The sequence below is a fragment of the Streptomyces himalayensis subsp. himalayensis genome (assembly GCF_013778455.1).
In the GTDB taxonomy this organism is placed as follows: Bacteria; Actinomycetota; Actinomycetes; order Streptomycetales; family Streptomycetaceae; genus Streptomyces; species Streptomyces himalayensis.
The window spans coordinates 1-56127 of the sequence record NZ_JACEHE010000030.1 but is presented as its reverse complement, the minus strand read 5'-3'; the positions used below and the strand labels follow the sequence as shown (position 1 = coordinate 56127).

50 protein-coding genes and 4 pseudogenes (1 of these 54 only partly in view) are annotated in these 56127 nt (G+C 69.8%); 23 read left to right on the top strand and 31 right to left on the bottom strand.

Features of this window, described 5'->3' with window-relative positions; all coding sequences use genetic code 11:
• Positions 1-69 carry the beginning of a protein kinase family protein gene (locus H1D24_RS33660; RefSeq protein WP_258564520.1) on the bottom strand. It extends 1071 nt beyond the left edge of the window, so the window shows 69 of its 1140 coding nt (coding positions 1-69); the start codon lies at positions 67-69; its stop codon lies off the left edge, out of view.
• Between the two features lie 391 nt (positions 70-460).
• On the opposite strand from H1D24_RS33660, the gene H1D24_RS33655 reads away from it, so the two are divergent.
• Both H1D24_RS33655 and H1D24_RS42945 read left to right on the top strand, forming a co-directional pair.
• Complete coding sequence (locus H1D24_RS33655) at positions 461-1147, top strand: methyltransferase domain-containing protein (protein ID WP_181661522.1); 687 nt, start codon at positions 461-463, stop codon at positions 1145-1147.
• Positions 1148-1217: 70 nt separating this feature from the next.
• The gene (locus H1D24_RS42945) at positions 1218-1349 is read left to right on the top strand and encodes a hypothetical protein (RefSeq protein WP_258564513.1); all 132 of its coding nucleotides are present in this window, start codon (positions 1218-1220) and stop codon (positions 1347-1349) included.
• A 4-nt stretch (positions 1350-1353) separates the two neighbouring features.
• Here H1D24_RS42945 and H1D24_RS42940 read toward each other — a convergent pair whose 3' ends face one another.
• Positions 1354-1887, bottom strand: coding sequence for a carotenoid oxygenase family protein (locus H1D24_RS42940; RefSeq protein WP_258564512.1), 534 nt, complete (start codon positions 1885-1887; stop codon positions 1354-1356).
• Between the two features lie 31 nt (positions 1888-1918).
• Between H1D24_RS42940 and H1D24_RS33645 the strand changes: the two genes are divergently transcribed.
• Positions 1919-2656 (top strand): formylglycine-generating enzyme family protein, encoded by a 738-nt coding sequence (locus H1D24_RS33645; protein WP_181661521.1) that lies wholly within the window; start codon positions 1919-1921, stop codon positions 2654-2656.
• A gap of 328 nt (positions 2657-2984) precedes the next feature.
• Here the strand turns inward: H1D24_RS33645 and H1D24_RS33640 are convergent, their stop codons facing one another.
• Entirely contained in the window at positions 2985-3455 is a 471-nt protein-coding gene (locus H1D24_RS33640) for a GNAT family N-acetyltransferase (RefSeq protein ID WP_220137535.1), read from the bottom strand.
• A gap of 756 nt (positions 3456-4211) precedes the next feature.
• Here H1D24_RS33640 and H1D24_RS33635 point away from each other — a divergent pair.
• On the top strand, positions 4212-5138 hold the full coding sequence (locus tag H1D24_RS33635; RefSeq protein ID WP_181661520.1) for a Bax inhibitor-1/YccA family protein: 927 nt from the start codon (positions 4212-4214) through the stop codon (positions 5136-5138).
• A gap of 544 nt (positions 5139-5682) precedes the next feature.
• Here the strand turns inward: H1D24_RS33635 and H1D24_RS33630 are convergent.
• From H1D24_RS33630 to H1D24_RS33620, 3 genes and pseudogenes are all read right to left on the bottom strand, one after another.
• Positions 5683-6099, bottom strand: coding sequence for a hypothetical protein (locus H1D24_RS33630; RefSeq protein ID WP_181661519.1), 417 nt, complete (start codon positions 6097-6099; stop codon positions 5683-5685).
• A 96-nt stretch (positions 6100-6195) separates the two neighbouring features.
• Entirely contained in the window at positions 6196-7089 is an 894-nt protein-coding gene (locus H1D24_RS33625) for an arginase family protein (RefSeq protein WP_181661518.1), read from the bottom strand.
• A 199-nt stretch (positions 7090-7288) separates the two neighbouring features.
• Positions 7289-7984 (bottom strand): annotated as a pseudogene (locus H1D24_RS33620) (helix-turn-helix domain-containing protein); the annotation flags it as partial.
• On the opposite strand from H1D24_RS33620, the pseudogene H1D24_RS33615 reads away from it, so the two are divergent.
• Positions 7978-8793 (top strand): annotated as a pseudogene (locus H1D24_RS33615) (MFS transporter); the annotation flags it as partial. The pseudogenes H1D24_RS33620 and H1D24_RS33615 overlap by 7 nt on opposite strands.
• A 119-nt stretch (positions 8794-8912) precedes the next feature.
• Here the strand turns inward: H1D24_RS33615 and H1D24_RS33610 are convergent.
• Positions 8913-9533, bottom strand: coding sequence for a helix-turn-helix domain-containing protein (locus tag H1D24_RS33610; protein WP_181661517.1), 621 nt, complete (start codon positions 9531-9533; stop codon positions 8913-8915).
• A gap of 78 nt (positions 9534-9611) precedes the next feature.
• Here H1D24_RS33610 and H1D24_RS33605 point away from each other — a divergent pair, with 78 nt between their 5' ends.
• The gene (locus H1D24_RS33605) at positions 9612-10661 is read left to right on the top strand and encodes an NAD(P)/FAD-dependent oxidoreductase (protein ID WP_181661516.1); all 1050 of its coding nucleotides are present in this window, start codon (positions 9612-9614) and stop codon (positions 10659-10661) included.
• Positions 10662-10723: 62 nt separating this feature from the next.
• Here H1D24_RS33605 and sbnB read toward each other — a convergent pair whose 3' ends face one another.
• The 4 genes from sbnB to H1D24_RS33585 form a co-directional block, all read right to left on the bottom strand.
• The gene (gene sbnB / locus H1D24_RS33600) at positions 10724-11788 is read right to left on the bottom strand and encodes a 2,3-diaminopropionate biosynthesis protein SbnB (protein WP_246460190.1); all 1065 of its coding nucleotides are present in this window, start codon (positions 11786-11788) and stop codon (positions 10724-10726) included.
• A 20-nt stretch (positions 11789-11808) separates the two neighbouring features.
• Positions 11809-12858 carry a TauD/TfdA family dioxygenase gene (locus tag H1D24_RS33595; RefSeq protein ID WP_181661514.1) on the bottom strand — a complete coding sequence of 350 codons (1050 nt, stop codon included), beginning with the start codon at positions 12856-12858 and terminating at the stop codon, positions 11809-11811.
• Positions 12859-12901: 43 nt separating this feature from the next.
• Positions 12902-15496 (bottom strand): non-ribosomal peptide synthetase, encoded by a 2595-nt coding sequence (locus tag H1D24_RS33590; RefSeq protein ID WP_181661513.1) that lies wholly within the window; start codon positions 15494-15496, stop codon positions 12902-12904.
• A 106-nt stretch (positions 15497-15602) separates the two neighbouring features.
• On the bottom strand, positions 15603-18314 hold the full coding sequence (locus H1D24_RS33585) for a Pls/PosA family non-ribosomal peptide synthetase (RefSeq protein ID WP_181661512.1): 2712 nt from the start codon (positions 18312-18314) through the stop codon (positions 15603-15605).
• A gap of 607 nt (positions 18315-18921) precedes the next feature.
• On the opposite strand from H1D24_RS33585, the gene sbnA reads away from it, so the two are divergent.
• Positions 18922-19956: a 2,3-diaminopropionate biosynthesis protein SbnA gene (gene sbnA, locus H1D24_RS33580; protein WP_181661511.1), complete on the top strand. Its 1035-nt coding sequence runs from the start codon at positions 18922-18924 to the stop codon at positions 19954-19956.
• 42 nt (positions 19957-19998) lie between these two features.
• A pseudogene (locus H1D24_RS44435) lies at positions 19999-20100 on the top strand (SGNH/GDSL hydrolase family protein); the annotation flags it as partial.
• Positions 20101-20108: 8 nt separating this feature from the next.
• On the opposite strand, the gene H1D24_RS33575 reads toward H1D24_RS44435, so the two are convergent.
• The 3 genes from H1D24_RS33575 to H1D24_RS33565 form a co-directional block, all read right to left on the bottom strand.
• A complete protein-coding gene (locus H1D24_RS33575; RefSeq protein ID WP_309484535.1) occupies positions 20109-20696 on the bottom strand; it encodes a 4'-phosphopantetheinyl transferase family protein in 588 nt (195 codons plus the stop codon).
• A 211-nt stretch (positions 20697-20907) separates the two neighbouring features.
• Positions 20908-22188, bottom strand: coding sequence for an MFS transporter (locus H1D24_RS33570; RefSeq protein WP_181661510.1), 1281 nt, complete (start codon positions 22186-22188; stop codon positions 20908-20910).
• A 133-nt stretch (positions 22189-22321) separates the two neighbouring features.
• Complete coding sequence (locus H1D24_RS33565) at positions 22322-22771, bottom strand: hypothetical protein (RefSeq protein WP_309484541.1); 450 nt, start codon at positions 22769-22771, stop codon at positions 22322-22324.
• On the opposite strand from H1D24_RS33565, the pseudogene H1D24_RS33560 reads away from it, so the two are divergent.
• Positions 22770-23945: pseudogene (locus H1D24_RS33560) on the top strand (FAD-dependent monooxygenase); the annotation flags it as partial. The gene H1D24_RS33565 and the pseudogene H1D24_RS33560 overlap by 2 nt on opposite strands.
• Positions 23946-24169: 224 nt before the next feature.
• On the top strand, positions 24170-25144 hold the full coding sequence (locus H1D24_RS33555) for a TAXI family TRAP transporter solute-binding subunit (protein WP_181661509.1): 975 nt from the start codon (positions 24170-24172) through the stop codon (positions 25142-25144).
• 46 nt (positions 25145-25190) lie between these two features.
• Here H1D24_RS33555 and H1D24_RS33550 read toward each other — a convergent pair whose 3' ends face one another.
• The 5 genes from H1D24_RS33550 to H1D24_RS42930 form a co-directional block, all read right to left on the bottom strand.
• Entirely contained in the window at positions 25191-26564 is a 1374-nt protein-coding gene (locus H1D24_RS33550; protein WP_181661508.1) for a HAMP domain-containing sensor histidine kinase, read from the bottom strand.
• Positions 26561-27313, bottom strand: coding sequence for a response regulator transcription factor (locus tag H1D24_RS33545; RefSeq protein ID WP_181661507.1), 753 nt, complete (start codon positions 27311-27313; stop codon positions 26561-26563). Before H1D24_RS33545 ends, H1D24_RS33550 begins: the two co-directional genes overlap by 4 nt.
• A 100-nt stretch (positions 27314-27413) precedes the next feature.
• Positions 27414-28799: an MFS transporter gene (locus H1D24_RS33540; RefSeq protein ID WP_181661548.1), complete on the bottom strand. Its 1386-nt coding sequence runs from the start codon at positions 28797-28799 to the stop codon at positions 27414-27416.
• Positions 28800-29080: 281 nt separating this feature from the next.
• Positions 29081-29422 carry a GNAT family N-acetyltransferase gene (locus tag H1D24_RS33535; protein WP_309484534.1) on the bottom strand — a complete coding sequence of 114 codons (342 nt, stop codon included), beginning with the start codon at positions 29420-29422 and terminating at the stop codon, positions 29081-29083.
• A gap of 3 nt (positions 29423-29425) precedes the next feature.
• Positions 29426-29548, bottom strand: coding sequence for a hypothetical protein (locus H1D24_RS42930; RefSeq protein WP_258564511.1), 123 nt, complete (start codon positions 29546-29548; stop codon positions 29426-29428).
• A 213-nt stretch (positions 29549-29761) separates the two neighbouring features.
• On the opposite strand from H1D24_RS42930, the gene H1D24_RS33530 reads away from it, so the two are divergent.
• Positions 29762-31864 (top strand): SpoIIE family protein phosphatase, encoded by a 2103-nt coding sequence (locus tag H1D24_RS33530; protein WP_181661506.1) that lies wholly within the window; start codon positions 29762-29764, stop codon positions 31862-31864.
• Here H1D24_RS33530 and glpK read toward each other — a convergent pair.
• Both glpK and H1D24_RS33520 read right to left on the bottom strand, forming a co-directional pair.
• Positions 31853-33367 carry a glycerol kinase GlpK gene (gene glpK, locus H1D24_RS33525; RefSeq protein WP_181661547.1) on the bottom strand — a complete coding sequence of 505 codons (1515 nt, stop codon included), beginning with the start codon at positions 33365-33367 and terminating at the stop codon, positions 31853-31855. The two genes, H1D24_RS33530 and glpK, sit on opposite strands and share 12 nt — an antisense overlap.
• A gap of 38 nt (positions 33368-33405) precedes the next feature.
• Positions 33406-34173, bottom strand: coding sequence for an IclR family transcriptional regulator (locus H1D24_RS33520; protein ID WP_181661505.1), 768 nt, complete (start codon positions 34171-34173; stop codon positions 33406-33408).
• Positions 34174-34655: 482 nt separating this feature from the next.
• On the opposite strand from H1D24_RS33520, the gene H1D24_RS33515 reads away from it, so the two are divergent.
• Entirely contained in the window at positions 34656-35060 is a 405-nt protein-coding gene (locus tag H1D24_RS33515; protein ID WP_181661504.1) for an ATP-binding protein, read from the top strand.
• A 58-nt stretch (positions 35061-35118) separates the two neighbouring features.
• Here the strand turns inward: H1D24_RS33515 and H1D24_RS33510 are convergent, their stop codons facing one another.
• Both H1D24_RS33510 and H1D24_RS33505 read right to left on the bottom strand, forming a co-directional pair.
• Positions 35119-35343 (bottom strand): hypothetical protein, encoded by a 225-nt coding sequence (locus tag H1D24_RS33510; RefSeq protein ID WP_181661503.1) that lies wholly within the window; start codon positions 35341-35343, stop codon positions 35119-35121.
• Positions 35344-35682: 339 nt separating this feature from the next.
• Positions 35683-37056 (bottom strand): phytase, encoded by a 1374-nt coding sequence (locus tag H1D24_RS33505; RefSeq protein WP_181661502.1) that lies wholly within the window; start codon positions 37054-37056, stop codon positions 35683-35685.
• 390 nt (positions 37057-37446) lie between these two features.
• Here H1D24_RS33505 and H1D24_RS33500 point away from each other — a divergent pair, with 390 nt between their 5' ends.
• Both H1D24_RS33500 and H1D24_RS33495 read left to right on the top strand, forming a co-directional pair.
• Positions 37447-38256: an SGNH/GDSL hydrolase family protein gene (locus H1D24_RS33500; protein ID WP_181661501.1), complete on the top strand. Its 810-nt coding sequence runs from the start codon at positions 37447-37449 to the stop codon at positions 38254-38256.
• A 296-nt stretch (positions 38257-38552) separates the two neighbouring features.
• Complete coding sequence (locus tag H1D24_RS33495) at positions 38553-39149, top strand: TIGR04222 domain-containing membrane protein (protein ID WP_181661500.1); 597 nt, start codon at positions 38553-38555, stop codon at positions 39147-39149.
• A 15-nt stretch (positions 39150-39164) separates the two neighbouring features.
• Here the strand turns inward: H1D24_RS33495 and H1D24_RS33490 are convergent, their stop codons facing one another.
• From H1D24_RS33490 to H1D24_RS33480, 3 genes are all read right to left on the bottom strand, one after another.
• The gene (locus H1D24_RS33490) at positions 39165-39503 is read right to left on the bottom strand and encodes an FAD-dependent oxidoreductase (protein WP_181661499.1); all 339 of its coding nucleotides are present in this window, start codon (positions 39501-39503) and stop codon (positions 39165-39167) included.
• Between the two features lie 66 nt (positions 39504-39569).
• On the bottom strand, positions 39570-41366 hold the full coding sequence (locus H1D24_RS33485; protein ID WP_220137541.1) for a glycoside hydrolase family 15 protein: 1797 nt from the start codon (positions 41364-41366) through the stop codon (positions 39570-39572).
• Positions 41367-41727: 361 nt separating this feature from the next.
• On the bottom strand, positions 41728-41910 hold the full coding sequence (locus H1D24_RS33480; RefSeq protein WP_181661497.1) for a CsbD family protein: 183 nt from the start codon (positions 41908-41910) through the stop codon (positions 41728-41730).
• Positions 41911-42101: 191 nt separating this feature from the next.
• Between H1D24_RS33480 and H1D24_RS33475 the strand changes: the two genes are divergently transcribed.
• On the top strand, positions 42102-42518 hold the full coding sequence (locus H1D24_RS33475; RefSeq protein WP_181661496.1) for a DUF2267 domain-containing protein: 417 nt from the start codon (positions 42102-42104) through the stop codon (positions 42516-42518).
• 85 nt (positions 42519-42603) lie between these two features.
• Here H1D24_RS33475 and H1D24_RS33470 read toward each other — a convergent pair whose 3' ends face one another.
• The 3 genes from H1D24_RS33470 to H1D24_RS33460 all read right to left on the bottom strand — a co-directional run bounded on the left by H1D24_RS33470 (position 42604) and on the right by H1D24_RS33460 (position 44822).
• Entirely contained in the window at positions 42604-43851 is a 1248-nt protein-coding gene (locus tag H1D24_RS33470) for an RNA polymerase sigma factor (RefSeq protein WP_374064460.1), read from the bottom strand.
• A 203-nt stretch (positions 43852-44054) separates the two neighbouring features.
• Positions 44055-44285, bottom strand: coding sequence for a hypothetical protein (locus H1D24_RS41840; RefSeq protein WP_220137534.1), 231 nt, complete (start codon positions 44283-44285; stop codon positions 44055-44057).
• A gap of 297 nt (positions 44286-44582) precedes the next feature.
• Positions 44583-44822: a DUF6296 family protein gene (locus H1D24_RS33460; RefSeq protein WP_181661494.1), complete on the bottom strand. Its 240-nt coding sequence runs from the start codon at positions 44820-44822 to the stop codon at positions 44583-44585.
• A gap of 246 nt (positions 44823-45068) precedes the next feature.
• On the opposite strand from H1D24_RS33460, the gene H1D24_RS33455 reads away from it, so the two are divergent.
• The 4 genes from H1D24_RS33455 (at position 45069) to H1D24_RS33440 (ending at position 48917) form a co-directional block, all read left to right on the top strand.
• Positions 45069-45575, top strand: coding sequence for a hypothetical protein (locus tag H1D24_RS33455; protein ID WP_258564510.1), 507 nt, complete (start codon positions 45069-45071; stop codon positions 45573-45575).
• Positions 45576-45777: 202 nt separating this feature from the next.
• Positions 45778-45924, top strand: a complete 147-nt coding sequence (locus H1D24_RS33450) for a hypothetical protein (protein WP_181661492.1) — start codon at positions 45778-45780, stop codon at positions 45922-45924.
• A gap of 90 nt (positions 45925-46014) precedes the next feature.
• Positions 46015-47916 (top strand): ABC transporter ATP-binding protein, encoded by a 1902-nt coding sequence (locus H1D24_RS33445; RefSeq protein WP_181661491.1) that lies wholly within the window; start codon positions 46015-46017, stop codon positions 47914-47916.
• Positions 47917-47975: 59 nt separating this feature from the next.
• Entirely contained in the window at positions 47976-48917 is a 942-nt protein-coding gene (locus H1D24_RS33440) for a serine/threonine-protein kinase (RefSeq protein WP_309484533.1), read from the top strand.
• Positions 48918-49180: 263 nt separating this feature from the next.
• Here the strand turns inward: H1D24_RS33440 and H1D24_RS33435 are convergent, their stop codons facing one another.
• Together H1D24_RS33435 and H1D24_RS33430 are read right to left on the bottom strand one after the other, a co-directional pair.
• Positions 49181-49942, bottom strand: a complete 762-nt coding sequence (locus H1D24_RS33435; RefSeq protein WP_181661490.1) for an anti-sigma factor family protein — start codon at positions 49940-49942, stop codon at positions 49181-49183.
• The gene (locus H1D24_RS33430; protein WP_181661489.1) at positions 49932-50519 is read right to left on the bottom strand and encodes an RNA polymerase sigma factor; all 588 of its coding nucleotides are present in this window, start codon (positions 50517-50519) and stop codon (positions 49932-49934) included. Before H1D24_RS33430 ends, H1D24_RS33435 begins: the two co-directional genes overlap by 11 nt.
• A 352-nt stretch (positions 50520-50871) precedes the next feature.
• Between H1D24_RS33430 and H1D24_RS33425 the strand changes: the two genes are divergently transcribed.
• The 4 genes from H1D24_RS33425 to H1D24_RS33410 all read left to right on the top strand — a co-directional run bounded on the left by H1D24_RS33425 (position 50872) and on the right by H1D24_RS33410 (position 55899).
• A complete protein-coding gene (locus H1D24_RS33425) occupies positions 50872-51423 on the top strand; it encodes a DoxX family protein (protein ID WP_181661488.1) in 552 nt (183 codons plus the stop codon).
• Between the two features lie 197 nt (positions 51424-51620).
• Positions 51621-53735, top strand: a complete 2115-nt coding sequence (locus tag H1D24_RS33420; RefSeq protein WP_181661487.1) for a SpoIIE family protein phosphatase — start codon at positions 51621-51623, stop codon at positions 53733-53735.
• Between the two features lie 92 nt (positions 53736-53827).
• Positions 53828-55306, top strand: a complete 1479-nt coding sequence (locus H1D24_RS33415) for an MFS transporter (RefSeq protein WP_258564509.1) — start codon at positions 53828-53830, stop codon at positions 55304-55306.
• Positions 55303-55899 (top strand): TetR/AcrR family transcriptional regulator, encoded by a 597-nt coding sequence (locus H1D24_RS33410; protein WP_181661486.1) that lies wholly within the window; start codon positions 55303-55305, stop codon positions 55897-55899. The genes H1D24_RS33415 and H1D24_RS33410 overlap by 4 nt, the downstream gene beginning before the upstream one ends.
• Positions 55900-56127: the final 228 nt, after the last annotated feature.

Below are 56127 nucleotides of genomic sequence, written 5' to 3'. Positions count from 1 at the left end.
GCGATCACTGCATAGCGCGAGCGATGTGGAAACGGCACCGTGGGCGGCCAGACGAGCACCGCGGGACATGTCAGGGCTCTTCACCTATGCCTCCAGCCGGGCACCCGCCTCTCGTGCAACCGCTTCAACGAACACCCGGGCAGGAACTGCCGCCACCCTCTCACATCGAGGGCGATGATCCCTGGGGTCCTGACGGCTGCCGCAGCGACCAGTGACACCAATTCACATCGACATTGATCACGAAAAGCCCCGCGGCTTCGCACTTTGCGGCACGGGCTTCGTTGGCTGCGGTTGCGACCAGCGCGGCGCCAACAGCTCTCGCCCGGCGATGCTGTGATCAGATGGTGCGGGAGCGTATCGGTGTCGACATGCCACCGCCCGTGCGGGCGTAGCCGCGGCTTCACGGATACGGTGGGAGTGTGCCGGGCGCCGGTGTGCAGCCGATGTGTAAGGAGGCCCGATGCACGGCCACAAGGCGGCACAGCATGAGGAACCCGGGGCGCTCATCACCCATGTGCGGTTGTACAACGCCTTCCTCGCTGTGCTCTTCGCCGGGCGACGCGGGTCACTGGATGCGACCATGGCCGCGGCCAGCGGCGCCGCGGCTGGGGACCGGGTGCTCGACGTCGGGTGCGGACCCGGGCACTTCGCCCGCCGGCTCGCCGAGATCGTCGGACCGCGGGGCGAGGTCGTCGGTGTCGACCCCTCGCAGCCGATGATCGACTACGCCCGCAGCCGCGCGGGCAACGCGCCAAACTGCCACTTCGAGGTGGCGGCGGCCCAGGCCCTGGGCGTGCCCGACGCCGCTTTCTCCGTGGTCACCTCGACCTTCGTCGTCCACCACATCCCGCCTAAGAAACGGGCGGCGGCACTCGAGCAGATGCACCGGGTCCTGCGGCCGGGTGGGCGGCTGCTGATCGCCGACGTGTACCCGACGGGACAGATGGCGCCGAGGCTGGCGCGTCTGTTGGGTCGCCTCACCCTCCACCGGGCACCCGGTCCGGAGGGGCATCCCAGCGTCGACCCGTTCACTGACACCGACGTCCGGCTCCTTGCCGTCCCGCTCCGCGAACTCGGCTTCTCCGGGCTGGAGTTCACCGAGATCAGGCCGTGGACACGGTACGTGACCGCGACCAAGAACGCGTGAATCAGTACCTGTCAGGTCTGCCAGGGTCGCTGTCCGGCTGTCACGCCGGGCGCAAGCGGCGACGGAGCTGGTGCTGGTGCTGGTGCTGAAGACGATGGCCGACTCGCTGCTGAGGCTCTCGACCAAGCCGCCCGATGTCGTCGGCACGTCACTCTGGGGTCGGTTGACCGTAGCCAAGCGGATCGTCGAGCCGGCTGCGTAGACGGTCAAGTGGTCGTCGAAGATGCCGGTGTTGATTTGGCCACGTTCCTGGCGGGCGGGGTGCCCTCCGGCACCCGGCTCGGGGTGCCGCCGTTGACCAAGCCGCTGTAGATCGCTTCCCCGGCCTCCACCTCGACCTTCATCGAGTCGGTGGCGACCCAGCGGGTGCGGTAGGCGGCCTTGCCCTCGCGCAGGCAGATGCCGCACACCATGCCGTCGCCCTCCCACCAGCGGTAGCGGTCGGTGTTGCAGGGCTGGAAGCGGGGGTTGGAGGAGGTGCGGAACAGCGCGCCCACGAGATCGGCCGGTATCGCGACGGTCGCCGCACCGAGACCGGCCATGGTCGCATAGCAGCCCACGGCGACCTTCCGCCGCCGGGCCGGGTCGTCGGCGAGCACGCCGCCGCCGAACCGGGCCGCCCCGGCAAGTTCGCTCGCCATACCCGAGCACAGGTGAGGCGGCTTCGAGGTCCTGGTTCCAAGGTCGCCGTCGGGGTGGGTCCATCGGCCGATGTTCGCCTCGGCCGCCGGGGTGATCATGAGAACTCTTCAATCGAGCTGAGGAGGAGCCTTGCGGGTGGAGCAGGTGGACTGGGTCGAGGTCCCAGCAGGGTTGCTGCGCCGGGGCACGCCGACTGACGACGTGGCGGAAGTGGCCCACCGCTATCGCGACACCGGGGTGCCGGTGGAGTGGTACAGAAAGGAAGCCCCGCGCGCAGAAATCCACCTCCCGGCATTCCGGATCGCCCGCACCCCGGTCACTGTCGGCCAGTGGGCACTCTTCGTGGAGGCCACCGGCATACGGGTCCCGCATGCACCGGCGGACCACCCTGTCATCGGAGTCACCTGGGACGCGGCAACGGCCTACTGCCAGTGGCTCGGCCAACAACTCGGTGGCTTCAAGGTGCGACTGCCCACGGAGGACGAGTGGGAACGCGCCGCCCGTGGCGACGACGCCCGGGAGTTCCCCTGGGGCGATCAGTACCGCACCGGCCTGGCCAATCTGGTGGACCTCGGCATCGGCACCACGACGCCGGTCGGCTCATTCCCCGACGGCGCCAGCCCGTTCGGCGTGCTGGACATGGCGGGCAACGCCGACGAGTGGACCTCCACCCTCTACGCCCCCTACCCCGGCGCCCCCGCCGAGGTGCCGAGCACCGAGGACTGGGCCTACGATCCACACGTCACCCGAGGCGGCTCGTTCCGCCACGACCGGGACCTGGCCCGGTGTGCCCGCCGACACGGCGCCTACGAGAGGGACTTGGCAGCCATCGGCGTTGGATTCCGCCTGGCGGCACCAGCCGAGTGAAGGAAGATGCCATACGCGCGAGGGCACACCGCATGACGTGCGGCATCTCCAGTTCGGCCGCTCCGCCGCAGGCCGGCTCTCTAAGGGTTCGGACACTCCCCCACACGCGGGTATCGAAAGCGCCCCACGGCAGGATCGCGAGTAGGACGCACTGTCGCTGTCGCTGCCGGCATGCGGCATCATCTTCCTCCGCCGACTCCGCAAAGTCATTCTGGAACGATCAGTGAGGGGGACATGAACCTGGTGGGCATCGACTTCCAGACTGCCCACCAGCTTCTTGTCATGTGACCACCGGAGGGCAAAACCGTCCGCGGCTTCCCGAATGAACTCACCGAGCGGGCAAGGTGAGCCGCAGAACGATCTCACCGTCGTCGATCTCCCCGGTGGGCTCGAACCCGAACTTCTGGTAGAAGGGCCACGGTTCGCCGTCGCCGGGTTCGTAGCTGGTCAGCAGCTCGGTGGCGCCGTCCGCGCGAACCAGGGCAACGATCTGCGTGAGCGCCTCTCGGCCGATCCCTCGCCTCTGGTACCGCTTGTCGATGAGGAGGCGCCAGAGGAAGTGCCGTCCTTTGAAAGGACCAGCCGGCGGTTTCCACGACAGCATCACGAAGCCGACCGGCTCGTCGCCACGGTACAGGGCGCGGTACCAGGGATTGGCCTCCGGCGTCTTTGCCGCCTCCTTGAGCGACTTGGACACGGAGGCGACGAACTGCTTCTGGTCACGTCGTACGCGGAGGGCACGAACAGCATCCCGGTTGTCGTCGGTGATCTCCCGTAGGTGCACGCCTGGGGACCTCATGCCACACCTCTTCCTGCATCCGGCAGCTGCGCCATCCCGGCCGACGTCAAGAGCCGCCACCGGGCGGCATTCCCTTGTGCGTACGCGTTATCAAGGGGACGCCAGGGTGGACGTCTTCGCAGCGTATCGACACAGGCGATCTGGAGCGGGACTGGCACGCCAGGCTGTGACCGCGTCCGAGGCAGCTCGTGGTGAAGAAAACTCGGCCTGACGTGGCGATGCCAATGCCGAGAGCCCAGAGCCCCTGTCGGGGGTGGGACACCGCACCAGTTTGGAAGATCGCGTAACCGGATGGGGGCTGACCTGGCAAGACACTGACCTGCGTGTTCGCGTAGGCCTGTGGTGCTCGGCTTCTGCGCCAGACATGTGTGCAGCGTTCCCTTCCCCCGCGGCCTGCTTTGCCAAGATCATGAGCACCGTGTTGAGCCTGATAGGTGGCATAGCCTCTGCCGCTGGATCCGATAGGCGAGGAATTTCCCGTGGCTGGGCTCGCAGCCCTGCCGTTGGCCTGCGGCTATGACCTACGGCACGCCGTCGGCGCCCCGACTGGCCCCACACATGGCCCATAGCCCACACATGGCCCATAGACACTGGATCTGCGGGCCGGTCCACCACCCCGCACGGCACTGCGGGGCAGGCCCTTCCCGGCGTCGGATGCACGTCCGTCCTGGAACAGTCGCGCACCGCCCACCTCACGACAAACAGGCTCGCATTACTGTTGTGTAAAGGCCGCGCAGGGGGCCCTAGAGGAGTGAGATGCGGAGCACCAACCCGGCCTTGCGACGGGGGTTCAGCCGCGACAACGGCTACGCGGGCTTCAACACCGGGCCGCAGCCCGGGGGCCCCGCCGCCGGATCCGAGCCGCATGCCCAAGGCGCGGGCAGCGCGTATGCCACGCACCCCTACGCCCCGTCGGGCCCGCGGCCACCGGCGTCCGCTCGCACCGGCATGGTGACCCTGGACGACGTCGTGGCGCGCACCGCCATGACGCTCGGTACGGTCGTGCTCACGGCCGTCCTGTCGTGGGTGCTCCTGCCCGTTGACCCCGCCAACATCGGCGAGTCGTACGGCGTCGCCATCGGGGCCGCACTTGTGGCGTTCGTGCTGGTGCTCGTGCAGTCCTTCAAGCGCAAGGCCTCGCCGGCGCTGATCCTGGCGTACGCCGCGTTCGAGGGCGTATTCCTCGGTGTGATCTCCAGCGCCGTGTCGACGTACATCGCGGACGGTGTCGTCGCCCAGACCGTGCTCGGCACGATGGCGGTCTTCGCCGGTGTGCTGGTCGCGTACAAGATGCGCTGGATCCGCGTCACGCGCCGCTTCTACGGCTTCGTGATGGCGGCCGCGATGGGCTTCCTGCTGCTGATGGTGGTTGACCTGCTGTTCGCCGTCTTCGGCGGCGGTGACGGTCTCGGCTTCCGCAGCGGTGGCCTCGGCATCCTGTTCGGCGTCATCGGCATCATCCTCGGTGCCTGCTTCCTCGCCCTGGACTTCAAGGAGGTCGAGGACGGCATTGCCTACGGCGCTCCGCGCGAGGAGTCCTGGCTGGCGGCCTTCGGCCTCACCGTGACCCTGGTGTGGCTCTACGTGGAGATGCTGCGTCTCCTGGCGTGGCTGATGGTCAGCGACGGCGACGACGGTGACGGCGGTGACGGAGGCGGTGGTGACGGGGGCGGTGGCGACTGACGGGACCGGACGATCGTCCGCGACCAGGCGGCGCGAGGCGCCCGCAGGAGACGGCGGGCGGCGCAGCACTGCGCTGTTCCCCGGGTAGGTGCTGGTGAGCGCCGCGTACGTGCGGTTGTAGTGGTGCTGGGCCTCGACCAGATGGTAGGGAACGCGGATCGCGCATGTTCGTGCCACCTGCGACAGCGGAGCGATCATCCTCAGCGTTCAGCGAGGTGAGGCGGACGGCAGGAGAGCGGCTTACAGGGCAGCGCAGCGCCCCGGCCGCTGGGTGCGCCGGCCGCAGCGCTGCGCGGGATCGGCCCTGTCACGCCATGCAGAGCGTGGTTCGAGGGCGCTGTCCCCGCAGCCGCAAGTTGGCGCGATTCACCCCTCGGCAGAGCGTTTCTGCTGCCCATTCCCCCCGGTGACTGCCGTTCCCCATGATTCCCCGGGCGATCGGGCAGCGGAGGGATCAATGCGGCCAGGCCTTCCTCGACACCGACACGGCGACAGGTGTTGAGTCCAGGGTGTTCTGCACCTGCTGGCCAGGCCAGGAGGTGACTCAGCGTGGGATGTCTTCCAGGTCGGAGAAGCCCTCTGCCTGGCTCCATCGAAGCTGCGTCACGCCCGCGGTGGAAGTGAGGCCTTGGGAGTAGGGAAAGGTGAACGTGAGCTTCTTCGTGTCGCTGGAGGCCTTGACGTTCTGCCAGCCGTCGAAGCCCTTGAGCAGGTGGGTATACCACTTTTCCAGGTTGTTGACGCCCACCGCTGCGATGGACTCCGACGGAGGCTCGCCGTCCGTGCAGAAATGGGCGAAATTCGCGATGACCGCGACGGTACCGCCGAAGTTCTTGAGTGTGATGGACGCGCAGGGGTCGGTCTGGGTCATGTAGAGCACTTGAGGCTTGCTCCACACCCGTGCCTGAGCGCTGTAGTGCTGCTCGACGAGCCCACGACCCTGCTCGTAGTACATGGCCACACGGCGACCGTCGCCCAGCTCAACCACCTTGTCTTGTTTGTCACCCAGCGTGCACGCACCGCAGAAGCTGAGCCCAGAGCCTGAGGCGGCTCCGGCTCAGGCTCTGTCGGTCCGCGCCGACAGCCCTCGGCGCAGGGACTCGGTGAGGCGGGCTGCGATCCTTCCGTCGGGGTCGAGACGGGGGTTGAAGATCGTGACATCAAGACCGACGGCTCGATCGCCTGCCAGCGCCGTCCGCAGCACACTCTCCAGTTCCGACCAGGTCAGCCCTCCGGGGATGCGGTAGTCGACGGCAGGCATGATCGCGTCATCCAGGACGTCGACGTCGAGGTGAACCCAGTACCCGGCGCTCTTGCCGCCGGTGAGTCGGCCGACCGCGTGGCGTGCTGCCGACGCGGCGCCGACCGCACGCACACCGTCGAGGTCGATCGCGTGCAGCTGTGGCGGTAGTGGCTGCATCCCGGCCTCGGCGGACTCCGCGGAGTCGCGGAAGCCGAAGGCGACGACATCCTCGTCCCGGAGCAGGGGCCCGCGGCCTTCAAGGTCGGTGAGCAGCCGAGGGCCGCGGCCCGTGGCCAGGGCGAGTTCCATCGAGGCCGCCTCGCCGGCCGGCTCCGCGGACGGCTGGTAGAAGTCGGTGTGGCCGTCGAGGAACAGCAGGCCGTAACGTCCGCGGCGTCGCAGGGCGAGGAGGTTGCCGAGCAGGATGCTGCAGTCGCCGCCGAGGACTACCGGAAAGCGTCCGGCGTCGAGGACGCTGCCGACCGCGTCGGCCAGTAGGACGGAGTACTGCGCGATGCCGACGGGGTTGAGGACGCCGGTCTCAGCGTCCCGCACCGGGCTGTACGCCGGCGCTTCGACCCGGCCGGCCCACACCGCCCCAGAGTGGACAAGCAGACCGGCATCGAGCAAAGCCGCCGGGAGGTCCTGGACACCGGACGGCCGCAGCCCGAGCACGGACGGCGCCTCAATGATCGCCAGTTCCTGCACGTTCCACCCTTCGTCTGCTGAGCAGCGCCTGGCCCGGCACACCTCTCCAGGGCCACCTGGTCGAATGCCGCCGCCACAGGTTCATAATGCGGCAAAACGGACAGCATGCCGAGTCACATCGGGCACGTGCAGCACGCACCAGGCCCTCACGGATCTCCGCCGCCCACCACGGAACCCGTGCCACCACACCCCCACCCGTTCACTGGACAGCCTCGGGGCCGCGAAACGTGGCGCGATAGGCGCTTGGTGAGGTGCCCAGGGCCGAGTGGAAGTGCTGTCTCAGATTGGCCGCCGTGCCGAGGCCCGTCTGTGCCGCGACCTGGTCGACGGGCAGGTCCGATTCCTCCAGCAACTCCCGTGCACCGTCGACGCGTTGTTGGATCAGCCAGTTCATGGGCGTCATGCCGACCTCGTCGCGGAAACGCCGGTTGAAGTTCCGCACACTCATCGCTTCTCTTGCCGCCAGTTGCCCCAGAGTGATGGGCTCGTGCAGGTGTCGCAGCGCCCATTCGCGGGCGGCTGATGTGGCGGGCGCCGAGACAGCCGGCACGGGGCGTCGGATGTACTGGACCTGGCCGCCCTCGCGGTGTGGCGGTACGACGGTGCGGCGGGCGACGTCGTTGGCGACGGCCGTGCCGTGATCGCGCCGGATCATGTGCAGGCACAGGTCGATTCCGGAGGCGCAGCCCGCCGAGGTCAGGATGTTTCCCGCATCGGTGTAGAGCACGTCCGGGTCCAGTTCGACCTGCGGGAACAGCCTGGAGAACAGGTCGGTGTAGCGCCAGTGGGTTGTGGCCGTGCGTCCGTCCAGGAGACCGGCTGAGGCGAGCACGAAGGCGCCGGTGCAGATGGATGCGATCCGGGTGCCGGGGCGGATGCGGGCGAGGGCCCCTGCTCGCATGGGCCGTCGACCGCTACGGCTGGCAGCCGCCGGTGGTGACGCTCGCGTTCGTGGCGCTGGCGGTGACCGCCCTGGTGCTCCTTCTGCTGCGCGATCACCCGGCAGACGTGGGCCTGAAGCCTTATGGGGCAGGGGAGTTCGTGCCCAAGCCTGTAGCGGCGTCCGGGGCGGCGCGGCGTTGCGTGAAAGTGCTCTTCGACGCGGCGCGCACCGGCCCGTTCTGGCTCCTGGCCGGCATGTTCATCATCTGCGGCGCCTCCACCAACGGCATCATGTGGAGCAACTGGGCTCCCGCCGCCCATGACCACGGTATGCACGCCACGGCCGCGGCGTCGATGCTGTCCCTGATCGGCGTCTTCTCCGCTCTGGGCGCGATCTTCTCCGGCTGGCTCACCGACCGTTTCGATCCCCGCCGTCTGCTGAGCGCGTACTTCGCGATCCGCGCGCTCACCCTGCTGATGCTGCCGATGGTGTTCTCCTCCGCCGTCACCCCCGCCCTGATCGTTTTCGTGGTCGTCTACGGCCTCGTCGACGTCGCCACCGTCCCACCGGTCATCGCTCTCAGCAGCCGCGTCTACGGCAAGGACGGCGCCATCGTCTTCGGCTGGGCGAACTCCGCCCATCAGCTGGGCGCGGGCGCCTCGGCCTTCCTCGGCGCCACGGCCCGCGATGTGTTCGGCGCCTATGACGTGGTGTGGACCACGCTGAGCGCGATCTGTCTCGTCGCGGCCCTGATGGCCCTGGTCGTGTACGAGAACGCGATGTCGGCGCACGAGGACGTGGTGTCGGCGTACGACGCCTGAGACGGGCCCGCTCCCCATGTCCACATCTGCTCTAGTGGTCGCTGAGGCTCCGTGCCGGGCCGGCTATCACAGATGGACGCTCCTTTCGTGGGGCCGGACCGGTCGGCCCGTATCCGAGGTCATGACTCAAGCTGGTCGGGTCGTCCGGGTGGTTGCTTTGTCCTGGGGCGGGCCCGGAGGTGTGCGCGTTCGCCCTGTGTGCCGAACAGGCTGAGGAACTCGACTGGTTCGGTATCGGCGGCGCCGCCGAACCAGTGCGGAACGCGGGTGTCGAACTCGGCTGCTTCGCCGGGCGAGAGCACCAGGTCCTGTTCGCCGAGGACGAGTCGCAGCCGTCCGTTGAGGACATAGAGCCATTCGTAGCCCTCGTGGGTCTGCGGATCGGGTTCCCTTCGGCGGCCGCCGGCCGGGATCACGAGCTTGTATGCCTGGATGCCGCCGGCTCTGCGGGTGAGGGGCACCATGGTCATGCCGTGGCGGATGACCGGGCGCAGGTGGATGCGGGGGTCGCCGGTGGGTGGGGCGCCGACGAGTTCGTCGAGTGTGACGCCGTGGGCCTTCGCCAGGGGGAGCAGGAGTTCGAGGTTCGGTCGGCGGGCACCGGATTCCAGCCGGGACAGGGTGCTCACCGAGATGCCGGTCGCTGCCGACAGGTCGGCCAGCGTGGTGTCGCGCTGCCTGCGCAGCGCGCGCAGCCGGGGCCCGACTCCGGTGAGCACTTGGTCCAGGTCGTCGTCCATGTCCACCAGTTTGCCATCCCGGCAACAAGACTTGCAGCCCTGTACGGCGAGCCCGCATGGTCGCCAGTGGAGGTGGTCATGGTGACCGATGAGCTCAGGAACAGCTATGACGTGGTGGTGGTCGGCGGTGGTGCCGCGGGGTTGAGCGGGGCGCTGATGCTGGCTCGGGCACGGCGGTCCGTGGTGGTGATCGACGCGGGCGCCCCGCGCAACGCCCCGGCCGCGGGCGTGCATGGGCTGCTCGCTCGGGACGGGATGCCGCCGGCCGAGTTGCTGGAGCGCGGGCGGGCGGAAGTCGGCCGCTACGGAGGTCACGTGGTGTCCGGCGAGGTCGGCGCCGCGACCCGCGATGACAACGGGGCCGACAGCGGGTTCGAGGTTTCGCTGGGCGACGGCAGGTCCGTCCGGGCGCGTCGGCTGCTGGTGGCCACCGGGCTGGTCGACGAGCTGCCGGAGGTGCCGGGAGTGCGGGACCGGTGGGGGCGGGACGTGCTGCACTGTCCGTACTGCCACGGCTGGGAGGTCCGTGACCAGGCCATCGGTGTGCTCGCCAGCGGGCCGCTATCGGTGCACCAGGCGCTGCTGTTTCGCCAGTGGAGCGACGATGTCACGTTCTTCTCCCACACCATGCCGCCGCCGACCGGCGAGGAGGCGGAGCAGCTGGCTGCCCGCGGCATCCGCGTGGTGGACGGCGAGGTGGCGTCCCTGGAGGTCGTCGATGACCGCCTCGTGGGAGTACGGCTGAGGGACGGGACGGTGATCAGCCGCGAGGCACTGGCCGTCTCGTCGCGGATGGCGGCGCGCGCCGGCTTTCTGGCAACGCTCGGACTGCAGGCGGCGGAACACCCGTCGGGGGTCGGCGAGTACATTCCCTGCGACGCGACCGGGCGTACCGACGTGCCGGGTGTGTGGGTCGCCGGCAACGTCACCGATCTGGCCGCCCAGGTCGGTGCCGCCGCGGCTGCGGGGGCTGCCGCGGCGGCCCAGATCAACGCCGACCTGATCGCCGAGGAGACACGACAGGCGGTAGCGGCCCGCCGGGACCCGTTCTCGGCCGAGTCGGAGGCGCGTGTCTGCGAACTGGTGATGGGCGACCGTCGCCACGGTCTGTCACCTTCTCGGCCGTGAACGACAGTCACCGCAGGCACGACCCTGGGCCTCGGCGCGTGGGACGCGCGCGTGTTCGTCACTCATCCGTAGCGGCGCAGCTCATGGAAGAAGTCGTCGATGACGTGCAGTTGCCCGGCGCGGGTCACCTCGTCGTACACGTGCTTGCCGACGGCGAGGTCGAGGACTCCGAGGCCGAAGGGTGAGAACACCACCGGCCGGTCCGTCGGCAGCTCCGCGCGTCCGGTCATGACGTCGTGGAGCGTGCCGGTGAGGAAGTCCCTGTTGCCGGTGAGCTGTTCGGCGAGGTGCGGTGAGGTGTCGGCTTTGAGGCAGTGGTCGATGTCGTCGACGATGTTCGCCGAGTCGAGGACGATCTCGGGTGCGAGGTCGCGCAGCGACACGTGCAGCACCAACGGGTTGTGGTCGAACCATGCCGGGTCGGTGACGTGTGGCCGGCCGGCGACGGTGGCGAAGACGACCAGGTCGCTGGAGCGGATCAGCTGCTCGGGGCTGTCGTGGACGGTGATCCGGGCGTCGGCTCCGGTCTGCTGGAGGTAGCCACGGAAGCCGGTCGCGCTCTCGGCGGACAGGTCGTGTACGCCGATGTCGTCGAACGACCAGCCGGTCGCGGCCAGGAAGGTGTGGATGTAACGGGCGATCAGGCCCGTGCCGAAGAATCCGACGCGGGTGGGGCGCGAGCGATGGCGGCTGAGCCAGTCGGCGCCCGATGCGGCCATCGCGGCCGTTCTGGTGGCGCTGATGATGGAGCTCTCCAGACAGGCGAACGGGTAGCCGGTGTCGTGGTCGTTGAGGATGAGGACGGCCGAGGCCCTGGGGATGCCTGCGGAGACGTTCTCGGGGAAGCTGGAGATCCACTTGAGGCCGTCCACGCGCACCTGCCCGCCGATCGAGGCGGGCAGCGCGATGATCCGCGCCGTAGGGCGGTCGGGGAAGCGCAGGAAGTACGACGGCGGGTTGACCGAATCCCCCGCGGCGTGCAGCCGGTAGGTGGCCTCGACCAGGTCCACGATCTGCCGTTCCTGGCCCTGCAGGGTGTGCTGGACCTGGGCGCCGGGGATCACCGAGAACGGTGGCACGGTCATCGGCGGCGGGGCGGTGATCGGCTCGGGCATTGCGGACTCCATGGCGCTGGATCGGGACGTGGTCATCGGGCGCTCCCCTCGAGGGCCGGCGTGCAGGGGGTCGGGTGCAGTGGTTCGGCCATGGCGACGAGTACGTCGCGCGGTGGCTCGTAGGGCTCTCTGCTGTGTGCGGTGCGGACATTGTCGACGAGCATCAGGTCGCCGGCCTGCCACGGCTCGCGGACGGTGTGGGTTTCGTAGACCGTGTTGATCAGCTCGACGACGTCCTCGCCGATCGGGTCGCCGCCTCCGAAGCGGGTGTTGAACGGCAGCCCGTCGGGGCCGTAGACGTCGATGAGGTACTCGCGTACCTCTGGGGCCATGGTCCATTCGTTGAGGAACGCCACCTGGTTGAACCAGCAGCGTCGGCCTGTTACCGGGTGTCGCATCACGGCGTGGCGGCTCTGGCGGGTGCGCAGGGTCCCGTCGGGCTGCCAGGAGAAGTCGATCCGGTTGGCGCGGCAGTAGTCCTCGACGGCGGCCTTGTCGTCGGTGCCGAACGCCTCGGCCCAGGACGCGCCGATCTCGTCGTTGTACGTGCGAGTGAGGAGCCAGCCTTCCTCTTCGAAGCGTTGGACCAGTTGGGGCGGCAGCGCGTCGAGGACGGTGGCGGCGTCGGCGAGGGCGGTGGCTCCGCCTGTGGCCGGCGGGGTCAGGCAGGCCAGCAGCAGGAGGCCGGGGGGTGTGTGGGTGTAGCTGAGTTCGTGGTGCATGCACATGGGCTGGGCGGCCGGCCAGGCCGTGGAGGAGTAGACGCCGGGGGTGTAGGTGTCGCGAGGGGCGAAGGATTCCCTCTCGCTCATCAGGCCGGGAGTCAGGTGGTGGAAGACGGCGCCGACCTGGCCGGTGTCGCGCAGGCCGAGGCCGCGGATGAGGAGCGCGCCGTGTTCGGTGACGAGGCTGCGCAGGGCGTGGCGGTGTTCGGCCGCCCAGCTCGCCGCGTCCTCGGCGGCGTGGGCGTGCAGGATGGGGGGTTTGCCGGGGTGCAGGTCCACCGAGAGCGAAGGACCGGACGCGGACGTGGACGCCGGCGTGAGGATGGCGCTGACGAGGGTGCGGGTACGGAGTGACATGGTGTGTTGTCCTTTTCAGTGGTGTTGAGGAACAGGTCGGCGGTCAGACGGAGGCCGGCTGTGCGGTTGGCTGCTGGTGGGACGGGGCCTCCAGGCTCCGGGCCAGGTCGGTGAGGACGGGGTGGCGGGTGATGTCCGCCAGGGACACCGCGCGGTCCAGGGTGATGGCGAGTTTCACGGCCGACAGCGAGGTGCCGCCCAGGTCGAAGAAGTGGTCGTGGCGTCCGATCCGGTCGTGCGGGATGCCGAGCACACCCGCCCATGCGGCTGCGAGTCGCTGTTCGGTGGGTGTGCCGGGTGCCTGGACGTCGTCCTCGGCGGCGTGGAGTTGGGAGGCCAGCGCCGTCAGGGTTTTCCGGTCGATCTTGCTGTTGGCGGTCAGCGGGAGGGCCTCGCGCCAGTGGATGTCCGAGGGGACCATGTACGCGGGCAGTGAGGCGCCCAGCCGGTCCAGCAGGATGTCGCTGTTCAGGGGCTGTGGGGCGCTGTAGAAGGCCACCAGGTGCGTGCTCTGGTCGGGCCGTTCGGCGACCACCACGGCGCTGTCGCGGACGCCCGGAACCTGCAGCAGGGTGTTTTCGATCTCGCCGATCTCGATGCGGAAGCCGCGGATCTTGACCTGGGTGTCGCGGCGGCCGAGGAACTCCAGCTTGCCGTCGGGCTGCCAGCGGCCGAAGTCGCCGCTGAGGTAGAGGCGCTGTCCCTCACGGTGGGGATCGCGCAGGTAGGCGGGGCGGGTGCGCTCGGGGTCGTTGACATATCCTCGGCCGACGCAGATCCCGGAGAAGGCGATCGCTCCTGGCGCGCCGAGCGGCACCGGGTTCAGGTGCTCGTCGACGACGTAGAGGTGCACGTTGCTGACCGGCCGGCCCAGCGGGATCCGGTCGCCGTCCGGTGTCCGGTCCATGATCTCGTGGTTGGTGTCGTCGGAGGTCTCGGTCAGTCCGTAGGCGTTGACCAGCTTGATGTGGGGCTTGGCGGTGAACCAGCGCTGGGCGAGTTCCTTCTTCAGTGCCTCGCCGGTGACCGACACGTACCGCAGGTCCGGCAGCGCCCGGGGATGCAGCTCCAGATGGGACACGACGACGTCGAGGTACGAGGGAACCACCTGCAGCACCGTGACCCGGTCGCGGGCGATGGTGTCGACGAACCGTGAGGCGTCGAGGATCACCTCCTGCTCGATCAGCAGGGTCCGCCCTCCGGCCAGGAGTGCGGCGAGCAGCTGCCACAGCGAGATGTCGAAGCACTGGGGCGCGGTCTGGGCGACCACCTGCCCCTGGCCGATCTCCAGGTCGTCGATCTTGGCGTAGAGGTGGTTGAGCATGCCCGCGTGTTCACACATGGCGCCCTTCGGTTCGCCGGTGGAGCCGGAGGTGAAGTAGATGTAGGCCAGCTGGTCGGGGGCGATGTCGAGGCCAAGATCATCTTCGGCGTGGCCCTCTTCGTACGCGGTGTCCGCGAACAGCGTCCGCACTGCGGGCAGCGAGGAAAGGGCCGTCCGGAGGGTGGTGTCGCCGGCAGGCTCGGTCACAACGAGCGTGCACTCGGAACGGGCGAGCGTGGCCTTGATGCGTTCGGCAGGCAGATGCGGCTCGATGGGCAGGTAGACGCCGCCGGCCTTGAAGACCGCCAGAACTGCGGCCAGCCAGTCCAGGTTCCTCTCCATCACCACCGCGACGACGCCTTCACGGCCGAGCCCTCGCGCCAGCAGGGCACGGGCCAGCCGGTTGGCGCGGGCATTGAGCTCCCGGTACGTCCACTGCCGGTTGCCGTGCTGGGCCGCGATGGCGTGGGGGTGCTGCCGTACGCGCTGCTCGAACAGCTCATGCACCCGGGCGTCAGGCAGGGCCCGGTGCGGCCCCGCGAGCCCTTCGACCTGGAAGCGAAGCTCCTCGGCGGACAGCAGGCTCTGCCGTGCATGCTCCGCGTCCGGGTCGGCGGCGATCAGCGCGAGCGCGGTGAGGTGATAGCCGGCGATCCGGGCGGCAAAGTCGGCGTCGAGGACGTCGGTGCGGTAGCGCAGCCGCAGCGTGAGACGGCCGTCGTTGTGGTGCACGATGCTCACCCGCAGCGCCGGGTCCCAGGCCTGCTCGCCGCTCGTGCCGGTGAGACCGCCGACAGTGGCGACGGGGTCGGTGCTGTCCCCGGTGATCTCGCTGGTGATGCCGGCCGTGTCGCCCTCGGCGCCGGTCGCATCGAGCACGGTCTCGAACGAGGGCTCTGTCAGGCCGAGTTCGTGCCTGAGGTCCTCGACCGGGAAACCCTGGTGCTGCAGCAGGTGCGAGGCGGCCTGGTGCGTGTGCCGCAGCAGGGTCCTCCACGAGCCGGGTTCGGTGGTCAGCCGGCACGGCAACGGCCCGCCACGGGCCGCGGCGACGTAGCCCGTGGTGATGTCGTGTTCGCCGGTCACGGCGGCCAGCACCTTGGCGTGCGCGGCCAGCAGCACACTGCTCAGCGGTACGGCCAGGTCGTCTGCCAGCCGGCGCAGGACCGTCGCCTGGTCGGCGGGGATCTGTGCTCGGTGCTCGGCCAGGCCGGCAACCGGCTTACGGGTCCAGCGCGGAAGGGGCGTGAAGCCGCCGGATGCGGCCAGCACTCCGTGCCAGAAGTCTCGGCTGTGCGACGTGGTGAGTGCCATCAGGGTGTGTCCTCTACTCGTGGTCTGGATGTGGCGCGCGGCGTCGGGTGCCGCCTGCGCTTGGGCATCGGCGCAGATTGCGCCTGCGCCTGGCTTCGGCGCGGCGTCAGCTGCCGCCTGCGGCCAGCGCCTGGACGTGGAGGTTGCCGTCGGACAGATGCTGGGCCGGATTTCCTCCCCATCGGGCCCCGGAGGGGACGTGTTCGCCCTTCATCAGGAAGGAATCGCAGGCCAGGTGCACGCGGTCTGCCATCGTCACGCCATAGTGGACGAACGCGCCGACCCCGAGGGTGCAGCCTGCACCGATCGTGGTGCGGTCGGACTTGAAGGCGCCGTCCTCCTGCGAGTGGCACTGGATCACCGTGCCCGCGTTGAGGGTGCAGTCGTCCCCGATCGTCACCAGCGTCCGCTCCGGGAAGAAGCAGCCGTCGTCGAAGACCCGCTTGCCGATCCGGGCACCCATCAACCGCCAGACCACGTTCTTGAACGGGGTCCCGTCGAAGAACTGCGCGTAGTCGACCGCCGCCATCTTCCAGAAGCGTTCGTGCCGCCAGAAGGACGGCTCGTAGATCGAGCAGTTCAGTGACTCCTGGGCCTTGAAGCCGGTGGAGGCCCGTTCGATCAGCGCGAAATAGCAGACGGTGAAGGCGAGGGTGACGACGCCGGCCAGCGCGATCGCCGACACACCGAAGGAGGGGTAGAGGGCATTGGCGCCCATGGCGATGAGGGTGACGGCGAAGACGTGAATCCACCGCGCCAGCAGATATATCGCCGCGGTGACCGCATTGTGCCTGTTCTTGGCGGCGAGGCGGTGGCTCAGCTCGCTGCCGCTCGCCACGTGGTTCAACTCGGTGTCCCGCATCACCGTGCGCGGGATGGCGAAGGCAGGCGAGCCCAGCAGGCCGACGCCCTCACGTACCTCTCCGTCGACGGGAACCATGACCTTCGTTGCCAGCAGGCAGTTGTCGCCGGTCCTGGCCCGCGACGGATAAGCGATGCGGTTACCGAGGAAACAGTCCGCCCCGATCGAGGCACGGGAGAGGGAAAAGGAGGTGTTGGAGAAGTCGGCATTGATGATCGACAGGCCATCGGCGACCATCGTTTTACTGCCCACCGAGCTCAGAAACGGGCTGTCGTGCTTCACTTCCGTGCCGAAGTTCGAGCCGGTCTGCGTGACACGGGACAGGTCGTAGCCGAGATAGCGGAGGTAGTGGACGATCGCGGAGCTGTCCCCGAAAAGCGTGATGAAGAACTTCCTGTTGGTCAGCGCCGCGATGGCCCGCTGCAGACCGTAATGGAAGCCGTAGAGCGGATAGACCTTGTCCGGCTTGATGGCCAGGTTGAGCAGGCGCGGCAGCGTTCCCTGAATGACCAGCCCGGCGAAAGCGGCGCCGAAGAACAGCACGAAGGACGCCGCCAGGGCACCGAGCAGGAACGTCCAGCCGGCGAACGGCGAAGACCCGGCGTTGAGCAGTGTGTTCACCTGCGGCAGCTCGGTGAGCACCAGCGTCATGGCACCCATGGCCAGCGGCAGATGAACCAGCAGGAGGGCCAGCATCTGCCCGATCGAGTAGAGGACCTTGCTGGCGGTGGAGCAGTCGGCGGCACCCACGGTGCGGAAGTCCGTGACGGTGGGCTCGCCCGGCGACCCGTGCCAACGCTCCCCCGCGGGTACCGTCTGCCCGGCATACAGGGAAGAGGCGTGCCCGAGCTGGGAGGCGTCGCCCATGGAGGTGTTGATGTCGAGGACCGTCTGTTCGCTGACGACGACGTCCTTGCCGAGCGTGACGGGGCCGGTCTGGATGAGGCCGTCGTGGGCCCGGTAGCAGGAGAACAGCGAGTCCTTGCGAACGACCGTGCCGTCTCCGATCGTCAGAAGATCGGTACACACAGGGATATGCGTGGAGAAGATCGCGACATTACGTCCGATTTTCGCGCCCAGCGCCCGGAGATACAGCACGTACAACGGCGACGCGGTGAACAGGCGCATGGGGCTGATACGGATCAGGGTTTTGACAATCCACCAGCGCACATAGGTGAGGCTCCATACCGGGAACTGACAGGCTGTGGAACGGCCGAGGAGTGCCCATTTGGCCAGGATCGGAATGGTGCACATGCCAACGAAGGCAACACCGCCGGCCAGCACGGAACGCAGGTAGCGGTCGGCCAGAGCGGGACCGTCGCTGATCCATTCGTAGCCCCGAGCCGTGGCCAGGGCGGTCAGGTAGGTGTACCCGAGGAAGAACAGCAATTGCAGCATTCCGCACAGCAGGTATTGCCGTGTACCGGCCCTTGTTGCGCTTACCGCCGCTCCACTCGACGCCTCGGCCGCCGTGGAGACAGGAGCCGGGGCAGGAGCCGGGGCGGATGCCGAGGAAGAGGCAGAGGCCGGGACGGACTGCTGCACAGGCATGGGCGCGGGGGCCGTGGAGGTGGCGGTCGTGGGCGCGGTGGCCGTGGCGACCGGCGCCATCGCCGCGGCTGCGGGACCGGTGAGCGCGTCGGCCAGGCTGTTGACCGTGGGGTGCCGGTAGACGTCCTTCATCGACACGGATGGCAGGTCCGCCCGCTTCCTGACGCGCGCGCAGAACTGAGCCATCACCATCGAATCCGCGCCCAGATCGTCGAAGAAGTGGCTGTCGGCCGACACCCGCTCCACGCGCACGACGTCAGCGAGCACCTCGGCCAGGAGCCGTGCGGTGCCGGCCTCCGGGCCGACGAGGCTGCCACCCGGCATGCCGTCGACACTGTCGTCGGTCAGAGTGGTGGAGATGTCGGGTGGTTCGGCCGTCCAGGCAGCGGTGGATTTCCCCGCCATGTGAGCTCCTCAAGAACGTTCGGTGCGTGCCGACCGGCGTGGCCGGTACCGGTGTGCCGAACGCTCCGGTGTCGTAGGTGTGTGGCTGCGGGCGAGGTCTTCTTCCGTCCGCACAGGCCTCGAAGCCTTTCGGTGCGAATACGTGAGGCCCGCTTCTCCAGTAGGCCCGGCCTGCGTATTTCCGTCATGCCGCTGAATGTCGTTACTTGACACCACACACCGGAAGCGATAGCGGACCGATGCTGCCGCTTCTCGGCCTTCGCTGCTTGGGCCGATGCTGCGTTCTCCGGCCTTTCCCTGCCTTCCTCGCATTCCGCGGGCGCCGCTCTCGTCGCCATGGCTCACGGCCTCACGTCACGAGCACAGGCGGGGAGCCGCGCGGCCGTCGTCACGGGGCGCAAGCCCGTACGCGTGACCACGGCCGCGTTCAATTACGCCTGATCGCGGCCGTTGTCAAGACCCGAGATCCGGTGGCATGACAGGGCCACGGTGACCACGCGTACTGGAGGGGTCCGACGGACGTCGCACCCGACAGGCGACGTCCTCCCTCAGCCGCCACGCAACGAACGAGCGGCACGCCACGTCAAGCGCAGATCAGGAGGCCATCGTGCCGGTCATATCCACCCCCCAGGAATTCAACGAAGACGACCTCTACGTCGATCTCGAGGCGATCACCGGGCACCGGCTGTTCCTCAAGTGCGAAGGATTCAACTTCGCCGGATCCATCAAACTCAAAGCCGCCGCCGAGATGGTCGAGGCCGCGGAACGCGACGGCCGGCTCAAGAGCGACTCGATCCTGGTCGAGTCATCCTCCGGCAACCTGGGCGTGGCCCTGAGCATGATCGCGGCCAGCAAGGGCTACGGGTTCGTGTGTGTGACCGACTCCCGCTGCAACCTGCCCACCCGTCTGCTCATGGAGTCCCTCGGCAGCCAGATCCACATCATCACCGAGCCCGCCCCCACCGGCGGCCTGCTCGCCGCGCGCATCGACCACGTCCGCGAGCTGTGTGCCTCAGACGACCGCTACGTATGGCTCAACCAGTACAGCAACCCCAACAACCACATGGCCCACTACCGCACCACTGCCCCCGCCATCGCCCGCCGCTTCCCCGATCTCGACGTCCTCTTCGTCGGAGCAGGCACCACGGGCACCCTGATGGGCTGCGCACGCTACTTCCGCACCTGGCACCGCCCGGTACGCATCGTCGCCGTCGACAGCGAAGGCTCCGTCACCTTCGGAGACAACCCTGGCCGGCGCATGATCCCGGGCCTCGGCACCAGCCTCCGCCCACCGCTGCTGGACGACTCCTACGTGGACGAAGTGATACACGTCAGCGAAGCCGACACCATCCGCACCTGCCACCAGCTCGCCCGGCGCGGCTTCGTCTTCGGGGGCTCCACCGGCACAGTCGTCAGCGGCGCCGGCCAGTGGCTCGCCCGCCAACCACAGGACCGTCGGCAGCCGACCGCGGTGACCATCGCCCCCGACCTCGGGGAGCGCTACCTCGAAACCATCTACCAGAGCAACTGGGTGCGGGACCTCTACGGCGAGGACGTACTGGACCGGCAGACACTGCCGGCCCACAACCCGCGGCGTGACGCACACCGGCATGCACTGACGGCCCACTCCCCCGCGGCCTGACGCACACCGGCGGGCACCCCGCACCAGCGCCCGGTTACTGACTGGCTGGTCAGGCGTCTGCGCGGCCGATCCTCCGGAGACGGCCGCACGGCCAGACGTCCGCATCTCCTGCCCGTGCAACCACCCTTCACCACCCGGCCCTGAACGGTGCCTCAGCCCTGAACGGCGACGGCGGCGGCAAATCCGTCATCCACCGCCACATCCCCTATCGTCCAGCCCGGCAGCGTGGCCGCGGCATCCCTCGCCGTACCCACGTAGTCCAGTGACATGGCGCGTCCCAGGCCCGTGCCCAGACCTTTCAGGTAGGCCTCCTTGCGCGCCCAGGCCCGGGCGAACGCCGCCGGTCTGTCCTCCGCCCGGAAATCACTCAGCTCGGCGCTCTCCCGCGGATGGAGACAAGCCCCGACCTCTTCCGCCACCGCTGCGTCAGGGATGGCCTCGATGTCCACGCCCACAGGCGTCGACGCGAAAGCCAGCAGGCACAAACCGCCGCTGTGAGACAGCGAGAAATGCACAGGGTTGCCGCGCACCACAGGACGTCCGTGCGGCTCCTCGCACAATGGGCACGGCAGCCGCTCCAGCGGAACATCGACGGGAGGAACCCCCAGATACGCACCCAACAGCAGACGCAACCCCACGTGCCCGGCCCGATAGGTATCCCTGTCCCGGGCCTGCCGCAACGCCGCCGCACGCCCCGTCTCAGTACTGTCCAGCACCGAGTCGGCCAGACGGTTCACCACCGACTGGAACGCGTCCGCCCGCACCAGCCACAACCCGGGCCCAGCAGCCGCCCCCAACGCTTCTCGTGGCCTCTCCCAACCCCCGTCCCGCAGTTCCACAGGCCGCCACACCACACCAGCCGTCACACTCGCAGCATACGAACACCCCACAGAACGACGCACGGCGGCGGGTTTCCCGGCCCGGCCCGGCAGCCCGTACCCAGCCGCCCGGTCACGCCGGGCCGGGTGAACGCTCCGGACGGGGCCGGCGGACCGGGGTGAGCAGGGCCAGTGCCGCTATGAGCAGACAGCAGGCGCCGGCAGCCAGGCCCACCGGCGCCGTCCCATGGCGTTGCGCGGCCCAGGTGAGAACGGCTGCGCCGATTGGCGCTGCCGAGTAGTGGATGGTCCAGAATGCCGAGGTGACCCGTCCCAGCAGGTGCTCGGGGGTCACTTCCTGCCGCAGGGACATCGAGCACGTTCCGGCCATGCTGGTGCAGCCCAGGAATGTCGCGGTCAGGACTGCGACGCCTGCCACGCTGTCCGCCGAGCCGATGCCCGCCACGGCGAGCCCGCAGACCGCGACGGTGCCGATCCAGGTTGCGCCAAAGCCGAGCGTGCGGCGGACCGGGGCCACGAGAAGGGCTCCGGTGATCGTGCCCATCGCCCCTGCGGCGAAGACAGTCCCGACCGTGCCGTCGCTCTGGCCGAGGTCGTGCTTGAGGTGGTAGATGAGCAGGTCGTTCAGGCCGAGGGTCAGGAAGCTGAACATGGTCAGAAGGACGGTCAAGGCCCGCAGTACGGGGTGCGCGCGCAGGAAGGACACCCCGGCAAGCAGGTCCTTCCACAGCCTCGGCCGAGCCGCTTCCGGTGCCCGGTCAGTCAGATGTGACCGTGTGCCGCCCCGGAACCGTACGAAGCTCAGACAGGCGGCGGACACACCGAAGCTCGCCGCATCCACGCCGACTGCCGCAGCCGGGCCGAACCTGGCCGCCACCACGCCCGCGCACAGCGGCCCGACCACCCCGGCCGCCGCGGCCGTCGCATTGAGCCTGCCGTTGGCCTCCGTGATGCGGTCGCCACTCACGAGGGTCCTGACGACGGTGACGTAGGTGACGGAGAACAGCATTCCGACAGCCTCGCCCAGAGGCAGGAGCACGTAGAGCAACCAGATCTGCGGGCCGAACGCCCACACCAGCGGTACCAGTGCGTACAAGACCATGCGGACGACGTCGCACGCGATCAGAAGCTTCCTGCGGTCCAACCGGTCCACCACGACCCCGGCGAAGACCCCCGCCAGGAGCGAGGCCGCGCCGGCAACGGCGGTCAGCAACCCCATCTGCGCCACGGATCCCGTCGCGTGCAGCACCAACAGCGGCAGCGCGATCAGGGCGAAGGAGTCTCCGACGACCGACAGGGTCTGCGCGGCCCAGAAGACACCGAAGTCGCGGTCACGCCACAGGGCGCGTGACCCTTCCGATAACGGCTCGTCAGCGGCGGGTTGGGCGGACATGTGGAGGAGCGTACGGCGGTGGCGGGTACAAAGACCGTTGTTTTTTGCGCGGACCGGCCGTGACCGGCCAACTCATGGTCCACACACGGCAGAAGATCGCAGATGTCGACGCCCGCTGCTCGGAGGCCCCACTTCAGTGCTCCGGGGTCAGGTGGTGCAATCCGTTCTCCAGCAGCGCGAACGCGTGCTCGGCGTCCTTCACGGCACCCGCATAGCGCTCGCTGGCGGGCTCCCCGTACGCCAGGCGTTCGGCGTTGTCCTGTGCCAGCGCCCACTGCACCGCGACGATTTGGACGGCAGCAAGCCGCGCGGTGAGTTCCGGAGTGGCCGCCGTTTCCTGCAACGCCTCGGCGAGTGCGCGTTCGGCTCCGGTCTTGAACCCTTCCATCCGGGCCACCAGCGAGGGCGCGCCGAGGATCATCCGGTGAACCCTCCGCACCTGGGGATGGTCGTTGAGCCCGGTGATCGGGTCCCGCTCGCGCAGCCCGGTGAGGAAGTGCTCGCGCAGTGCGGTCAGCGGGGCGGTGTGGGGCGGGCGGGCCCGCACCACCCGGGCGGCTTCGGTCTCGTGGTCGGCGGGAATCGAGGAGGTACTAGAGGAGCGGGCGACGGCCGGCGGCGCACGGGTTCTGCGCGGCACTGCGGTCTCAGCAGTCGAGTCGGACAACGACGGTGTGACCGTGACAGCGGACGGTCTGCAGGTGCGGGCGCACTATCTGGCGGCGTGCGAAGGCGGCCACAGTACGGTGCGCAAACTGCTCGGGCTGCCGTTCCCCGGCAGGCCCGGGACCCAGCAGGCGGTGCTGGCCGACATCCGTCTGTCCGCCGTTTCGTCGCTGGTGCCGCAGCAGCTGGGGCACATGAGCACCCTGACCCGTCAGGGCGGCGGCTACTGGGCCATGCTGGCCCCGCTCGGCGGTGACCGGTACCGGATCACCTTCGGACGCGCGGACCAAGCGGACATCGACCGCGACACCCCCGTCACCCACGAGGAGATCACCGCCGCGCTGCAGGCGGTGTACGGCGAGGAGACCACCCTGGGCGCGGTGGACAACTCTTCGCGGTTCTCCGACGCCACGCGGCAACTCGAGCACAACCGCGCGGGCCGCGTCCTGTTCGCCGGGGACGCCGCACACATCCACCCGCCGCTGGGCGGCCAGGGTCTCAACCTCGGCATCCACGACGCGATCAACCTCGGCTGGAAACTGGCCGCGGCCGTCCAGGACCGGGCGCCGAGCGGCCTCCTGGACAGCTACCACACCGAACGGCATCCAGTCGGAGCCCAGGTGCTGCACCACACATCGGCACAGCGGGTCCTGGCCGACCCTCACCCGAGCGAGGACGTGGCCGCCCTGCGCGACATCTTCATCGACCTGCTGCGACTGCCCGACACCAACCGTCACCTCGCAGGTCTGATGTCCGGCCTGTCGCTGCGCTACGAGTTGCCCGGCGAGCATCCGCTCACCGGACAGCGGATGCCGGACGTCGACCTGGTCACCGCAGCCGGCCCCACCCGGCTGTCGGCGCTGTTCGGTTCGGGGCACGCCGTCCTGCTCGATCTGGCCGGAATCGTCCCGGCCGACCTCCCACTCCCGGCACGAGTCGACCTCGTCCGTGCCACATGCACCGACGATGTAGGCGCTGCCGCCCTGCTCTTCCGTCCCGACGGCTACGTCTGCTGGGCTGCGGAGAAGTCCGACGCCTGCGGTAAAACCCTGCTCTCCACCATCGCCGGCGACCTGGCGAAGGCGCACTGAGCCTCTGTCCACCATGGCCTGACGGCACTCACGCGATCGGTGGCCCATCCGCACGTCCTGGCCCGGTCGCGCGCCGTAGGGCACCACGCCGAGGTGGCACACGAAGCCGGGTGTCAACGAATTCAGCGGTCCGAGAGGTGGGCGTGACGAGCCGGCACCCGCGGTGGCGCCCCACTCTCCTCCCCGGCCTCTGCCGCTCGCCGACTGCCGGTTACCCTTCGGCGATGACCAGCGCAGAGGTGAGCCGCCGACGGGCACTCAGGGCCGGGCTCGGCGGTGTCGCGGCGGCCCTGCTGTCCGGGTGCGCCGAGGACTCCGTGCCGGTGCGGCGGCTGCGGTGCGCGACCGGGCCGCGGGGTGGGCCCTACAACGCCTTCGGCAGGGCGCTCGCCGGTGCGGTCACCGCGGGCGGGCAGCGGCTGGAGATCGTTCCGGTGGGCACTGCGGCGAGCGTGGACAATCTCCGCAGGCTGGACGACGGTTCTGCGGAGCTGGCGCTGGCCATGGCGGACGCTGCGGAGGACGCCGTGCTGGGCCGCGCGCCGTTCTCCCGACCGGCGGCCGAGGTCACCGCGCTGGCCCGTGTCTATGTGAACTACACGCATCTCGTCGTCCCTGCGGACGGCCCGGTGCGGTCGGTGCAGGAGCTGGCGGGTCGTCGGCTCGCGGCAGGCGAGGCCGGATCCGGGGTGCAGGTGTTGGCCGGCCGGTTGCTGCGGGCGGCCGGGCTGACCGACGGCCGCTCACCGGTACAGGAGCGCCGGCTCAGCCTGGCCGATTCGGTCGACGCGCTGCGCGAGGGCCGGGTCGACGCGCTGATGTGGTCCGGCGGCGTGCCGACGCCCGCGCTGTCCGCCCTGGCGCGCGAAGTGCCGCTGCGGTTCCTGCCGCTCGACCGGTTCGTGAGCGCGCTCCGCGAGCGCTACGGCCCGGTCTATACGGCGGTCACGCTGCCGTCCGGGGTGTACGGGCTGAACGAGCCCGTCGCCACCATCGGCGTGGGCAACTATCTGATGGCGCGCGCCGACGTGCCCGGGCCCCTGGTGGGAGAGCTGCTCCAAGTCGTGTTCGACCAGTGGCAATCGCTCCTGCGGGATGTGACGGCCGGCGCGCGGTTGGAGCCGCGGTTCGCGATATCCACCGGTGCGGTGCCGCTCCATCCGGGCGCGAAGGCTTACTACCGGTCGGTGTACGGCTGAGCGCACGCGGTCGGTATACGGCTGAGCCGTCACGCGGGAGTGAGCGTCACGTAAAGGGCAGCCGGAGTTCCACGGCCAGGCCGTGCGGGCTGCTGCTGCGTGCGCTGAGTTGACCGCCGCTGATCCTGGCGATCTCGTGGGCGATGGCAAGCCCCAGTCCGCTGCCGGTGACGTTCTGGTGCTCAGGGGCCCGGGCGAACCGCCGGAACAGCAGTGGCAGCTGGTCCTCGGGGACTCCGGGGCCGTCGTCCGTGACCGAGACGACGACCTGCCCGTCCCCGGCGGCCGCGGCTCGCACCTCGACCCGGCCGCCGGGAGGTACGAACTTGACGGCGTTGTCGAGGAGCGCGTCCAGGATCCGGCCCACCGCGTCAGGCAGTGCCCGTGCCCGAAGCCCGTCGACGACCTCGGGGACGAGTGCGGTCCCGGCGTTGTCCAGGACCGGTGTCCAGGCCGCGACCCGTTCCCGTACCGCCCGTGACACGTCCTGGTCCGTGAGCTCCGCCGTGGCGGACTCCACGCGTGCCAGGGCGAGCAGACCGTCGAGCAGCTCCTCCAGCCGCTCCGCCTCGTCGAGGGCGCGGCTGTGCTCGGCCCTGCCGGGTCCCGGGGCGATGTGCGGCTCCACGTTCTCGAGTTGCAGCACCAGGGTGGCGAGCGGGTTGCGCAGCTGGTGGGAGGCGTCGGCGACGAAGTCGCGCTGGCGGGCGATGGAGTCGGCGACGGCCTCTGCCATCGTGTTGAAGTGGCGCCGCAGCCGGCGGAGTTCGGGCGGTCCGGTGTCGGAGACGGCGCGCGCGTGCAGGCTGCCGGCGGCCAGGTTCTCCACGGCCTGGTCGAGATCGCGGACCGGGCGCATCAGCCACCGCGTGATGCCCACGGCGACCAGGGCCGCGGCCGCGAAGGCGGCGACCGCCCCGGCAGCGATGAGCGACCAGCGGATGGTGACGTCACGGCGGGCGGCGTCGGTGGGTACGGACAGCAGGACGGCCCCGCTGACCCGCTCGTCCCGCCCCACGGGTTCGGCGAGCACGACGGTGTCCGGGCCCCAGGGGCGTACGGTCGGCAGTTGCTCGGTGGAGCGGCCGGTGAGGGCCCGCTGTCGGGCGTCGTCCGCCGCAGAGCCCGTAACACCGGTGTCGGAACCGGCTCGGTCGACGGTCCGGCCCGCCGTGTCGACAACGGCCACGCCGGCTCCGTACAGCTCGGCGTAGCGGCGGATCTCGGCGGTCAGTTCAGCCCGGTCCGGGCCGGTGCGTATCCGGTCGGCGAGATCGGCGAACCGCACGGCGTCCGAGCGCCGCTGGAGCAGGAGGTGCTCGGTCCGTCCGCGGGCGTACGCGTCGGCGAGGGGCAGGGAGAGCAGGAGCGTCGCGGCTCCCATGAGCACCATCAGGACGGCGAGAAGTCGGCGTCTCATCGCCCGCGGCCCCGCGAGATGTCCTGCTCGCCGTCCTGCTCGCCGTCCGGTGCCTCGCGGGCCGGCGGGGAGCCGAGCTGGTAACCGAACCCGCGGACGGTGCGGACCAGGCCGGATCGGCCCGTCTTGGCGCGGATGCCCGCCACGTGCACGTCCAGGGAGCGGGATGCGGCGAGGAAGGCATCGCCCCAGATGCGGTCCAGGATCTCCTCGCGGGAGTGCACCTGGTCGGGGCGCGAGGCGAGGAAGGCGAGTACGTCGAACTCGCGGCGGGTGAGCCGTATCTCCTCGCCCGCCACCGCCACGGCGCGGCCCGCCAGGTCGATCTCGACGTCACCGGCGCGAACCGATGACGCGGTGCCGGCCGAACTGCCGGTGTCCGGGCGGCCATGGGGCCTTCCCGTCCGGCGGCGCACGGTGTCGATACGGGCGATCAGCTCGGCCATCCGGAACGGCTTGACCACGTAGTCATCGGCGCCCGCGCGCAGGCCCTGCACGATGTCGCGCTCCTCGCAGCGTGCCGTGACCACGATGAGCGGCGCGTCACAGACGGTGCGCAGCCGCCGCAGAAGCTCGAGGCCGTCCAGGTCCGGCAGGCCGAGGTCGAGGAGGACGAACTCGGCCTCGCGTACGTGCCGCAGGGCGTCCAGGGCTCGGCCGACCCTGCGGACGGTGTGCCCGCGCTGGGCAAGGGCGGTGCCCAGGGCATGGGCCATGCGGTCGTCGTCCTCGACGAGCAGGGCGTGCATAAGGGCTTCCTCGTAGCGCTTGTGACCCTCGCGGGCCTGGTGACCTGGGCCGGGCCGCCCACAGCTTACGGAAAGCGCCCAGCCCAGGTCACCGTCGGGGTCAGCGCCCGGCTTCGGCTGGGGCGGCTGCCCGCACGCGGGCTTCGGCAGGGTCGCCCTCTGATTCGGCGGAGTCGGCCTCGGATTCGGCGCGGCTGAGCGCGGCGTTACGCGTGTCCGGCATCAGGACGTACGTCACCAGAGAGACGAGCGCGCACCCGGACACGTACCAGAAGAACATCGTCTCGTGACCGCTGTTCTTGAACCACAGCGCCACGTACTCGGCCGTGCCGCCGAACAGGGCGTTGGCGATCGCGTACGGCAGGGCCACACCGAGGGCGCGCACGCGGGTCGGGAAGAGTTCCGCCTTCACTGCGGCGTTGATGGAGGTGTATCCGGTGACGATCACCAGGGCCAGCAGCGACAGGCCCAGCGCCGACCAGTAGGAGGAGGCCGACCCGAGGGCGGTCATGATCGGATAGGTGCCGAGGGTGCAGCCGACGGCGAAGGTGATCAGCAGCGGGCGGCGGCCGATCCGGTCCGACAGCATGCCGGCGAACGGCTGCAGCACGGCAAAGACGGTGAGCGCGGTGAAGCTCACGAGCGTGGCGGTGTTCTTGGCCATGCCCGCGCTGCCGATCAGGTACTTGGTGAGATAGGTGGTGTACGTGTAGTAGGCCACCGTGCCGCCGAGGGTGAGCGCCATGACCAGGCCCGCCTGGCGCCGGTGCTGCCACAGCGCCTTCAGGGTGCCGCGCGTGTTGTCGTGGCCGCCCTCACCGGACGTCTCCTCGGTGAACGCGTCGGTCTCCGTCAGCCGGCGCCGAATCCAGAACACCACCACGGCGAAGAGTGCCCCGAGCACGAACGGGATCCGCCAGCCCCAGCTCTCCAGCTGGGCGGTGGTCAGGGTGTGCTGCATCGTGATCAGGATGCCCAGGCCGAGGAGCTGACCGCAGGTCATGGACACGTACTGGAAGGACGAGCCGAGGCCGCGCCGGTTGCGGGCCGAGGCCTCGGTCAGGTAGGTGGCGCTGGCCGCATACTCGCCGCCGATGCTCATGCCCTGCAGCAGCCGCGCCAGCAGCAGCACCAAGGCGCCGAAGTAGCCGGCCTGGCCGTAGGTGGGGGCGACGGCGATCAGCAGGGCGGCCACCGACATCATGGTGACGGTCAGGGTGAGCGCGCTTTTGCGTCCGTGCCGGTCCGCGGCCCGGCCGAGCACCCAGCCGCCGACCGGCCGCATCACAAAGCCGACCGCGAAGATTCCGGCGGTGTTCATCAGCTGCGTGGTCGGGTTGTCGCCGGGGAAGAAGGAGTCGGCGAAGTAGATCGCGAAGCTGGCGTAGACGAACCAGTCGTACCACTCGACGAGGTTGCCGAGCGACCCTCCGACGAGGGCGAGGCGGCGTTTGCTGTGCAGGTTCCCGGGCGGTGTTCCGGGCATGGCGGCAGCAGAGGACATGGCGGCTCCAGTCGAAAGTTCCCTGGTGGGGGGCGGGGAAGGGCCCGGAGTGGGGAAGGGCCCTGCACTGGCGGGAAGTGCGGGATGAGCATGCGGGCGGCCGCCGTGCCCGTACAAGGTCCGCCACCGAGATCTAACGTCCCGCTAAGAATTCCGTCTGCCTTCGGCAGTCCCGCGAAAGCGGCCGACAGACTCGCGGATACGGTCGGCAGCCGCCGCGGCCACGGCGACGGTCCGTCAGGCACCCGCCGGATCTGCTGCAGCTACGACTGCTCAGCGAGTGGCAGCCAGTTGGCGCCGGTAGGCCATACCGGGTCGCCCGTCGATGCTGATGTCCTCCAAGCGGTGAACCCGTTGCGTTCGAGCACTGTCATGGACGCCGGATTGTCGAGGATGGTGACTGCCCTGAGCGCGGAGAGCCGGTACGCCGCGACAGCCAGGCGCCACGCCTCCCCCACCGCAGCCGTCGCGATGCCCCGGCCTGCGGCGCGCTCTCCGATCCGGTAGCCGACCTGGCGCTGATAGTGGCGGGAGACGCGCATCCGGTTGCCGCAGCGGGAGGCCGAGCACCGGCGGCGGCGCGGATGGGCGGCCAGGAAGAGCATCACTCAGTCGTCAGCCTCGCACTCGCAGATTTTGATGACCGCCGGATCGGCCAGCAGTTCGGCGGCGGCATCCGCGCGGCAGGCGGCCAGGCGTCGGCCTGTCACGTGCGTGTTCGCGTACAGCATCCGAACACGCACCGTACGTCCCGGACGACTGCACAGGTCCGGCTCCCGGCAGAAGGGGTGGGTGGGCGGCCGGATGGCGGTCGGCCTGTGGTGTCGGCCGGTTCGGGGGGACCATGGTGGAGCGGGACGGAATGCGGTGAACCTGGGGCGGGCCGGGCCGGGGAGCCGGTACGGGACGGCGTGCCGTTGCGGACGGTGGAGGCGGTGCCTGGAATGACTTCGGGATCCTTCGTGGCGGGTGGCGACGAGCCGGTGCGCGAGTCCTCGCAGCCGAGCGGGCTGCTGGACATGCTGGGCGTGGCGGCCGTGCTGCTGGATGCGCGGGGACGCATCGTCCTGTGGAGCCCGCAGGCGGAGGAGCTGTTCGGCTACACCGCCGAGGAGGCGCTGGGCCAGTACGCGGCACGGGTCCTGGTCCACGAGGAGCACCTCGATGTGGTGACCCAGCTGTTCGCCGATGTGATGGCGACCGGCAGCGGCTGGGCCGGGGCCTTCCCCGTGCGGCTCAAGGACGGCAGCCTACGGGTGGTGGAGTTCCGCAACATGCGGCTACTGAACGATCGCGGGGACTTCTACGCCTTGGGGCTGGCGGCCGACCGGGCGGCCGTGCGCCAGGTGGAGCGGGATGTCGCGCTGTCCATGCAGATGGTGACTCAGTCGCCCATCGGGCTGGCGGTACTGGACACAGATCTGCGGTTCGTATCGGTCAACCCGGCGTTGGCGCAGATCAACGGCGTGCCCGCCGAAGACCACATAGGCCGTACGTTCCGCGAGGTCCTGCCGTTCGTGGACGTCGACGCCGTCGAGTCCGCCATACGGCGGGTGCTGCGGACCGGCCGTCCGCTGATCGAACTGTCCGCCGTCGGGCGCACACCGGCGGATCCGGGTGAGGAACACGCCTGGTCGGTGTCGTTCTACCGACTGGACGACGCCACCGGAGCCGCCCTGGGCGTGGCCATCTCGGTCTTGGATGTCACCGAGCGGCACCGGTCAGCCGTCGAAATCGAGACCGCCCGGCGGCGCCTGGCCCTCATCGCCGACGCATCAGCACGCATGAGCACCACGCTCGACCTGGACCGCACCGCCCACGAGCTGGCCGACATCGCCGTACCCGAGCTCGCCGACATCGCGGCCGTGGACCTGCTGGACACGGTGTTGGAAGGCCACCGCAGCGGCCTCTCCAGCGGTGAGGCGGCGGTGATCCGCGCCGTGGCGGTGAAGGCCGGCCATCCCACGGAGGCTCTCAACGCGGCCGACCCGGAGGGGCAACTCGCCTGGTACGCCGCTGATCGCCTCGTCACCGAGTGCGTGCGCACCGGCCGCCCCGTCCTGGTGCGGCAGGTGACCGACCAGGATCTGCGGCGGATCGCACGCGACGAGGAGGCGGCGACGCATCTGGCCCGGGCCGGCGTGCATTCGTATCTGGCGGTGCCGCTCATCGCCCGTGGCGAGGTGCTCGGCGCCCTGGACCTCAAGCGCAGCGGCAATCCGCGGCCCTTCAGCGAGGACGACCTCGTCCTGGCCCGCGAACTCGCCGCCCGGGCGTCCGTGGCGATCGACAACGCCCGCTGGTACCAGAACGCGCGCAACACCGCGGTCACCCTCCAGCGCAGCCTCCTGCCCGAGCGCGCGCCCGCCGCCACGGGTCTCGACGTCGCGTCCCGCTACCAGCCGGCCGGCGCCGCCAGCGAGGTCGGCGGCGACTGGTTCGACGTCATCCCCCTGGAAGCCGACAAGTCCGCGCTGGTCGTCGGCGACGTGATGGGCAGCGGCATCGACGCAGCCGCCACCATGGGCCGGCTGCGCACCGCGACCAGCACCCTTGCCTCCCTCAACCTCGCCCCCGCCACGCTGCTCGAACACCTCGACAAGATCACCGAGGGCCTGGACCACTACATCGCCACCTGCGTCTACGCCGTCTACGACCCCCATCGCCAGCAATGCGAGATCGCCAGAGCCGGACATCTGCCGCCCGTTCTGTTGCGCCCCGGCCACCGCCCTGAGCTGCTCGAGCTGCCCACCGGCGTACCGCTGGGCGTGGGCGGCGTCCCCTTCTCCACGACCACCGTCGACTTCCGCCCCGGTGACCAGCTCGTGCTGTACACCGACGGCCTCGTCGAAACCCGTCAGCACTCGCTCGACGAACGTCTGACCACGCTTCTGTGGCTCCTCGACGAGCCCGGCCGCTCACTGGACGACACCTGCGACCATCTGCTGCGGGCGCTGCGCCACCCCGACAACCACGACGACGTCGCTCTGCTCATCGCCCGCGCGCGGCGATGGAAGCCTCCGGGCGCCCCGTCGTCAGGAGAGTGAGCGCTTGGCCGGCTTGATCCACCCGAGCGCCCGCTCGACGGCGCGCTGCCAGTTGTCGTATTCCGACTCCCGCCGCTCGGGGTCCATGTCCGGCAGCCATTGGGCGGCCCGGTGCCAGTTGCGGCGGAGTCCTTCCAGGTCAGGCCAGTAGCCGACGGCGAGCCCGGCGGCATACGCGGCGCCGAGGGAAACCGTTTCGGCGACCATGGGGCGTACGACGGGGACGTCGAGTACCTCGGCCACGAACTGCATGAGCAGGTTGTTCGCCGTCATGCCGCCGTCGACCTTGAGCTCCTTGAGGGAGTGCGGCGAGTCGGCGTTCATGGCGTCGACGACCTCCCGGGTCTGCCAGCCGGTGGCCTCCAGTACGGCGCGGGCGAGGTGGCCTTTGGTGATGTACGAGGTGAGGCCGACGATGACGCCGCGCGCGTCGCTGCGCCAGTGGGGGGCGTACAGGCCGGAGAACGCGGGGACGATGTAGCAGCCGCCGTTGTCGTCGACGGTGCGTGCGAGGGTCTCGATCTCGGGTGCGCTGCTGATCAGTCCGAGACTGTCGCGGAACCACTGGACGAGCGAGCCGGTGACGGCGATGGGTCCTTCCAGGGCGTAGACCGCCGGTTCGTCCTTGATCTTGTAGCCGACGGTGGTGAGCAGCCCGTGCCGTGACCGGATGACCTGGGTGCCGGTGTTGATCAGAAGGAAGCTGCCGGTCCCGTAGGTGCATTTCGCCTCGCCGGGTGCGAAGCACGTCTGTCCGAACAGTGCCGCCTGCTGGTCGCCGAGGGCGGCTCCGATACGGACCCCGGGCAGGAGGGACCCTGCGACGGCGTAGGACTCCGCTGAGGACCGTATCTCCGGCAGCATCGATCGGGGCACACCGAAGTACGCCAGCAGGTCCTCGTCCCAGGTGAGGGTGCGGGTGTTCATGAGCATGGTGCGGCTGGCGTTGGTGACGTCGGTGATGTGCAGTCCCCCGGTGGGGCCGCCGGTGAGATTCCAGATCAGCCAGGTCTCCATCGTGCCGAACAGCACCTCGCCCCGTTCGGCGCGCTCGTGCAGCCCCTCGACGTGGTCGAACAGCCAGCGGATCCGCGGCGCGGAGAAGTAGGTGGCGAGCGGCAGGCTGCAGCGATCGAGGAAGAAGTCGTCCCCGGTCGTGCGCCGCAGGTCCTCGACCAGTGAATCGGTGCGGGTGTCCTGCCAGGAGATCGCCTTGCCCACGGGAGCGCCCGTCGTCCGGTCCCAGAGGACCGTCGTCTCGCGCTGGTTGGCGATGCCGATGGCGGCCACCTGGTCGGCTTCGGCTCCGTCCATCGCCTGCGGCACGATGCGCTGGAGGTTGCGCCAGATCTCCACGGCGTCGTGTTCGACCCAGCCGGGCCGTGGGAAGTGGTGCTGGTGCTCCCGCTGGGCAACCGACACCAGGCGCCCACGGTGATCGAACAGGATGCATCGCGTGGAAGTGGTGCCCTGGTCGATGGACATCACATAGCGTTCAACCATCAGCAGGCCTTCCGATGCGGGCGAGGAGGGCATGGACGTCACCAGCGGGCGGCTCCGAGATCCCTCGAGACCGCGCGGGCGGCGTCGCGTACCAGGGCGACGAGGTTGGGATGGGGCCGGCCCCGCGTGTCGCAGATGCGCTCGACCGCTCCGGAGACGCCGATGGCGCCCACCACGAGGCCGCCCTGCCCCCGGATCGGCACGGCGATACCGGCCTCACCGATGATCATTTCCTGGACCTCGGCGGCCCACCCGACCTCCCGGATCTCGGTGAGCGCACGGTCGAGATCCTCGGGGGTCGCCAGGGTGTGGCGGTTGTACGCCTCCAGGCCCGCTTCCACGAGCGGGGCCACGGGCGTGGCCCCGTAGGCCAGCAGGACCTTGCCGAGCGCGGAGGCGTGCAGCGGGAGCAGCGAGCCGACGTCCAGGGTCTGCAGCGTGTCGTCGGGCCGGAAGACGTGGTGGACGACGAGTACCTGCCCCTCGAGGGGCGTACCGATCCGGACCGCCTCGCCGCTGCGGGCGGCGAGGGCGTCGGCCCAGTTGATGGAGCGCGACCGCAGCTCGTTGACGTCGAGATAGCTGGTGCCGAGGTGCAGCAGTGCCGCCCCGAGCTGGTATTTCCCGGTCGCCTGGTCCTGCTCGACGAAGTCGACGTGCTGCAGGGTGCGGAGGATGCCGTGGGCGGTGCCCTTCGCCAGGCCCAGTGAGGCCGCCACCTCTCCGAGCCCGAGTCGGCGGTGGCCGCTGGCGAGCAGACGCAGGATCGCCGCCGCTCGCTCGATCGACTGGACCGCGCCGGGCATGCTGCGATCGTAACTCCGCCTCGGCGTTCGGCACTGTCGGTCCGCCGGCACACGGCTCTCGTCACGTCGAAAGGTCCGGCCCAGATTTAACCGGATGTTTCGATTCTTGTTCGATGGCCGACATCTCCGTTCGGCAATGTCGACCGCTATTCATTGACCGGCCATGCCTCGATGCCTAGCGTGCCCTATTGGCGCAGTTTCCACCATTGCGCGGCGCGCGACGGCCCCCGCCGAACCGCGCCGGTGGCGCTCGACATGTTCGTCACCACCGAAGGGCATTCCGGAGGAGGACACGTGGTAGCAGAGCTGATAACCCCGAGCTCGCCGACGGGCTCGCGGCGGCGGCCTCGGCACTCGGCAGGCGGCCGCGTCCTGCCGTACCTGCTTCACCGTTCGTATGCGCATCCCGGCGCCGCTCCGCGGCCCGCGGCGGCAGGCACCCGGTGAGCGCCACAGCCGTGAGCAGATTCCCCGGTGCTCGTATGACGCCGGACGCTGCCGTGGAGCACCTCTGTCCGGTACCGCACATCCCCGAGGCCGTGGCAGCCGTGCGCCGACGCGCACGCACGGTCCTGGCGGGCTGGAGCCTGCCTCCCGACACCGCCGACGACGCACTACTGGTGATCTCGGAACTGGTCACCAACGCCGTCACCCACGCCCGTCCGCCCGCTGTGCTGCGACTGGCCCGGACCCAGGTCGACGGGCATCGTGCCCTGCGTATCGAGGTGACCGACGCAGGACCCGCGTCGCACGGTCAGCGACCGTCCGACCTGCAGCCGGAGGAACACGGCCGCGGCATTCCGATCGTCGCCGCCCTGTCCGCCCGGCACGGCGTTCGCAGCCACTGCGGCGGGGTCACTCGCTGGGCCGATATCGAGACATCGTGAGTGCGAGCGGCCGACGCGGCGCCGCACAAGGCGGTCACCCGTTGAACGGTGGCCCTGCCTATTTCGGCGGCTCGTTGTTCCACACCTCGGGGCCGCCTCCGCGCCATTCGATCAGCTCCGGGTCGTCGATGGCCGTATCGGCCTCCGGCAAGCCGGCCCGGCGCAGGAATTCCAGCACGTCGAACAGGGTGTAGGCCGTCCCTACGTGCTCACCACGGATCACCACCCGCCGCCCTCCATCCTCCTGGGGCGGGTGCACGATCACGGGCGCTTCTTGGGCCATGCTCCCAGGGTGCCCCCGGTTGCCCTGGCACACATAGGAAACCGTCCAGGTGGCCGAACCACTTCGACGGCCCGAACCACTCCGGACGTTTCGGCCGCTACTCGCCGTATTCGCAGTCGTTACCGGCGCGTCCGGCAATCGGCTGTCCAGCGATTCCCCGCAGCGGACCCAGCCGCGCAGGAAACGCCGACAGCGGGCCGGGTGCACATAGGTGCGATCCCAGCCCGGTGCGCGGTCCGGGCCGGTACGTCCACCGGCCCGGGGCCTCTCCTCAGTCCGCGTCAGTCGTCGTCCGCGTCCGGTCAGTCGTCGTCGGCGTCAGTCGTCGTCCGCGTCCGGTCAGTCGTTGTCCGTGTCACGCGGGTCGAAGGACCGCGTGTCCACCGTCAGCGGGGCCGGGAAGGCCGACGCCACCGCGTCCCAGCGCACGAACTTGAAGTTCGTGGCGTCCCGGTCGCCGTCCTCGGGAGTCGCCTGTCCGTCGTGGGTGACCAGCAGGCCCTGGGGGAACGACGCGCCCAGCGGGACGTTGACCACGGTGGCGCCGTCGGACTCCTGCACGCTGTCGGTCGCCGGGCCGTCTGCGATCTCGAACTGGCCCAGGTAGGCGTTGCCGCCCTCGCGCCGGTACACGGCGAAGGTGTCGTCGCCCTGGCTGGATGCGAGGACGTAGCCCTTGCCGTCAGCGGCGTGGTACACGGTGATGCCCTCGGCGTCGGCCGAGAGGCGCGTGCCTCCGTAGCCGGGGTCGTTCGCCGTGTCGATCACGCATTCCTCCTCCGCCGCGTCGTAGGTCCACGGCACGCCGTACTCGCGGACCTTGTCGAGCAGGGTGGGCGTCTCGAAGTCCGCGTCGTCCAGCGGGATCCGCCACAGGCCGACGTCCTCCTGGGCCGCGTACAGGACGTGCGTCTCCTGGTCGACGGCCATGCCTTCGAACTGCGCACGGTCGCCCGGGTCCGCGCAGGGCGTCCACTGCTGGCCGTTGGGCAGCGTGAACGAGCCGGGCATGTCGAGGGTGTCCTCGGTGGTGTAGCCGACCTTGCCGTTGCTCGTGGTCAGCTTGAGCAGCTTCAGGCGGGTCTCGGAGCGGCGGCTGACCACGACGTACACGTCGCCGTCCTCCACATAGGCGGCCAGGCCGTACGCGGTGCGCTGCTCGTCCACGGCCGCCTCGGAGGCGGAGAAGACGGGGGCCACCGTGGCGGCGGTGACGTCGGTCAGCGGGGGGCGGCCCTCGGCCACGGCCTTCGGGTCGATGGCGTAGATCCGGATCCGGTCCCGTCCCCGGTCGCTGACCAGCGCCAGGTCGGTCTTCTTCCCGCCGAGGTCGAAGCCGTAGACGACGTCGACGTTGTTGAACCGGCCCGCCTCGGCCTCCTCGCCAGGCGCGGCCGGGGCGGCGATGTGCTGCAGCCGCTGCCCGTTCAGGCCGTACACGTCGAGTCCGGCGTTCTTGAGCGTCCCGATGACGATGCTGCGTGCGGGGGCGGCGGGGTCCACCCAAACGGCGGGGTCGTCAGCGTCGGCGTCGCCGCCGGCCTCGTCGTCGTACACCGCAGGCGTCTCCACCGACGCCGTGGTCGAGACCGGCTCCGGCACGGAGACCGCGAACGCCGCCGGGGCCGAACCGGCCAGCAGCAGGGCGGCGAGCGCGGCGAGGGTACGGGGGCGGCCGAAACGGCGGGATGCGGACACTCTGGGGACTGTCATGACGCTCCTCTGTCAGGAACAGCTCAATCGCGGGCTTCCGGGGGTGGCGACCCGAAAGCTAGGCCCCGCCGGTGAACTGCGGCCGCCGACCGCATGGCCGCACCATGGCTTGCCGCCGAAACGATCACAGTGCGGCGGCACCGTCCAGCCCCCAGCATCCCTCGGTGCCCCGGAGCCCGCCACGCCGCAGGGCCCGCCGGAAGGGGGACGGCTCTCCGGGTGACCTCGGGCAGGAGGCTGTCAGATCGGTTCGTCCATGCGCCCCAGCCGAAGTCGCCGCAGGCGTAAGGCCGTTGACAGGCCGTCGTGGTCGTGGGGTTCCTCTGCGGAGCGGAAAAGGAGACGACCGCAGCGACGGTCGAGCCGGATCGATCATGCTAAGCGAGGTCTATGAGACTGTCCCGAATCGCGGCATGTATGTCCTCCCTCCTCCTCGCCGTCGTCTGCGCCGTCACGGGTGCCACGACGGGGCAGGCGTCCCCACGAGAGGCGGCCACGGGCTATGTGGCCCTCGGTGATTCCTACTCCTCCGGTGTCGGAGCCGGAAGCTACATCGGCTCCAGCGTCGACTGCCTGCGCAGCAGCAGCGCGTATCCCGTGCTGTGGGCCCGCGCCCACTCACCCTCTTCGTTCAGCTTCACCGCGTGCAACGGCGCTTCCACGCGTGATGTCCTTGCCAGGCAGCTCGGCCCGCTCAGTTCCCGCACCGGCCTTGTCAGCATCACCGTGGGCGGCAGCGACGCGGGGTTCGCCGACGTCATGACGACCTGTGTGCTGCGGGGCACCAGGGCATGCCTCTCCGACATCGGCCAGGCGCACTCGTACATGGAAAGGAAGCTGCCCCACGACCTCGACCGCGTCTACACGGCCATCAGGAGAAAGGCCCCGGCCGCCCACGTCGTGGTGCTGGGCTACCCGCGGCTGTACCAACTCGACGGCACCTGTTCGGGGGGCTTGTCGGAGACTGAACGCTCCGCCATCAACGACGGCGTGGACCATCTGAACAGCGTGATCGAGAAGCGCGCCGCCGATCACGGATTCACCTTCGGCGACGTCAGGGCCACCTTCTCCGGACACGGGATCTGCTCCCACCGCCCTTGGCTGCGGAGCATCAACTTTCTTGCCCTGACCGAGTCGTACCACCCCACGGCGACCGGACAGTCCCGTGGGTACCTTCCCGTGTTCACCGACGCGATCTGACCAAGGACGCGACCTGACCAACCGGCTGTGGCCTGCGGGGAGGCCACACCGGCCGTGGCATCTGCCGGGCGCGGCTACGCCGTGAGCGTGCGCGCGGGCGCCGGGCGCGGCTGCGCCGCGAGCGTGCGCGCGGGCGCCGGGCACCGCGCACCGGGCGCGCGAACCTCCATCCGGCGGCGTCCCCTCCCTCCGACCGGAAAGCTCAAGTGTTGCTCTGAAGCGGCAGGGAAGAGGGTTGTGCGCCCTTCTGCGCGGCGACACTGCCGACAGACGAGGTGTCCGAAGGGGGGCTCGGTATGCGCATGGTGTTCCGGCGGTCCGCAGCGGTGGTGGACGAGACCCAGGCCCTCGACGCGTACGACGTCGCCTTCCTGGCGGGCGGGGCGAAACGGGTGGCGGACTGTGCGGTGATCGCGCTGTCCGAGCGCGGGCTGCTCAGGCTCCGCAGTTCACGGATGCGTGCCGTGGGCGACGAAATACCCCGGCACCCGGTCGAGCGCGCCATGATCGCGTCGTGCCCGCGCAGCAGGAGCGTCGACGACGTACACGCCGCCCTGCAACGCTCCCCGGAGGTCGAGGAGATCGGCCACCGACTGGCTGAACAGGGCCTGGTGACGGGGTCTCGGCGCCGGCTGACCCGGGCGGGCAGGCGGCGCCTGCAGGCGGCCGAACGGGACGCGAACCTGCCGGCGTACGTCCTCGGCGGCCCCGCCGTCCTCCCGGAGGGGCCGGTCCGACGCAGCGTCGCCAATACGCAGCCGATACCGTCCGGCCTCGGCCGGGCTCTGATCCGCATGGGCAAGGCCCTGGACCGCGATTCCGACTCCACCTCGGACTCGGACAGCGGCTCGGGCGGCGGCTTCAGCTGCGGCGGTGGTGGTGGCGGCGACTGACGCTTCATCACAGCCTCAACGCTGCGGGCGGGGGCGCCGCAGTGCGGCGGCGGGTTCTCCCGTCAGCAAGAGCCGGCCGTCACGGACCTCCCGGGCTTCGAAGTCCCGGGTGACGACGATGGTCCTGATCAGTCCGGGATCGTTGGTAGTCCGCCAGGACGGATCCGCGCAGATCCTCGGCGCCACCCGGCCAATTGCCTCCGAGCCGCCGATCCACGCGAAGGAGTCGCCTGTCACTCCTGTGGCCGGGGACGCCCCCCCGTCGATCAAGGTCACAGAAACGCCCCGGCGTGCCAGGTGGTAGGCCACCGAGGCCCCGACGATCCCTGCGCCGACAACCACAACGGCTGACATGAGCTCCTTTCCCGGCGCTCCGATCACGGTGTTCCGAGCACGGGCCGGCGCATCCTGTCCGCGTGGCTAGCCGAGCGCACGGTCGAGATTGAAGGCCGCGCTGATCAGTGACAGATGGGTGAAGGCCTGGGGGAAGTTGCCGCGCTGCTCCCCGGTGTGGCCGATCTCCTCGGCGTACAGGCCGAGGTGGTTGGCGTACGTGAGCATCTTCTCGAACGCGAGCCGTGCCTCGTCCAGGCGGCCGGCGCGGGTCAGTGCCTCGACGTACCAGAACGAGCAGATCGAGAAGGTGCCCTCCTCGCCGCGCAGCCCGTCCGGGCTGGCCTGCGGGTCGTAGCGGTAGACAAGCGAGTCGGACACCAGATCCTCGCCGAGGGCGTCCAGCGTGGCCAGCCATTTGGGGTCGATGGGCGAGATGAACTTCGCCAAGGGCATCATCAGCACGGATGCGTCGAGGACGTCGCCGCCCTCGTACTGGACGAATGCGTGCCGCTTCTCCGACCAGCCGCGGCTCATGATCCGGCGGTAGATCGCGTCCCGGGCCTGCCCCCAGCGCACCTGGTCGGCGGGAAGTCCGCGGTGCTGCGCGAGCCGCATGGCCCGTTCGATCGCGACCCAGCACATCAGCCGGGAGTAGAGGAACGCCTTGCGGCCGCCGCGGGTCTCCCAGACCCCCTCGTCGGGTTGGTCCCAGTGCTCGCACACCCACTCGACCAGCTCGCAGATGCGGTCCCAGTGGGCGCTGGAGATGGGCCGGCCCCACTTGTCGTAGAGGTAGAGGGAGTCGATGAGCGCCCCGTAGATGTCCAGCTGAAGTTGGTTGACGGCGTCGTTGCCGATGCGTACGGGGGCGGAGCCGCAGTAGCCCTCCAGATGGGACAGTTCCCGCTCGGGCAGCTCATGGCGCCCGTCGATGCCGTACATGATCTGGAGGGGTCCTGTGGGGCCGATCGCCACGGACGGGTCGTCGCGGACGTGCTCGGAGAGGTAACCCATGAAGGCTTCCGCCTCATCGGTGAACCCGAGCCTGAGCATCGCGTAGACGCAGAACGCGGCATCACGGATCCATACGAACCGGTAGTCCCAGTTGCGCTCGCCGCCGATCTGTTCGGGCAGGCTGGTGGTCGGCGCGGCGATGATGGCGCCGGTCGGGGCGTAAGTGAGCAGCTTCAGGGTGAGGGCGGAGCGGTGCACCATCTCCCGCCAGCGGCCCCGGTAGCGGGACCGGGACACCCACCGCCGCCAGTAGCCGACAGTGGCGTTGAACTGATGTTCCGCCTCGGTCAGCGGGCAGAAGCGGGGGGCCACGTCCTCGCCGACCCGGTCCAGTGCGAAGACGGCGGACTCGCCCTCGTGCAGCTTGAACAGCGACCACACGTCCGGGCCGCTGATCTCGAGTGGGACAGTGGACGTCAGGGCGAGAGTGAGAGTCGGCGATTCGAAGATCGCCTGGCCGCCCAGCGCCTGCACGGTGTGCGGCTGCGTCCCGTAATCGAAGCGGGGCGCCACACGGGCCCGGAACGGCAGCGATCCCCGTACGCACACCACGCGGCGGATCAGCCGGTGCCGGTCGGCCTCGCGGGAGTCGTCGACGACCGGCATGAAGTCCTGGATCTCCCCGACTCCGTCTTCCGCGAAGAAGCGGGTGATCAGCACGTTGGTGTCGGGGAAGTAGAACTGCTTCGTACGCGCCGGAAGATCCGCGGCGAGTTCGAACGATCCTCCCCTGTCGGCGTCGAGGATCGAGGCGAAGACGCTGGGCGCGTCGAAGCGCGTGCAGCAGTACCAGTCGATGGTCCCGTTCGTGCCCACCAGTGCGGCGCTGCGCAGATCGCCGATCAGGCCGTGGTCGGCGACCGGCAGGTAGCGGGTCGTGCTGCTGCCTGTGTCGGCGCCCGGGGATCCGCCCGGAGTGCGCGAACGGCCCCCGGCCGCTTCGGCCTCAACGGTCACGTCGGCCTCCCTGAAGCGTCTGCCCCCTTGCCGTCGACTCCGTTCTTCAGGCTACGAGTCGCGGGGTCGGCAAACCACGGCAGCGGGAAGCCGCGGCGCCGAACTGAGGGGTATTCGGCGATTCTGATGCGCTCTGGCGCAGCTTCGGTGCCTGGGGCACGGAAATCCGGCCGCGAGCCCTGCCGCAGTCCCGTCCGAGTGCATGCCGAAACACGAAAAGCCTGGACGCCGCCAAGGCGTCCAGGCTTGAAAAGAGTGCGGCCTTCGCGGATCACCGCCGTCCCCGCTTGAGCGCATCCTTGACGCTTTCTCCGGCCTGCTTGACGTCGCCCTTGGCTTCCTCGGTCTTGCCCTCGCGCTCCAGTCGCTCATCGTCGGTCAGCTTGCCGGCTGTTTCTTTCGCCTTGCCCTTCATCTTCTGGGCGGCGTTCGAGGCTTTGTCTTTTCTGGCCATCACATATCTCCCAGCGGTTCTCGGGTTCTGATGGCAACAATCTGCGCGTACCCGTAATCAGGCGACCGAACCGGCGGCGCGAGAGCGGTACGGATCGCCCGGCGCGGTCGTTTTGTCCTCGTGATTTGGGCTACCCGGAGCTGGGACGGTCGCGGGACCTGAGCTGGGACCTTCACTGGAGGTGAGCGGCGATGCAGCATGACGAATTCATCGGCCAGGTGCAGGCCCGTGCCCGGCTGGACAGCCGGGGCGCGGCCGAGGCGGCGACCCGGGCGACGCTGGAGACGCTTGCCGAACGCATCCCTGCCGGACTGTCGGAGAACGTGGCCGCTCAGCTGCCGCAGGAGATCGGTGAGCACATGCGGCGTGTCGAGACGTCCCCGGACCACCCCGTTACGGGCGTGCGCATGACCCGGCAGGAGTTCTTCGACCGGGTCGCTCGGCGCGAGGGGAAGGATGTCCCCAAGGCGGTCCACGATGCACGTTCGGTGATCGAGGTCGTCGGTGACGCCGTGCAAGGCGGCGTGACGGACAAGATCCGCACGTCGCTGGACGACGAACTGGCCACCGTCCTCTTCGCCGGCAGCACGGGAACCGCTCCCGGTTAGACAGGCCATGCTGCCGGACGGCTACGGCGCCGACCTTCTGGTCGGCGCCGACGCCGTGAAAAGGGAATTCAACGCGAGGGAGCGGTCAGGCACCGCCCCGCCCCTGGGATGCTGCCCGCTCCATGAGCAGCTCTCTCTCACGTGCGTTACGGGTCAGGGACGCCGCCCTCTCGAACTCGGCACGCGCCTCCTCCCTCCTCCCGAGGCGCTCCAGCAGATCCCCGCGGACGCTCGGCAGCAAGTGGTAGTCCTTGAGGGCCGGTTCGTCCGTCAGGGCGTCGACCAGCTGCAGGCCGGCCTCCGGGCCTTGCGACATCGCGACGGCGACGGCCCGGTTCAGCTGCACCACCGGGGAGGGCGTCAGGGTCATCAGCCGGCCGTACAGGGCGGCGATCGTCGTCCAGTCCGTGTCCTCGTACCGGATCGCCTGTGCGTGGCACGCCGCGATCGCGGCCTGGACGGAGTACGGACCGTGGCCCGCACGCTGCAGGGCCTCGATGCCGCGGCGGATGAGCATGCGGTTCCATTTGGAGCGGTTCTGGTCGGCGAGGAGCACCGGCTCGCCGTCGGGGCCCGTGCGGGCCGCGATGCGAGAGGCCTGGAACTCCAGGAGTGAGACCAGGCCGTGGACTTCGGGCTCCTTGGGTGTCAGGCCGGCCAGGACACGCGCCAGGCGGAGCGCGTCCTCGCACAGGGCCGGTCGCACCAGGTCGTCGCCGGCTGTGGCGGAGTACCCCTCGTTGAAGATGAGGTAGATGACCTCGAGAACCGACGAGAGGCGAGCGGCGCGCTCGGAGCCGTAGGGGACTTCGAAGGGGACCTGGGCCTTGGCGAGCGTCCGTTTCGCGCGGACGATGCGTTGGGCGACCGTCGGTTCCGAGGTCAGGAACGCGCGTGCGATCTCCTCTGTCGTCAGGCCGCCCAGGAGACGCAGGGTGAGCGCGATCCGGGCCTGCGGGGACAGTACGGGGTGGCACGCGGTGAAGATCAGCCGCAGCAGATCGTCGTCGATGTCGTCCGCGTCGGCCGGCTCGGGCGGCGGCACGTCCTCCATGGCCCGCCCCACCTCTGCCAGCTTGCGCGCGTACGTCTCCTTGCGGCGTACGAGATCGATCGCGCGGTGTTTGGCGGTGGCCATGAGCCAGGCGCCCGGCCTGTCAGGGACACCCGATTCCGGCCACCGCTCCAGCGCGGCGACGAGGGCGTCCTGCGCGAGTTCCTCGGCGATACCCACGTCCCGCACTATGCGGGCGACACCTGCGATGATCCGCGCCGACTCGATCCTGAACACCGCTTCGACCGTCTCGGTCGCGCTTGCTGCCGTCACGGCCACCCATCAGAGCAGCCGCATGGAGGCGGGGCAAGCGCGGCCGGACCGGAGGCCTCGGCAGCTGCCCGGTCTCTCGTCACGCGCCCATCAGTCGCTCGGCATGGCGAGCCTCATCGGCGGTCACGTCGCCGCGCCGACTGCCGTGCAGGCGCCAGCGGGTGACCAGCGTGTCCGGGCCCTGGAGCCGGCCGGTGGACAGAGCAAGATCATATGCGGTCGCGCACCACGTGCTCGGTGGCGGGGTCGGCGGCGAACAACGTGCGGAGCAGCACCCGCTCGCCCACCCGTTCCGCGCGGGTGTGGTACGGGGCCAGCGGGCAGGGCGGCTGATGCTCCCAGTGGCCGCACAGCGCCATGGTGATCGCCGCCCCCGGCGCCTGCGTGTCCGCGTCCCGCTCCATGACGAGGACCGCCTCGTGGACGTAGGCCTGCCGCATGGCGCCAGTATGCCGACCGCCTTCTCGCTCCGTCACCGTCCGGGCGCCGGGGCGCCGGTCAGCCGGGGCGCCGGTCAGCCGGGGCGCCGGTCAGCCGGGCAGCCGGGCAGCCGGGCAGCCGGGCCACTCTGCGCCGGCCGCGCCCACGACCGGCATCGCCATCGGACGTCGTCCGGCTCGTGGGCGTGTTCACGGCTCGGAGGTTCGCGCGTACTCCCGACACCCCTCCGCCCACGACGGGCCTGGTGCAGATGGCGGCAGAGACCGGTTGGTACGCCCCGCAAGGGCGCGGTCGTATCAGGGCAACGGTTCGGCACGGGGTGCCTGCGGCGACTGATAGACGCCGGTGGCCAGCATCCGTACCTCGCCCGCCGGGCTGATCTCGGCACGGAGTATCCCGGTGGGGTCGCTGTACACCGGGTTTCCGCCCGGCCCGAGAGCGTCGGTGCGCTCGACGATCACCTCGTCCGTCACGACACCGGCCCCCGACGATCCCCGGTCGGTGAAGGTCAGCCGGTAACGCTCGACGGTCTGCATGACGGCCTCCCACAGACGAAACCCCACATGGCGGACAATTGAGCCTCCCTTTCATGATGCCCCTAGAAACACCCCTTCAGGAGCACCGTTCCTAGGCCCTGTCGTCAAACTCCCGCCGTCCGCCCGAAGGGGGGCGTTTCCGAGGTGCTGGTGTGGGGGAACTCGGCCGGTCTCGCGGGGTTCCAGAGTCCGGAGGACATCATGGGCGTTCCAGCACGAGACTCCAACGGTCCCACTCGGCAGAGAATGCTCGGCATCTATCTCAACGATCACTTGGCCGGCGCCACGGGCGGTGTCGAGCTTGCCCGCCGCATGGTCCAGGAGCACCGCGGATCGGCGTACGGCCCTGACTTGGAGAACCTCGCTACCGAAATCTCACAGGACCGGCAGACGCTGCTGCGGCTCATGGCATCCCTCGATGTTCCCGTCCGCCGGTACAAGGTCTGCGGGGCCTGGGTGGGCGAGAAGGTCGGCCGGCTGAAGCCCAACGGCCGTCTGCTCCGCCGCTCCGGCCTCACCGCCATCGTCGAGCTCGAGGCCCTGCGGATCGGCGTCGAGGGCAAGGCGTTGCTCTGGCGCTCCCTGCTCACGGCAGCCGCGCGCGACTCCAGGCTGGACGCCGGCCGGCTCCAGGAACTGCTCGACAGGGCTCGTCGGCAGACCGACGTCCTGGACTCCCTGCACTCCCGAGCCACGACGGCACTCCTGTCCCCCGACACGCCGGTGGAGCAGGGCGCGGATGCCGGTGGGTGACAACGCGACACGCCAGTGGACCAGGGGGCGCATGCCGGTCGGAGAAGAGGCGACACGCCGAAAGAGTCGGAGACCGAGCAACACCGCGCGGCACGTGCTGACGGCGGCATGATTCTCCCGGAACAAAGAATCTCCCGGAAAACGCCATCCCACAGCAGCTCCGAGACGTATCCCGTTCGGGGGCACGTTGAGGAGGCAACTCATGCTGATCTTCAGTGATCTATGTCCCGCCAATCACGATCACGATCACGACAAGAAGGACAAGACAACGTCGAAGCGAACCGACACGACCGGCAAGCGCCGCCACCGTCGCCGTCGCCGTCACACCACCCACGGTCACAAGTGGTGACCCACATATGACGGCCGAGCGGGCCGGAGCCCGGAGGCGGGAGCTCTCGGTCCGCTCGGCCCGCGATCCCACACCTGAGGAACGCGTGCCATGGCGCGTGTCTCGCGGCCTACCCGGCGGCCCGTCTGGCGTCCTGCCCTGCGGCGCCTGCTGTCGGTGGCCGAAGACCCCGACGCCGTCGTCGCCGCCGCGCCGGCCGTCCCCCCACGCGAGGTGTTCCGGCGTTTCTGGCCCTATACGCGCGGTGGCCGACGCTGGCTCGTTCCCATACTCGGCTTCAGCATCATCGGGCCCCTCATCGACGCGGCCGAGATCTGGCTCTTCAAGATCATCGTGGACGATGTCCTCGTCCCACGTGACCTGAGCCCCTTCCTGTGGATCGCCCTCGCCTACCTGGGACTCATCGTCTGCTCCGGCATTCTGGGGTTCGCCGACGATGTGCTGTCCACGTGGGTCAGTGAGCGCTTCCTGCTCGCGCTCCGGTCGGACGTGTTCCGGCATGTCCAGAGCCTGTCGCTCGGGTTCTTCGAGCGGCGGCGGTTGGGGGACGTACTGGCTCGCGTCACCGGCGACGTCGACGCGGTCGAGACGTTCCTCCTGTCCGGGGTGGCCAACGCCCTGTACCACGTGATCCGCCTGGGCGTCTTTCTCGGCCTGCTCTTCTACCTGCAGTGGGATCTGACCCTTCTCGCACTCGTCATCGTGCCGCTCTTCTGGCACGCGGCCCGGCACTTCTCCCGGCTGATCAAGGCCGCGTCGCGCGAGCGCAGGCGGCGCAGCGGTTCCATCAGCGCGATCGCCGAGGAGTCCCTCGGCAACGTCGCCCTCGTGCAGGCGTACAACCGCCAGGCGTGGGAGGAGCACCGGTTCGACCGCGAGACCGCCGGCAAGTTCCGTGCGGCGATGACGTCGGCGCGGATCCGCGCCGTCTACGGACCGATCGTCGACGCCATCGAGCTGGCCGGCGCCCTGGCGGTCATGGGACTCGGCACCTGGAAGCTGGCACAGGGCCAGCTCACGCTGGGCGGGCTGCTGGTCTTCCTCGCACTGCTCAGCAGGCTCTACAGCCCGATCCGCGATCTGTCCCACCTCACGAACACGTTCTACGCGGCTTCCGCCTCCGCCGAACGGATCATCGAGCTGCTCGACCAGCGCCCCCAGGTCACCGAAGCCGACCACGCCCGGCGGATCGGACGCGCCCGGGGGGACGTCGCGTTCGACGGCGTGTCGTTCCGTTATCCGGGTACGTCCCGATGGGCGCTGTCCGGCGTGTCGTTCCATGTGGCGCCCGGCGGGACGCTGGCACTGGTCGGGGCGAGCGGCGCCGGGAAGTCGACGGTCGCGAAGCTCCAGTTGCGCTTCTACGACCCGGACGAGGGGGCGGTCCGCCTCGACGGTGTCGATCTCAGAGAACTACGGCTGTCCGAGCTGCGCGAGAACGTCGCCGTGGTACTGCAGGAAACGCTCGTCTTCCACGGCACCGTGCGGGAGAACATCGCCTACGGCCGCCCGGACGCGACCGAAGCCGACATCGTGGCGGCAGCCCGCGCCGCCGACGCGCACGACTTCATCCAACTGCTTCCCGACGGCTACGACACCGTGGTGGGGCAGCGAGGCCGCACCCTGTCCGGCGGACAGCGCCAGCGCCTCGCGATCGCCCGCGCCATGATCAGGGACGCACCCGTCCTGCTCCTCGACGAGCCGACCACCGGCCTGGACGCCCAGTCGGGCCGACGGATCATGGAACCGCTGCGCCGGCTGATGGCCGGGCGCACCACCATCGTCATCTCCCACAATCTGCTCACCGTTCGCGACGCCACAACGATCGTGGTCCTCGACCACGGCCGCGTCGTCGAGCGCGGCACGCACGAGGAACTGGTCCTGCGCGGTGGGACCTACGCGCAGCTGCACCGGCTGAACGAGATGACCGGCCCCACGGTAGCCGGGCCTTCACAGCCTCTGCCCCTGAACATGGGGAAGGTGCTCCCGTGACGCACTGCGGCGCTGTTCCCTCGGCCAACGGCGGCGCTGCCCCCTGTCCCGTGGATGCCGTGGATGCCGTGGATGCCGTGGATGCCCTCGATCCTCTGGCGCCCGGGACGAGTCCCGCTCCCGGCTACGAGATCCTTGCGCATCTGGCGCGGACCGGCTGGCTCGATCTCTACGACACATGGAGCGAGGAACGGCAGTGCCGATGCGTGGCCAAGGTGGTGCGGCCCGACCGCCGACACGAGGAGCGGCTGCGCGACCGGTTGCTGCGGGAGGGGCGCTGGCTTCGGGCGTTCACCCACCCGCACCTGGTCCGCGCGTACGAGGTCGTCGAGTCGCCGGAGCCGCTCGTCGTACTGGAAACGCTGACCGGCGAAACACTGTCCCATCTCATCCACCGGCTGCGGCGCCGCCCGGCTGCCCGGGACGTGGCGCTCCTCGGCGTCCAGCTGTGTTCCGCGATCCACTACCTCCATGGTCAGGGCCTGCTGCACCTGGACCTCAAACCGTCCAACGTCGTGGTCGACTGCGGCCACGCCAAAGTGCTGGACCTCAGCGTCGCGCGGCCGCCCGGCATGGCGCCGCCGGGCGTCGGAACCTTCTGCTATCTCTCCCCCGAGCAGGCGCGCGGCGGACCGCTGTCGGCAGCCGCCGACGTGTGGGGCATCGGCGTCACGCTGTACGAAGTCGCAACAGGCGACGTGCCGTTCGACAGCGGAGAGACCGTGAATGGGGCCGACGAAGGAGTCGAAACCGAGGCCGACGACCCCGACGAGGTGCGCGATGGAGGCTCGGTCACGTCGGGCGGCAGCACGAGCGGCTGCGACGACTGGTACCCGCAGCTCGAAGGTCCGGCCCCGTCGACAGCGTCCCGTCGGCGTCTGCCGCACGATCTCGCACTGACCATCGATAGCTGCCTCAGCCCCGATCCGGCCGCCCGGCCCACGGTCCCCGAACTCTCCGCCGCCTTCGACGCAACGCTGAGAAGGCTGAGCGGCGCTTGACGTGCGGTCTTGTGTGGGGTCGGGGCGCAGCGGGACGGCTCCCGTCCGGGGCGGTGAGTCCTGGCCGGTGTCCAGAGCTGATGGGAGGCGCAGCCGTCGGGGCCGATCTCGTTGTTGATCCGGCGGCCGATCTCCCGCAGTTGCTTCTGCTGGGCCTTGGTGAGCGGGTCGAACACCAGGCGCCGTACCTCCTCGGCGGGCTTGCGGAAGGAGGACTCCTGCGACGGCGCGGAATGAATCATCGGGCGGGATCGACTTTGGGCCTACGAGGCCGTCTCGAAGTGTGCGACGGCGAGGACGGTGCCGTCGGCGGAGGTCAGGCGGGCGCCGGAGAGCGTGGACGGATCCACGTCGACCAGGGCGCCCCAGTAGCCGTACCCGTCGTGCAGGGGGAAGGTGCCCACTCGGACGGTGGTGCCGTCGGTGCGCTCCAGCAGGCAGGAGATCTCGCCGGTGTACGGGATCCCGGCGTCGTCCAGGTCGACGGACATGTAGATCCAGCCCGGTGCCCCGGCATGGGCGTAGATCTCACCGGCCTCGGGCCGATCGGGACCGACTCCGGTCAGCTCCGCACTCAGCAGGCGAGACGTGGAGTCGGCCGGACCCGGCGGGGAGGACGTCCAGTTCTCGATGGCCGTGCCGACGGCCCAGCCGCCGAAGCCGAAGGCGAGGGCGAGGGCGGCCGCGGCAGCAGCGACCCGCAGCCGTACGCGTCCGGGTCGACGTCCGCGGAATCCCCTGCGCAGGCGACCGAATCCGTGCGTGGCCCGGCGTCCTTCGCGCCCGGCGGACGCCTGGGTCAGCGCCCGTGCCACCCGCGTCTCGAACCCGACCGGCGGCTCGCTCCCCGGCAGCAGACCGATCAGCCCGTCGCCGACGAGGGTCAGCTGCTCGATGTACTCCCGGCAGTCCGCGCAGCGGTCGAGGTGTGCGACCGCCTCGGCCCGCTCCCGGCCCGGCAGCACGCCGAGAGCCAGCTCGGCGCCGTTCTCCCGCAGCGTTTCGCAGGTCACGTCATTGGCCATGGTCGCCTCGCTTCGGAGACGTGAGCGTGGTCCGCAGCTTGGCCATCGCTGTCCTGATGCGGGTCTTGGCGGTACCGAGGGGGATGTTCTCCCAGTCGGCGATCTGCTGGGCCGTCATTCCGTAGATGCTCGCCATCACCAGAGCGCGGCCCTGTTCGCGCGGCAGCTGCGCCACGGCGGCGCGCAGCCTGGCCGACGCGTCGTCGGCCAGCGCGCGCTGCTCGGGGGTGTCGGTCACGACGCCGAGGAGCGCATCGAGATCCTCGGGCGCGACCGGTTCTGGCCTGCGTGAGCGGATGGCGTCGATGGCGAGGTTGTGTGCGATGGTCGTCAGCCAGGTCGTCACCGATCCGCGGCGGGAGTCGTAGATCTGCGCGTGCCGCCACGCGCGTTCGAAGGTCTGCTGGGCGATGTCCTCGGCGAGCTGCGGGTCGCCTGTCACGGCGATGGCGACGCCGAAGACCGTGTGCTGGAACCGCCGTACGAAGGTGACGGCGAGTTCGGGATCGCCCGTGGCCAGGCCGGACAGCAGAGCCTCGTCCGGGAGGCGGCCCACCGGGAACCGAAACCTCTGCATATCTGTATATACGGTTCGCATCGGCCGGGGGATTCCCGGGTCCTGCAGACGATCACCCTTCCGTTCTTCTCCGTTGCGCCGAGCTCATCTCCGTTGCGCCTAGCTCTTCTCCGTTGCGCCTAGCTCTTCTCCGTTGCGCCGAGCGACGCTGCAATCCATCGGCCGCTGCGACACGTATCCCAGGTGTGTTCGGTACCGCAGCTTGATACCTGCCGAAAACAGGAGAAATCTGGTGATTCGTCGCTAGGTGGGACTGGTGAAAGAGAGGCACATCGCACCCGTCCGCACCCGCCCCCGGCAGTGGAGCCCATCGTCGGCTCCGGGGGCAGTCGGTGCAGAAAGCGAACCAACGATGAGAGTGTCCGCTGAACGGCTCCGGGCCGCGTCCCGTCCGGACGCCAGCACTACCCAACCGCTGTCCACGTCCGCCGCCGACGTCGGAATCCTGCTGCTCCGCCTGGCCGTAGGTCTGCTGCTGGCCGGCCACGGCGCACAGAAACTGTTCGGCATCTTCGGTGGCCCCGGGCTCAGCGCGACCGGCAAAGGCTTCGAAGACCTCGGCTACAGCCCCGGTGTGTTCTTCGCCGGCCTCGCCGGCGCCTCGGAGTTCCTCGGCGGGCTCGGTCTGGCCGTCGGCCTGCTCACCCCGCTGGCTGCCGCGGCCGTGGTCGGCGTCATGATCAACGCCATGGCCACGACGTCGCCGAACGGCCTGTGGGCGGCCAATGGCGGCATGGAGTTCCCGCTGTGCCTTGCCGTCGCCGCGATCACGATCGCCGCCGTGGGCCCCGGCAGGCTCTCGCTGGACCGCCCGTTCCGCTGGCGGGACGGCGGATGGCTTTCGGCCGCCGTGGCGGTGGGCCTCGGCGCGATCGGCGCCGCCATCGTCCTCGCCTTGAAATGACGCTCAGGTTGAAATGACGCTAGGACTCCAGTGACGGCCCGCACTCGAGTGACGTCTGACGGTCGTACCCACGTGACGTACGCGCCCGGAGTGCCCGAAGTCGTCGACCTGTCGATGCCGCACACGGGCGCCGCGAATCCGCACACCGGTTCATACTGAAAGGGAGGCAGCACCAGCCGCTTTGTGGAGTATCTGCGATGCCGGATCCCAGGCCGGCGGGGGACCGGAGAGCCCTGGTCTACGAGCAGGCCGGAGCCTGGTGGGACGTGCTGCCGGTCGCCGTCCTCGTACTGGACGGCGGCGGACGCATAGTGCAGTGGGCCATGGCGGCCGGCGACCTGCTCGGATACACACCCGAGGAGGTCCTCGGCCGTGACAGTACCGATTTCGTACTCCCCGAGGGGCATGCCGCGGCCCGGTCCCTGAGGGAGGCCGTTGCCGCAGGGCGGAGCTCGACCGGTTCCTTTCCCGTACGCCACAAGACCGGCCTGACGGTCCAGCTTGAGGTGTGGGCGTGTCCGGTCGCCGGTGCCGGCCGTCAGGGCCGGGACAGCATGCTGTGGCTGGCCGCCGACGCCCGTGAAGCACAGTCGACGCACGGGGGGCGGGCGCTGCCGGAGGGGTGGTTCTCGGGCTCACCCGTCGGCCTGGCCGTCCTCGACACCGACCTGCGGTTCCAGCAGATCAATCCCGCGTTGGAGGCCATGAACGGCGTGCCCGCGTCGGCGCACCTGGGCCGCCGCCTGGCGGAGGTACTGCCCGGCGTCAACTCCGAGCAGATGGAGGCGGCGATGCGCCGGGTGCTGGACACCGGCGAGCCGGTGGTGAACTTCCGCCGCATCGGCCGTACGCCCTCCGATCCGCACCGCGACCGCGTCTGGTCCTGCTCGTACTTCCGCCTCGACGACCGCGCCGGGCGACCACTGGGTATCAGCGCCTCGATCGTCGACATCACCGCCGACCAGCGGGACGACGTGGACTCCGCCACCACCCGCAGGCGCGTGACCATCCTGAACGAGGCGACGCTGCGGGTCGGCTCCACCCTCGACGTCGCCCGCACCGGCCAGGAACTCGCCGACCTCACCGTCCCCCGGCTCGCCGACATCGTCACCGTCGACGTCCTGCGGACCGTCACCGAGGCGGCCGAACCGCTGGCCGGTCTCGCCGCGGGCGCCGCCCTGCGCCGGCTGGGCAAGGCACCCGCGTACGGTTCCGTGGTCGCCGACGTCCTCGCTCCCGTCGGCCGTATCCTGCACTTCCCCGCGGTCGCGCCCTATGCACAGGCGCTCGTCGACCGCCGCCCCTATCTGCTGGCCCATGTCGACGCCCGCGCCGTCGCTCCCGCCGCCCGCTACACCTCCACGCCCGACAGGATCCGCCGGCTGGGCGTCCACTCGCTGATGATGGTGCCTCTCATCGCGCGCGGCCTCGTCCTGGGCGTTGCCACGTTTCTGCGGGCCGATGAACCCACCGCGTTCGACTCCGCCGACCTCGCACTCGCGGGCGACCTGGCCGCACATGCCGCCATCTGCATCGACAACGCACGGCTGTACCACCGGGAGCACGACACCGCCCTCACCCTGCAGCGCAGCATGCTGCCCCGCCGCCCCCAGGCCCCGGCCGGCATGGAGATCGCCCACTGCTACCGCCCGGCGTCCGACGTCAACGAGATCGGCGGTGACTGGTACGACGCCACCGAGATCGCTCCGGACAGGGCGGCCCTCGTCATCGGGGACGTCATGGGCCACGGCATCACGGCCGCCGCCGTCATGGGCCAGATGCGCACTACGGTGCGGGCGCTGTCCCGCCTCGACCTGCCTCCCGACCAGCTCCTCGACCACCTTGACCACGCGATGCAGGAACTGGACGACCCGCTGCTGGCGACCTGTCTGTACGCCGTCTGCGACACCTCGACCCACCGCTGCCGGTTCGCCCGCGCCGGCCATCCCCCTCCCGCTGTGATCACTCCCGACGGCACCGCCCGCCTGCTCGACCTGCCCCCCGGCGCACCTCTGGGCATCGGCGGTATCACCTACACCACCACCGAGGTCGCTTTCCCGCCGGGAAGCCTGCTCGTCCTCTACACCGACGGCCTCATCGAAGCCCGCGGATACGACCTCGACGAACGCCTGTCAGAACTCATCGATCTTCTCGGCCACACCGGTCAGGCGCCGCCGGGCCTGTGCGACACCCTGGTCACGCACCTCGCTGCGACCCCGGCGGAAGACGACATCGCGATCCTCATCGCCCGCATCGGCACGCCGGAAGGCAGTCCTCGTCCGGCGGACCCTGACTCGCTCGCCGGACGCTGAGCGGAAATAATCCATCACATCTGGCTGGTGAACAACAATTCACCTAGAGTGGTGAATTGCTATTCACCTACTGTCGCGACTCCGCTCGGAGCATGCCGATGCCTCATGTCCCGGGTCCTCCGGCACGAGCCCTCAAGGAGCGGCTCACCGTGCCGGTGCTGGCCCTCGGCGGGTCGCTCATGGCAGTCATGCAGACGGCCGTCGTCCCCCTGCTGCCCGATCTCCCGCGGCTGACGGGGTCCTCGGCCACCGCCGTGTCATGGATGGTCACCGCGACTCTGCTTGCAGGGGCGGTGCTCACCCCCGTCCTCGGCCGAGCAGGCGACATGTACGGCAAGCGTCGGGTACTGCTGCTCTCGCTCGCGCTGATGACGGCCGGCTCCCTGGTGTGCGCGCTGACGTCCGACATCCGGCTGCTGATCGCGGCCCGCGCCCTCCAGGGGTCGGCCGCCGCGGTCGTACCGCTGTCGATCAGCCTCCTGCGGGACGAGCTGCCGCCTGCCAGAACCGGCTCCGCGGTCGCACTCATGAGTTCGACGGTCGGTATCGGCGCGGCCCTCGGGCTGCCGCTCGCAGCCGCGATCGCCCAGTACGCGAACTGGCACGTCATGTTCGCGGCCACAACAGCGCTCGGCGCCATCGGACTGGCTCTGGCGTGGTGGGCGGTCCCGGAGTCTCCCGTACGCACCCCCGGCCGCTTCGACGCCGTCGGCGCGGCCGGGCTGAGCGCCGGCCTGATCTGTCTGCTCCTTGCCATCTCCCAGGGCGGCGACTGGGGGTGGACCAGCCCGGCGGTGCTCGGCCTTGCCGGTGCCGTGGTGATCGTGCTGGCCGCCTGGTGGCGGCACCAGCTGCGGGCCCGCAACCCGCTGGTGGACCTGCGGCTGGCGGCCCGGCCCCGGGTGGCACTGCCGCATCTGGCAGCCCTGTTCACCGGCTTCGCCTTCTACGCGAACTCGCTGGTGACGGCCCAACTGCTCCAGGCCCCGGCGGAGACCGGATACGGCCTCGAACTGTCCATCCTGCAGACCGGCCTGTGCATGCTGCCGGGCGGCCTGATCATGCTGTTCGTCTCCCCCGTGTCGGCCTGGATCTCGGCCGCCCGGGGTGCCAAGACCGCCTTGGCCGCGGGCGCCGCCGTCATCGCCGCGGGGTACGGGGTGCGCCTTGCGGACAGCGAGCAACTCTGGCTGATCATCGTCGGGTCGGCCGTCCTCTCGGCGGGTACCGCCCTGGCGTACTCAGCCCTGCCCACGCTCATCCTCGAGGCGGTGCCGGCCCATCAGACCGCCTCCGTGAACGGCGTGAACGTGCTGCTGCGCACCATCGGCCAGGCCACATGCAGCGCCGCGATCGCCGCCGTGCTCACGCACCACACGATGTCGCTGGGCGGCGCCAGGGTGCCCACGCTCCACGGCTATCTGCTCGCGTTCGGCATGGCTGGTACGGTCGCCCTGCTGGCCTGCGCCCTGGCACTCGTCATCCCGCGTCGCCGGGAGCCCGCCGACGCAGTGCGCCGGCACAAGCGGTCGGCGGCCCGTGCCGCGGTGGAGGTAGTGGAGGAAGCGTGAACGGGCCGAGCACCACCGCCGGACAGGGCGTCCGGCGCCGGGACGCACAGGCGTCACGGGACGCCATCCTGCGCGCGGCCAGGATCATGTTCGCCCGTTATCCGTACACCGACATCACGCTCAAGGCCGTGGCGGAACGGGCGGGCGTCAGCGCACCCCTGATCGTGAAGTACTTCGGCAACAAGGAACGGCTGTTCGCCCACATTCTGTCCTTCGAGGAGGACACCGAGGCGCTGCTGGACGCTCCGCTCGAGGACCTGGGCCGGCACATGGTCACCCACCTGCTCACCAGCCAGGCCGAGCGCAACACGGCTCCCGTGCTCCGCATCGCCTTCGCGCCACTGCACAGCAGTCACGGAGAGTACGGCGAGGTGCTCCGCGCCAACTTCAGGAGGCAGGTCGTCGCCCGCCTCACCGAACGCCTCTCCGGGCCGGACGCCGCCGTCCGCGCCGAACTCGCCATGAGCATGCTGCTGGGCCTGGGCATCATGTACGGCATCGCCCGGGGCGAGGCCGTACGCGCGGCCGACATCGCGGACCTCGCGGACCGCTACTCCCCCGCCCTCCAGGAACTCCTCAGCGGCCACCGCTGACCGCGGGCTCCCAGCCCTCGTGACTCGGACCGGTTTCAGCGGGTTCTTGCGAGGAACCCCAGGGCTTTCGCATCAGCCATACCCGGTCCTCCCGGACCGCCTCAATTCTTAAGGAATCGCATCCTTGCGGTGGCGGCGCGGAGCGCCGCGGTATCGCTGGTGCCTTCTCGGCCGCGAAGCGGCCGGGTGTTCTGCTTTGTCTTACGGAGCCTGTGCTGCGTACAGGCG

Bases quoted from the DNA above. Each gene is read 5' to 3' on its own strand.
- H1D24_RS33555 (WP_181661509.1), top strand. From the start codon at position 24,170: ATGACCAGCGCAGAGGTGAGCCGCCGACGGGCACTCAGGGCCGGGCTC.
- H1D24_RS33495 (WP_181661500.1), top strand. From the start codon at position 38,553: ATGCGCATGGTGTTCCGGCGGTCCGCAGCGGTGGTGGACGAGACCCAG.
- H1D24_RS33415 (WP_258564509.1), top strand. From the start codon at position 53,828: ATGCCGATGCCTCATGTCCCGGGTCCTCCGGCACGAGCCCTCAAGGAG.
- H1D24_RS33430 (WP_181661489.1), bottom strand. From the start codon at position 50,519: ATGCAGAGGTTTCGGTTCCCGGTGGGCCGCCTCCCGGACGAGGCTCTG.
- H1D24_RS33570 (WP_181661510.1), bottom strand. From the start codon at position 22,188: ATGTCCGCCCAACCCGCCGCTGACGAGCCGTTATCGGAAGGGTCACGC.
- H1D24_RS33585 (WP_181661512.1), bottom strand. From the start codon at position 18,314: ATGGCGGGGAAATCCACCGCTGCCTGGACGGCCGAACCACCCGACATC.
- glpK (WP_181661547.1), bottom strand. From the start codon at position 33,367: ATGGTTGAACGCTATGTGATGTCCATCGACCAGGGCACCACTTCCACG.
- H1D24_RS33520 (WP_181661505.1), bottom strand. From the start codon at position 34,173: ATGCCCGGCGCGGTCCAGTCGATCGAGCGAGCGGCGGCGATCCTGCGT.
- H1D24_RS33500 (WP_181661501.1), top strand. From the start codon at position 37,447: ATGAGACTGTCCCGAATCGCGGCATGTATGTCCTCCCTCCTCCTCGCC.
- H1D24_RS33535 (WP_309484534.1), bottom strand. From the start codon at position 29,422: ATGCTCTTCCTGGCCGCCCATCCGCGCCGCCGCCGGTGCTCGGCCTCC.
- H1D24_RS33445 (WP_181661491.1), top strand. From the start codon at position 46,015: ATGGCGCGTGTCTCGCGGCCTACCCGGCGGCCCGTCTGGCGTCCTGCC.
- H1D24_RS33420 (WP_181661487.1), top strand. From the start codon at position 51,621: ATGCCGGATCCCAGGCCGGCGGGGGACCGGAGAGCCCTGGTCTACGAG.
- sbnB (WP_246460190.1), bottom strand. From the start codon at position 11,788: ATGGAGTCCGCAATGCCCGAGCCGATCACCGCCCCGCCGCCGATGACC.
- H1D24_RS33475 (WP_181661496.1), top strand. From the start codon at position 42,102: ATGCAGCATGACGAATTCATCGGCCAGGTGCAGGCCCGTGCCCGGCTG.
- H1D24_RS33435 (WP_181661490.1), bottom strand. From the start codon at position 49,942: ATGGCCAATGACGTGACCTGCGAAACGCTGCGGGAGAACGGCGCCGAG.
- H1D24_RS42940 (WP_258564512.1), bottom strand. From the start codon at position 1,887: ATGATCACCCCGGCGGCCGAGGCGAACATCGGCCGATGGACCCACCCC.
- H1D24_RS33490 (WP_181661499.1), bottom strand. From the start codon at position 39,503: ATGTCAGCCGTTGTGGTTGTCGGCGCAGGGATCGTCGGGGCCTCGGTG.
- H1D24_RS33640 (WP_220137535.1), bottom strand. From the start codon at position 3,455: ATGAGGTCCCCAGGCGTGCACCTACGGGAGATCACCGACGACAACCGG.
- H1D24_RS33455 (WP_258564510.1), top strand. From the start codon at position 45,069: ATGCTCGGCATCTATCTCAACGATCACTTGGCCGGCGCCACGGGCGGT.
- H1D24_RS33515 (WP_181661504.1), top strand. From the start codon at position 34,656: ATGACGCCGGACGCTGCCGTGGAGCACCTCTGTCCGGTACCGCACATC.
- H1D24_RS33610 (WP_181661517.1), bottom strand. From the start codon at position 9,533: ATGGACGACGACCTGGACCAAGTGCTCACCGGAGTCGGGCCCCGGCTG.
- H1D24_RS33595 (WP_181661514.1), bottom strand. From the start codon at position 12,858: ATGTCACTCCGTACCCGCACCCTCGTCAGCGCCATCCTCACGCCGGCG.
- H1D24_RS33590 (WP_181661513.1), bottom strand. From the start codon at position 15,496: ATGGCACTCACCACGTCGCACAGCCGAGACTTCTGGCACGGAGTGCTG.
- H1D24_RS33605 (WP_181661516.1), top strand. From the start codon at position 9,612: ATGGTGACCGATGAGCTCAGGAACAGCTATGACGTGGTGGTGGTCGGC.
- H1D24_RS33550 (WP_181661508.1), bottom strand. From the start codon at position 26,564: ATGAGACGCCGACTTCTCGCCGTCCTGATGGTGCTCATGGGAGCCGCG.
- H1D24_RS33450 (WP_181661492.1), top strand. From the start codon at position 45,778: ATGCTGATCTTCAGTGATCTATGTCCCGCCAATCACGATCACGATCAC.
- H1D24_RS33505 (WP_181661502.1), bottom strand. From the start codon at position 37,056: ATGACAGTCCCCAGAGTGTCCGCATCCCGCCGTTTCGGCCGCCCCCGT.
- H1D24_RS42930 (WP_258564511.1), bottom strand. From the start codon at position 29,548: ATGCTGTACGCGAACACGCACGTGACAGGCCGACGCCTGGCCGCCTGC.
- H1D24_RS41840 (WP_220137534.1), bottom strand. From the start codon at position 44,285: ATGCGGCAGGCCTACGTCCACGAGGCGGTCCTCGTCATGGAGCGGGAC.
- H1D24_RS33545 (WP_181661507.1), bottom strand. From the start codon at position 27,313: ATGCACGCCCTGCTCGTCGAGGACGACGACCGCATGGCCCATGCCCTG.
- H1D24_RS33510 (WP_181661503.1), bottom strand. From the start codon at position 35,343: ATGGCCCAAGAAGCGCCCGTGATCGTGCACCCGCCCCAGGAGGATGGA.
- H1D24_RS33530 (WP_181661506.1), top strand. From the start codon at position 29,762: ATGACTTCGGGATCCTTCGTGGCGGGTGGCGACGAGCCGGTGCGCGAG.
- H1D24_RS33635 (WP_181661520.1), top strand. From the start codon at position 4,212: ATGCGGAGCACCAACCCGGCCTTGCGACGGGGGTTCAGCCGCGACAAC.
- H1D24_RS33540 (WP_181661548.1), bottom strand. From the start codon at position 28,799: ATGCCCGGAACACCGCCCGGGAACCTGCACAGCAAACGCCGCCTCGCC.
- H1D24_RS33655 (WP_181661522.1), top strand. From the start codon at position 461: ATGCACGGCCACAAGGCGGCACAGCATGAGGAACCCGGGGCGCTCATC.
- H1D24_RS33460 (WP_181661494.1), bottom strand. From the start codon at position 44,822: ATGCAGACCGTCGAGCGTTACCGGCTGACCTTCACCGACCGGGGATCG.
- H1D24_RS33425 (WP_181661488.1), top strand. From the start codon at position 50,872: ATGAGAGTGTCCGCTGAACGGCTCCGGGCCGCGTCCCGTCCGGACGCC.
- H1D24_RS33480 (WP_181661497.1), bottom strand. From the start codon at position 41,910: ATGGCCAGAAAAGACAAAGCCTCGAACGCCGCCCAGAAGATGAAGGGC.